At 63.3% G+C, this 57,671-nt stretch carries 41 protein-coding genes and 1 pseudogene (2 of these 42 cut by a window edge); 34 read left to right on the top strand and 8 right to left on the bottom strand.

From position 1 onward, the window contains the following. Together ABEG21_RS08925 and rlmD are read left to right on the top strand one after the other, a co-directional pair. A protein-coding gene (locus ABEG21_RS08925) for a 3'-5' exonuclease (protein WP_347556692.1) crosses the window boundary here: on the top strand, positions 1 to 31 show its final stretch. Its footprint begins 731 nt before the window's first position; 31 of the gene's 762 nt are visible here — the last part of the coding sequence; its start codon lies beyond the left edge, outside the window; it ends in the stop codon at positions 29 to 31. A 364-nt stretch (positions 32 to 395) separates the two neighbouring features. After that, complete coding sequence (gene rlmD, locus ABEG21_RS08920; RefSeq protein WP_347556691.1) at positions 396 to 1,787, top strand: 23S rRNA (uracil(1939)-C(5))-methyltransferase RlmD; 1,392 nt, start codon at positions 396 to 398, stop codon at positions 1,785 to 1,787. 170 nt (positions 1,788 to 1,957) lie between these two features. On the opposite strand, the gene ABEG21_RS08915 is transcribed toward rlmD, so the two are convergent. Continuing rightward, positions 1,958 to 2,665 (bottom strand): Bax inhibitor-1/YccA family protein, encoded by a 708-nt coding sequence (locus tag ABEG21_RS08915; protein ID WP_347554309.1) that lies wholly within the window; start codon positions 2,663 to 2,665, stop codon positions 1,958 to 1,960. A gap of 261 nt (positions 2,666 to 2,926) precedes the next feature. On the opposite strand from ABEG21_RS08915, the gene ndk reads away from it, so the two are divergent. From ndk to ABEG21_RS08835, 16 genes and pseudogenes are all read left to right on the top strand, one after another. Then, positions 2,927 to 3,352, top strand: coding sequence for a nucleoside-diphosphate kinase (gene ndk, locus ABEG21_RS08910; protein WP_347554308.1), 426 nt, complete (start codon positions 2,927 to 2,929; stop codon positions 3,350 to 3,352). A gap of 360 nt (positions 3,353 to 3,712) precedes the next feature. Then, a complete protein-coding gene (gene rlmN / locus ABEG21_RS08905; RefSeq protein ID WP_347554307.1) occupies positions 3,713 to 4,924 on the top strand; it encodes a 23S rRNA (adenine(2503)-C(2))-methyltransferase RlmN in 1,212 nt (403 codons plus the stop codon). Positions 4,925 to 5,098: 174 nt separating this feature from the next. Continuing rightward, positions 5,099 to 6,232 carry a RodZ domain-containing protein gene (locus ABEG21_RS08900; RefSeq protein WP_347554306.1) on the top strand — a complete coding sequence of 378 codons (1,134 nt, stop codon included), beginning with the start codon at positions 5,099 to 5,101 and terminating at the stop codon, positions 6,230 to 6,232. Between the two features lie 179 nt (positions 6,233 to 6,411). Beyond that, the gene (gene ispG / locus ABEG21_RS08895; RefSeq protein WP_347554305.1) at positions 6,412 to 7,722 is read left to right on the top strand and encodes a flavodoxin-dependent (E)-4-hydroxy-3-methylbut-2-enyl-diphosphate synthase; all 1,311 of its coding nucleotides are present in this window, start codon (positions 6,412 to 6,414) and stop codon (positions 7,720 to 7,722) included. 12 nt (positions 7,723 to 7,734) lie between these two features. Continuing rightward, on the top strand, positions 7,735 to 9,057 hold the full coding sequence (hisS, locus tag ABEG21_RS08890; RefSeq protein WP_347554304.1) for a histidine--tRNA ligase: 1,323 nt from the start codon (positions 7,735 to 7,737) through the stop codon (positions 9,055 to 9,057). A 120-nt stretch (positions 9,058 to 9,177) separates the two neighbouring features. Continuing rightward, entirely contained in the window at positions 9,178 to 9,819 is a 642-nt protein-coding gene (locus tag ABEG21_RS08885) for a tetratricopeptide repeat protein (protein WP_347554303.1), read from the top strand. A 284-nt stretch (positions 9,820 to 10,103) separates the two neighbouring features. After that, positions 10,104 to 11,219, top strand: coding sequence for an outer membrane protein assembly factor BamB (gene bamB / locus ABEG21_RS08880; protein ID WP_347556690.1), 1,116 nt, complete (start codon positions 10,104 to 10,106; stop codon positions 11,217 to 11,219). A 191-nt stretch (positions 11,220 to 11,410) separates the two neighbouring features. After that, positions 11,411 to 12,757 carry a ribosome biogenesis GTPase Der gene (der, locus tag ABEG21_RS08875; RefSeq protein ID WP_347554302.1) on the top strand — a complete coding sequence of 449 codons (1,347 nt, stop codon included), beginning with the start codon at positions 11,411 to 11,413 and terminating at the stop codon, positions 12,755 to 12,757. 351 nt (positions 12,758 to 13,108) lie between these two features. Next, positions 13,109 to 13,363 carry an RNA chaperone Hfq gene (gene hfq / locus ABEG21_RS08870; RefSeq protein ID WP_347554301.1) on the top strand — a complete coding sequence of 85 codons (255 nt, stop codon included), beginning with the start codon at positions 13,109 to 13,111 and terminating at the stop codon, positions 13,361 to 13,363. A gap of 99 nt (positions 13,364 to 13,462) precedes the next feature. Beyond that, entirely contained in the window at positions 13,463 to 14,827 is a 1,365-nt protein-coding gene (gene hflX / locus ABEG21_RS08865) for a GTPase HflX (RefSeq protein WP_347554300.1), read from the top strand. 229 nt (positions 14,828 to 15,056) lie between these two features. Next, positions 15,057 to 16,727: an FtsH protease activity modulator HflK gene (gene hflK, locus ABEG21_RS08860; RefSeq protein WP_347554299.1), complete on the top strand. Its 1,671-nt coding sequence runs from the start codon at positions 15,057 to 15,059 to the stop codon at positions 16,725 to 16,727. Positions 16,728 to 16,739: 12 nt separating this feature from the next. Beyond that, positions 16,740 to 17,660 carry a protease modulator HflC gene (gene hflC, locus ABEG21_RS08855; protein WP_347554298.1) on the top strand — a complete coding sequence of 307 codons (921 nt, stop codon included), beginning with the start codon at positions 16,740 to 16,742 and terminating at the stop codon, positions 17,658 to 17,660. Between the two features lie 200 nt (positions 17,661 to 17,860). After that, a complete protein-coding gene (locus ABEG21_RS08850; protein ID WP_347554297.1) occupies positions 17,861 to 19,096 on the top strand; it encodes an ATP phosphoribosyltransferase regulatory subunit in 1,236 nt (411 codons plus the stop codon). Positions 19,097 to 19,156: 60 nt separating this feature from the next. Continuing rightward, complete coding sequence (locus ABEG21_RS08845; protein ID WP_347554296.1) at positions 19,157 to 20,497, top strand: adenylosuccinate synthase; 1,341 nt, start codon at positions 19,157 to 19,159, stop codon at positions 20,495 to 20,497. Positions 20,498 to 20,630: 133 nt separating this feature from the next. Beyond that, positions 20,631 to 21,185, top strand: a pseudogene (locus ABEG21_RS08840) (phosphoribosyltransferase); the annotation flags it as partial. 212 nt (positions 21,186 to 21,397) lie between these two features. Then, positions 21,398 to 23,290 carry a potassium transporter Kup gene (locus tag ABEG21_RS08835; protein ID WP_347554295.1) on the top strand — a complete coding sequence of 631 codons (1,893 nt, stop codon included), beginning with the start codon at positions 21,398 to 21,400 and terminating at the stop codon, positions 23,288 to 23,290. A 62-nt stretch (positions 23,291 to 23,352) separates the two neighbouring features. Here ABEG21_RS08835 and ABEG21_RS08830 read toward each other — a convergent pair whose 3' ends face one another. Then, positions 23,353 to 25,737, bottom strand: coding sequence for a Tex family protein (locus ABEG21_RS08830; protein WP_347554294.1), 2,385 nt, complete (start codon positions 25,735 to 25,737; stop codon positions 23,353 to 23,355). A 153-nt stretch (positions 25,738 to 25,890) separates the two neighbouring features. On the opposite strand from ABEG21_RS08830, the gene ABEG21_RS08825 reads away from it, so the two are divergent. The 3 genes from ABEG21_RS08825 (at position 25,891) to ABEG21_RS08815 (ending at position 30,365) form a co-directional block, all read left to right on the top strand. Beyond that, positions 25,891 to 26,883 (top strand): hypothetical protein, encoded by a 993-nt coding sequence (locus ABEG21_RS08825; RefSeq protein ID WP_347554293.1) that lies wholly within the window; start codon positions 25,891 to 25,893, stop codon positions 26,881 to 26,883. Between the two features lie 8 nt (positions 26,884 to 26,891). After that, positions 26,892 to 29,432 (top strand): ATP-dependent DNA helicase, encoded by a 2,541-nt coding sequence (locus tag ABEG21_RS08820; protein WP_347554292.1) that lies wholly within the window; start codon positions 26,892 to 26,894, stop codon positions 29,430 to 29,432. A 147-nt stretch (positions 29,433 to 29,579) separates the two neighbouring features. Beyond that, a complete protein-coding gene (locus tag ABEG21_RS08815; protein ID WP_347554291.1) occupies positions 29,580 to 30,365 on the top strand; it encodes a hypothetical protein in 786 nt (261 codons plus the stop codon). A 42-nt stretch (positions 30,366 to 30,407) separates the two neighbouring features. On the opposite strand, the gene ABEG21_RS08810 is transcribed toward ABEG21_RS08815, so the two are convergent. Continuing rightward, a complete protein-coding gene (locus ABEG21_RS08810) occupies positions 30,408 to 31,208 on the bottom strand; it encodes an outer membrane protein assembly factor BamD (RefSeq protein ID WP_347554290.1) in 801 nt (266 codons plus the stop codon). 249 nt (positions 31,209 to 31,457) lie between these two features. On the opposite strand from ABEG21_RS08810, the gene ABEG21_RS08805 reads away from it, so the two are divergent. From ABEG21_RS08805 to rimO, 7 genes are all read left to right on the top strand, one after another. After that, complete coding sequence (locus tag ABEG21_RS08805; protein ID WP_347556689.1) at positions 31,458 to 32,657, top strand: RluA family pseudouridine synthase; 1,200 nt, start codon at positions 31,458 to 31,460, stop codon at positions 32,655 to 32,657. Beyond that, complete coding sequence (gene pgeF / locus ABEG21_RS08800) at positions 32,654 to 33,580, top strand: peptidoglycan editing factor PgeF (RefSeq protein ID WP_347554289.1); 927 nt, start codon at positions 32,654 to 32,656, stop codon at positions 33,578 to 33,580. The genes ABEG21_RS08805 and pgeF overlap by 4 nt, the downstream gene beginning before the upstream one ends. Positions 33,581 to 33,795: 215 nt before the next feature. After that, the gene (locus ABEG21_RS08795) at positions 33,796 to 35,976 is read left to right on the top strand and encodes a class I poly(R)-hydroxyalkanoic acid synthase (protein WP_347554288.1); all 2,181 of its coding nucleotides are present in this window, start codon (positions 33,796 to 33,798) and stop codon (positions 35,974 to 35,976) included. Between the two features lie 30 nt (positions 35,977 to 36,006). After that, a complete protein-coding gene (locus tag ABEG21_RS08790; protein WP_347554287.1) occupies positions 36,007 to 37,188 on the top strand; it encodes an acetyl-CoA C-acetyltransferase in 1,182 nt (393 codons plus the stop codon). Positions 37,189 to 37,339: 151 nt separating this feature from the next. Further along, complete coding sequence (locus ABEG21_RS08785) at positions 37,340 to 38,080, top strand: 3-ketoacyl-ACP reductase (protein ID WP_347556688.1); 741 nt, start codon at positions 37,340 to 37,342, stop codon at positions 38,078 to 38,080. Positions 38,081 to 38,167: 87 nt separating this feature from the next. Next, positions 38,168 to 38,752 (top strand): polyhydroxyalkanoate synthesis repressor PhaR, encoded by a 585-nt coding sequence (gene phaR / locus ABEG21_RS08780; protein WP_347554286.1) that lies wholly within the window; start codon positions 38,168 to 38,170, stop codon positions 38,750 to 38,752. A gap of 280 nt (positions 38,753 to 39,032) precedes the next feature. Then, entirely contained in the window at positions 39,033 to 40,415 is a 1,383-nt protein-coding gene (gene rimO / locus ABEG21_RS08775; protein WP_347554285.1) for a 30S ribosomal protein S12 methylthiotransferase RimO, read from the top strand. Positions 40,416 to 40,459: 44 nt separating this feature from the next. Here rimO and ABEG21_RS08770 read toward each other — a convergent pair whose 3' ends face one another. Then, the gene (locus tag ABEG21_RS08770) at positions 40,460 to 41,038 is read right to left on the bottom strand and encodes a hypothetical protein (protein ID WP_347554284.1); all 579 of its coding nucleotides are present in this window, start codon (positions 41,036 to 41,038) and stop codon (positions 40,460 to 40,462) included. Positions 41,039 to 41,355: 317 nt separating this feature from the next. Here ABEG21_RS08770 and ABEG21_RS08765 point away from each other — a divergent pair, with 317 nt between their 5' ends. Beyond that, positions 41,356 to 42,558: a cystathionine beta-lyase gene (locus ABEG21_RS08765; protein WP_347554283.1), complete on the top strand. Its 1,203-nt coding sequence runs from the start codon at positions 41,356 to 41,358 to the stop codon at positions 42,556 to 42,558. 44 nt (positions 42,559 to 42,602) lie between these two features. On the opposite strand, the gene serB is transcribed toward ABEG21_RS08765, so the two are convergent. After that, entirely contained in the window at positions 42,603 to 43,502 is a 900-nt protein-coding gene (gene serB / locus ABEG21_RS08760) for a phosphoserine phosphatase SerB (RefSeq protein ID WP_347554282.1), read from the bottom strand. A gap of 67 nt (positions 43,503 to 43,569) precedes the next feature. Then, positions 43,570 to 45,723: an ATP-dependent helicase gene (locus tag ABEG21_RS08755; protein ID WP_347556687.1), complete on the bottom strand. Its 2,154-nt coding sequence runs from the start codon at positions 45,721 to 45,723 to the stop codon at positions 43,570 to 43,572. A gap of 368 nt (positions 45,724 to 46,091) precedes the next feature. On the opposite strand from ABEG21_RS08755, the gene ABEG21_RS08750 reads away from it, so the two are divergent. The 4 genes from ABEG21_RS08750 (at position 46,092) to ABEG21_RS08735 (ending at position 54,061) form a co-directional block, all read left to right on the top strand. Next, positions 46,092 to 46,688, top strand: coding sequence for a biliverdin-producing heme oxygenase (locus ABEG21_RS08750; RefSeq protein ID WP_347554281.1), 597 nt, complete (start codon positions 46,092 to 46,094; stop codon positions 46,686 to 46,688). Then, complete coding sequence (locus ABEG21_RS08745; RefSeq protein ID WP_347554280.1) at positions 46,685 to 49,183, top strand: ATP-binding protein; 2,499 nt, start codon at positions 46,685 to 46,687, stop codon at positions 49,181 to 49,183. The genes ABEG21_RS08750 and ABEG21_RS08745 overlap by 4 nt, the downstream gene beginning before the upstream one ends. Further along, on the top strand, positions 49,176 to 51,101 hold the full coding sequence (locus tag ABEG21_RS08740; RefSeq protein WP_347554279.1) for a response regulator: 1,926 nt from the start codon (positions 49,176 to 49,178) through the stop codon (positions 51,099 to 51,101). Before ABEG21_RS08745 ends, ABEG21_RS08740 begins: the two co-directional genes overlap by 8 nt. A gap of 314 nt (positions 51,102 to 51,415) precedes the next feature. Then, entirely contained in the window at positions 51,416 to 54,061 is a 2,646-nt protein-coding gene (locus tag ABEG21_RS08735) for an AsmA family protein (RefSeq protein ID WP_347554278.1), read from the top strand. A gap of 114 nt (positions 54,062 to 54,175) precedes the next feature. Here ABEG21_RS08735 and ABEG21_RS08730 read toward each other — a convergent pair whose 3' ends face one another. Together ABEG21_RS08730 and ABEG21_RS08725 are read right to left on the bottom strand one after the other, a co-directional pair. Continuing rightward, a complete protein-coding gene (locus ABEG21_RS08730; RefSeq protein ID WP_347554277.1) occupies positions 54,176 to 54,385 on the bottom strand; it encodes a dodecin in 210 nt (69 codons plus the stop codon). A 217-nt stretch (positions 54,386 to 54,602) separates the two neighbouring features. After that, a complete protein-coding gene (locus tag ABEG21_RS08725) occupies positions 54,603 to 54,980 on the bottom strand; it encodes a hypothetical protein (RefSeq protein WP_347556686.1) in 378 nt (125 codons plus the stop codon). Between the two features lie 696 nt (positions 54,981 to 55,676). Here ABEG21_RS08725 and glgX point away from each other — a divergent pair. Continuing rightward, positions 55,677 to 57,671, top strand: the 5' portion of a protein-coding gene (gene glgX / locus ABEG21_RS08720; protein ID WP_347554276.1) for a glycogen debranching protein GlgX. Its footprint extends 306 nt past the window's final position; only the first 1,995 of its 2,301 coding nucleotides appear in the window; it begins with the start codon at positions 55,677 to 55,679; the stop codon falls past the right edge of the window.

The following is a 57,671-nucleotide window of genomic DNA, read 5'->3' as shown; positions in this document are numbered from 1 at the left end:
TTGGGCAGAATATCTGGCGGGCTTTGCCTGAGACGGTTTGCGTCCCGACGCAGGCGGACGCGGTGGTGTTTGTGGCACAGAGGCTGCCCCTGCGTCCCGCATTCGCTTACAATCTCGCCTTTTCCCCACACTGCCGTGCATCGCCGCGTTTGGCGCGCTTCCGTCGTTGGAACCGTCGCGCCGTGGTGCTGCGCGTGCAAGCGAGAATTGCCGTGTCCGAATCCCACTCCGACTTGCCGAAAACGCCCGCCGCCGTCCCCGCGTCCGCGGCGCACCATGCCGGGGCACGTAGCGAACCGCCGTCGGCCGTCGCCGCCCAGGTCTCGCCGGTCAGTGCCGCGCATGCGCCTTCGGTCAAGCCGGTGAAGTCGCGTCGTAACCGTCGCGAACGGAATATGCAAACGGATGCATCGCGTATTCCCGGCGCGCTGGACACGATCATCGACATCGACTCGCTCGATATGGAGGCGCGCGGCGTCGGCCGTCTGGTCGAGGAAGACGGGACGCCCGGCAAGGTCGTGTTCGTCGAGGGCGCCTTGCCTGGCGAGCGCGTGATTTATTCGAGTTATCGGAAAAAGCCGTCTTTCGAGCAAGCCACGCTGACGAAGGTGCTGCGTCCGAGCGTGCTGCGTACGACGCCGCAATGCACTTATTTCGGCATTTGCGGCGGGTGTTCGATGCAACATCTGGATCTGCGCGCGCAAGTGGCGGTCAAGCAGCGTGTGTTGGAGGACAATCTCCAGCATCTGTCGAAGCTGAAGCCGGAAACGGTCATGCGGCCGATTCACGGCCCGGGCTGGGGCTATCGCTATCGCGCGCGCTTGACGGTGCGCAATGTCGAGAAGAAGGGCGGCGTGCTGGTCGGATTTCATGAGCGCAAGAGCAGCTATGTCGCCGACATGACCCACTGCGAGGTCTTGCCGCCGGTGATCTCGGCGATGTTGGTGCCGCTGCGTCATCTGGTCGGCTCGCTGTCGATTCGCGACAGAATGCCGCAGATCGAATTGGCGATGGGCGCAACGGTCATCGCGCTCGTGCTGCGGGTGCTTGAGCCGATGACGGCCGACGACGAAGCCGCCGTGCGGGCATTTGCCGACGAGCATGGCGTTCAGTTCTGGCTGCAGCCGAAGGGTCCCGACACCGTCGTGCCGTTCTATCCGGCCAGCGATATCGATGCGACCGGTCTCGACTACGTGTTGCCGGAGTTCAATATTCGGATGCCGTTCCGACCGACCGATTTCACGCAGGTCAATCATGCGATCAATCGCGTGTTGGTGTCCCGGGCGCTCCGTCTGCTGGCGCCCGCGCCGACGGACCGGGTGATCGATCTGTTCTGTGGCCTCGGCAACTTCACACTGCCCTTGGCCCGGCTGGCGCGCGAGGTCCATGGCATTGAAGGTAGCGACGTGCTGACGGCGCGGGCGCTCGATAACGCACGGCTGAACGGCGTCGATGCACACACGACGTTTGCCTGCCGCAATCTGTTCGAAATCACGCCCGACGATTGGCGCGCTTTAGGCGCCTTCGACAAGGCCTTGATCGATCCGCCGCGCGAAGGCGCCCTGGCCGTGGCGCGCACGCTGGCCGACCTGGCGGCTGCCGGCGAAACCCATCTGCTGCCGTCACGCATCGTCTACGTGTCCTGCAATCCGGCCACGCTGGCGCGCGATGCGGGCTTGCTGGTGCATGAGGCGGGCTATCGACTGCGTGGGGCGGGGGTCGTCAATATGTTCCCGCACACGTCGCACGTCGAATCGATCGCGGTATTCGAGCGCGACCCGTCGTAAGTCGCAACCCGACAGCGTGCCTGGGGCAATAAAAAAGGCCGACTCGTAGGACGAGTCGGCCTTTTTATCGTGTAGCGGGTACCGGGCTTTGATCTGTTCGCGCGTTTATGCTTGCGCGACTACGCTGTCGGGTCCGCAATTGCGGCAACCGGGCGAACCCGGTTGCACGATCAGTTCCGATTGCTACCGCCGCCGAAAATGCTGAGGATGCTCAGCAAGCTCGTGAAGATATTGTAGAGATCCAGATAGATCGCCAGCGTTGCCGTGACATAGTTCGTCTCGCCGCCGTTCACCACGCGTTGCACATCCACCAGCAGGAAGGCCGAGAAGATCACAAGCGCTAACACCGACACCGTCAATACCAGCGCCGGCAACTGCAGCCAGATATTGGCCAGCGACGCGATGATGATGACGAATACGCCCATCATCAGCCAACTTGCCATCTTGCTGAAGTCGCGCTTCGACACCGTCGCGATCGTCGCCATGGCGGCGAACACGACGCCGGTGCCGCCAAAGGCCAACATGATCAAGGACGCGCCGTTGGCGAGCCCGAGCACCATGCCGATGATCCGTGACAGCATCACGCCCATGAACAGCGTGAAGACCAGCAGCAGCGCGACACCGACGCCGCTGTCCTTATTGCGCTCGATCAGATACATCAGGCCGAAGGCGACAGCAAAGAACAGGATCAGCGTCACGCCCGGGCTGGCGGCCGAGAACGCCGTGAAGCCGGTGACCAGGCCCAGCCAGGCGCCGAACACGGTCGGGATCATCGACAGCGCCAGCAGCCAGTAAACATTGCGCAGCACACGGTTACGGACGGCGACGGTGCTAACCGAGCCGCCGCGACCGAAATCGTAATTTCGGAAATCGCTCATTCCCTTCTCCTTGCGCCGGATGCAGTGCACACCCCGGCATAACGTGCAAACCCGAGCCGGCGTGGAATACGCGCGTACAGGGGGCTATTCACCGCCATCCTAACATCACGAATCCTTGTGCGTGCATAGTCGGGAGGTCAACATTTCTACCAAATATTACAGCATTGAAAGGATTCGCGCAAAAGTCGCTTTTTCATACTTGCTCATGCTATACTACGCGATTCATTTTTGTACCTAACCTATTCATTTCGTGGAGTTTTCATGGCTATCGAGCGTACTCTGTCCATTATCAAGCCGGACGCGGTGGCGAAGAATGTGATCGGACAGATCTACAGCCGCTTCGAAAATGCCGGTCTGAAGATCGTTGCATCGCGCCTGGCGCAATTGTCGCAAGCGGATGCGGAAAAGTTCTACGCCGTGCACAGCGCACGTCCGTTCTTCGGCGACCTGGTCAAGTTCATGATCTCGGGTCCGGTTGTGATCCAAGTGCTGGAAGGCGAAAACGCCATCCTGAAGCATCGTGACCTGATGGGCGCGACGGATCCGAAGAAGGCGGAAGCAGGCACGATCCGCGCCGACTTCGCCGACAGCATCGATGCGAACGCCGTGCACGGTTCGGACGCTGCTGAAACGGCGGCTAACGAAATCGCATTCTTCTTCCCGGCAATCAACATCTACTCGCGTTGATGGATCGGGCGTCGCCGGGCGGAGCGGAGTGCATCTTGCTCCCGAGGCCCGTGCGGCGCGCCGTGTGACCGGGGCGCGAGCTTGTGGGCATGCGGCAAGTGGCATGGGCGCAGGGGTGACTCTGCGCCGTACGTTTTTTTGACATCCCGCTTTCGATTGATCTAGGGGAATGGGGTGGTTTGCCGCGGCTGCGGTTTGTGTGTTTTTTCCGGCTTGAACGGATCGTCGATGCGCCGTATCGGCAGCGCGACTTCCGGCAGCACCTTTTTCGCGACGGCACGATGCCTGTCGCCAGCAACACGTAAGCGTTCCGCGCGCGTATCGATGCGGGATGCATCGTTCCCCGTGCAGGTGTCCTCAATGACTGAACAACGCGGCGCGCAAGCGCCAGTGAATCTCCTCGATTTCGACGCGGCAGGCTTGGTTGCCTACTGCGATTCGCTCGGTGAAAAAGCGTTTCGCGCGAAGCAGCTGCAGCGCTGGATCCACCAGGGCGGTGAATCGGATTTCGAAAGAATGACCGATCTCGCGAAGTCGCTGCGCGCCAAATTGGCTTCGCGCGCGACGATCGCGGTACCTTCCGTGATGAAGGACCACATTTCGGTCGACGGCACGCGCAAATGGCTGCTCGACGTCGGCGCGGGCAATGCGGTCGAAACCGTGTACATTCCCGAGACGTCGCGCGGCACGCTGTGCATTTCCTCGCAGGCGGGCTGTGCGGTCAACTGCCGTTTCTGCTCGACCGGGAAGCAGGGTTTCAATCGCAATCTGAGTGCCGGCGAGATTATCGGGCAGCTCTGGATGGCCGAATTCGCCGTCCGGCATGCACGGGCGCAGGCACGTGCCGAGGCCGCCGCGCAGGGTCTGGCGCTGCCGGACGAGCCGGCCGATGCGCGCGCGGTGACGAATGTCGTCATGATGGGCATGGGTGAGCCGCTGCTGAATTTCGAGCCGGTGGTCACCGCCATGCGTCTGATGCTCGACGACAATGCCTATGGCTTGTCGCGCCGACGGGTGACGTTATCCACGTCGGGCGTGGTGCCGATGATCGACCGGCTGGCCGCCGAATTGCCGGTGGCATTGGCCGTGTCCTTGCATGCGCCGAACGATGCGCTGCGGGACGACCTGATTCCGCTGAATCGCAAGCATCCGCTGCGTGAGCTGATGGCTGCATGCCAGCGCTACCTGAAGGTCGCGCCGCGGGAATTCATCACCTTCGAATATTGCATGCTCGATAACGTCAACGACTCGCCGATGCATGCGCGGGAACTGATTGCCTTGACGCGCGACGTGCCGTGCAAATTCAATCTTATCCCGTTCAATCCGTTCCCGGATTCGGGTTTGAAGCGCTCGCGTAACGAGCGTATCAAGCGGTTTGCCGACATTCTGATCGAGGCGGGTGTGATCACCACGGTGCGCAAGACGCGTGGCGACGATATCGATGCCGCCTGCGGGCAGTTGGCGGGCGAGGTGCAGGACCGTACGCGCCTGGCGCAGCGCATGGGCCGCATCGTGCCGATTCAGGCCGTCGGCGCAGCGTCGTTACCGACGATGCCTGCGCATCCGGTATGATGCGGTTCGCAGGGTTGCCGCTGCGTAGCGAGGTCCGGGCGAGGGCGTGGCGGTGATCCAGCAGTGAGGCGGCTGTAGGGCGGCAGGAAGCGCGCGACGGGTGAAGCGATGGCTTGGCCGCGTTTCAAGTGGACGGCAGCAGGGATTCGGAACTCTTGGATGCAGGATTTGCGGATGGATATGAACAGAGACGATGGCATCGTGCCAAGCACCGGCGCCGTTGGCGCCCGCGATGCGGCACCCGCGAGCACAGCAAACGGTAGCGCGGCGGCGAATGCCGCTGCAGCCGTTGGCGAGCGACTCGCCGCTGCCCGCGTCGCCAAGGGTCGATCCATCGACGAAATGGCATCCCGATTGAAGGTGGCGGCGTCCAAGGTCGAAGCGCTGGAGCGCGGCAATCTGGGCGCGCTCCATGATGCGGCGTTTTCCGTGGGTTTGACCCGAAGCTATGCCAAGGTGCTGGGTATCGACCCGGGCCCGCTGGCGGACGCGTTGCGCGGCGTGCAGACGCCGACCAGCGATTTATCGTCGCTGCCGCAATCGTCGGCGCGGCCACCCAGCATGCGCCGGGCCAATGTGCCGCTGAGCTGGAGCACGCGCCGCTCCGATCGCCGCTCCTGGATCTGGGGCGGCCTCGCGGCATTCGTCGTGTTGGTGTTGCTGGTTGTCTGGCGCGCCGGCAACGAGCCGAATGGCTGGTTGCAGAAGGTCCGTGGCGATGCCAAGTCGGATCTGGCGATGGCCAATCCGAATGCCGCGAGCCAGCCGGATGTCGGCGGTGTGGCGCAGGCATCCGGTGCGGTCGTGTCGTCGCTGCCGCCGGTGAGTGGCGCGACGTCGGGCGATGCGTCTTCCGGATCGGATAACGGGGCCACCGGAGCCGGCGCGACGGCGAACGTCACCTCCGCTTTGGCTGCGCCGTCGAATGCATTGGCTGCGGCAGCGTCCGAGACCGGCTCTGCCGCGGCGGCGACGCTGGCCGCCGTGTCGGCACCGAGCGCTACCGCACCGGCGGCGGTCGGCAAGACGGCATCGGCCACGACCGCGCCGCTGCCCGCAGGGGCGGTGCCGTTGACCTTGAGCGCGTCGCATGACAGCTGGGTCAGTGTGTCGCAGGCGGACGGTCACACGGTGTTTTCGGGCATTGTGCGTGCCGGGCAGACGCAACAGACGGCCGGTGTCCGTCCTTTCCGTCTGGTGATCGGCAATATTGGCGGGATCAGCGCGATAACGCAGGACGGTCAGACGGTGGACCTGTCCCCTTACGCGAAAGCAGGGCATAACGTTGCGCGGCTGACGCTGCGATAATGCACTCCGCGGCGCAGATGCGCCGCCGCGCGGGTGTCGCGCAGTTGCTGCCCTCGCTTGCCGTCGCCGGCGGTGAATGGCGGCGTACAAGATAAGCTGCATCCGATGTATGGGGCCGGTGACGCGAGGCTCCCGCGGTCGGGTGCGCGATGACATTTTCGGACGAAGGTCCTATAGACATGCAGATCGATCAACAAAGAGAGTTCGCTGGCCCGGCGCCGCGCCGTCAATCGGTAGCGGTTGACGTTCGTTGGGCCGGTCGCCTGGTCACGATCGGTGGTGCGGCGCCGGTGCGCGTGCAATCGATGACGAATACGGACACCGTCGATGCCATCGGCACGGCGATCCAGGTCAAGGAACTGGCCCAAGCCGGGTCCGAACTGGTCCGCATCACCGTCAATACGCCGGAAGCCGCGCAGGCTGTACCGTATGTCCGCGAGCAGCTCGACAAAATGGGCATCGACGTGCCGTTGGTCGGCGATTTCCATTACAACGGCCATCTGCTGTTGACGAAATATCCGGATTGCGCGGAAGCGCTGTCCAAATACCGCATCAATCCCGGTAACGTCGGACATGGCGCCAAGCGCGACACCCAGTTCGCGCAGATGATCGAAGTGGCTTGCAAGTACGACAAGCCGGTTCGGATCGGTGTCAACTGGGGGAGTCTCGACCAGGATCTGCTGGCGCGGATGATGGACGAAAACGGTCGGCGAGCCGAACCGTGGGATGCGAAGAAGGTGATGTACGAGGCGATGATCGCTTCGGCCCTGAGTTCGGCGCAAGGCGCCGAGGATGTCGGTCTAGGTCGTGACCGCATCATCCTGTCCTGCAAGGTCAGCGATGTGCAGGATCTGATCGCCGTCTACAGCGAGCTGGCGCGGCGTTGCGACTACGCGCTGCACCTCGGTCTGACCGAGGCCGGCATGGGTTCGAAGGGGATCGTCGCCTCGTCGGCGGCGCTCGCGGTGCTGTTGCAGCAAGGTATCGGCGACACGATTCGCGTGTCCTTGACGCCGGAGCCGGGCGGCGCGCGGACCGGCGAAGTCGTCGTTGCCCAGGAAATCCTGCAGACGATGGGTCTGCGGTCGTTCACGCCGATGGTGATCGCTTGCCCGGGTTGCGGACGCACGACCAGTACCGTGTTCCAGGAGCTGGCGTCGAAGATCCAGACCTATCTGCGGGTGCAAATGCCGAATTGGCGCGAGGCCTATCCGGGCGTCGAGAAGATGCAGGTCGCGGTGATGGGCTGTATCGTCAATGGTCCGGGCGAATCGAAGCACGCGAACATCGGCATCAGCTTGCCGGGTTCGGGGGAATCGCCCGCCGCACCGGTCTTCATCGATGGCGAAAAGGTCAAGACGCTGCGTGGGGATCGGATTGCCGAAGAGTTCCAGATCATCGTCGATGAATACGTAGCGCGGAAATATGGCGCTAACGCTGACGGTGCGAATGCCGCCGCCAAGGCCGCCGCGACCGACGCAACCGTCTGAACAGAATAAGATATGGCAGAGCAGAAGAATAAGTTGGACAAGTTGACCGGCGTCAAGGGGATGAATGACCTCTTGCCGGCGGATGCGCCGTTATGGGCATTTTTCGAATCGACGGTGCAGTCGATGCTGAAATCGTATGGATATCAGAATATTCGTACGCCGATCGTCGAGCACACGCAGCTGTTCACGCGCGGTATCGGCGAAGTGACCGATATCGTCGAGAAGGAGATGTATAGCTTCACCGACGCGTTGAACGGTGAAAAGCTGACGTTGCGTCCGGAAAATACCGCGGCGGTGGTGCGTGCCTCGATCGAACATAATCTCTTGTACGACGGCCCGAAGCGGCTGTGGTACATCGGTCCGATGTTCCGTCATGAACGTCCGCAGCGTGGCCGTTATCGGCAGTTCCATCAGGTGGGCGTGGAAGCACTCGGCTTTGCCGGTCCGGATGCCGATGCCGAGATCATCATGATGTGTCAGCGCCTGTGGGATGACCTCGGGCTGACCGGTATTCGACTCGAATTGAATTCGTTGGGACAGGCGGACGAGCGTGCGCGTCATCGCGCGGATCTGATCGCCTATCTCGAAAAGCATCAAGACCAGCTCGATGAAGACGGCAAGCGCCGTCTGTATTCGAACCCGCTTCGCGTGCTCGATACGAAGAATCCGGCGATGCAGGCGATCGTCGATGCGGCGCCCAAGCTGATCGACTATCTCGGCGAAGCGTCGCTGAAGCATTTCGAGGGCGTGCAGCGGCTGCTGCTGGAAAACAATATCCCATTCAAGATCAATCCGCGTCTGGTGCGGGGTCTCGACTATTACAATCTGACGGTGTTCGAATGGATCACCGACCAGTTGGGCTCGCAAGGCACGGTGGCGGGCGGCGGGCGCTATGACCCGCTGGTCGAGCAACTGGGCGGCAAGCCGGCGCCGAGCTGCGGCTGGGCGATGGGCGTCGAGCGGATTCTGGAATTGTTGAAGGCGTCGGACCTCGGTCCGGAGCCGACGGCGTGCGACGCGTATGTGCTGCACCAAGGCGACGCGGCGCGTATCAAGGCCTTTATCGCCGCCGAACGGCTGCGTGATGCGGGTTTCGATGTCGTGCTGCATTGCAGTCCCGACGGCGCCAGCAGCAGTTTCAAGTCGCAGATGAAGCGCGCCGATGCGAGCGGCGCGGCGTATGCCGTCATTTTCGGTGAAGACGAAGTGGCGAACGAAACCGTCAGTGTGAAGGCGTTGCGCGCTGCGGCGGGCGACGAGCAGGCACAGCAGACGGTGGCGTTCGATGCGTTGGCCGAACATCTGATTGAACGAATCACGCGCAGCGCGGACTAACCTCGCGGGTGCGCTTGCCGATCATCCGACGCGATGACCGGCAAGCGTGCTGCGGGGGTTCCGAACGCGAGGTCGAATGGACGTTCGACATTATTTTAATAAGCACGTAATTGGCAGGCGATGAGCTATCACGACGAACAAGAGACGCTCGATAATTTGAAGGCGTGGTGGACGAACTGGGGCAACCTGATCACCTGGGTACTGCTGGCAGTCCTGGTGGCCTTGGCGGCCTGGAGTGGCTGGCATTACTGGCAGCGGCGCCAGACGGGCGAAGCAGCTGCGCTGTACGAGCAGTTCCAGCAGGCCGCGTCGGCAAATCAGGGTGCCGGTGATGCGGTCCGTGTGCGCCGCATCGCATCCGATATGACGTCGTCGTTCGGCCGTACGCCGTACGCGCAGATGACGGCATTGGGCGCGGCGGCGGTACTGTACCGTGCGAAGGACATGGACGGTGCGAAGGCCGAGTTGCAATGGGTCATCGATCACGGCAGCGACAGTAGCTATCAACAGATCGCGCGGGTGCGTTTGGCCGGCGTCCTGCTCGACCAGAAGGCCTATGACGCAGGTCTGGCTTTGCTGTCGGGCAAGGATAGCGATGGCTTTGCTGCCTTGCGCGCGGACCGGCGTGGCGATCTGCTTGCTGCGGCAGGCAAACGCGACGACGCGCGTGCGGCGTATCGCGATGCGTTGAAGCAATTGGCGTCCGACGATGCGTCGTCGCGCCAGATCGTGCAGTTGAAGCTGGATGCGCTGGGCGGTTGAACGCGGCGGGCGCTTGCGCGGTGTCGCGTCGAACCGATCGTCTGCGGGTGAGGCGATGGTCCGACATTGCCGTTGCAAGCAGGGATGGCATCGGTTTGTGCCGTCCTTGTAATAAGCGGTGACCGTTTGCAGGCGCTGCCTGAACGATTCATTGCCGTCAGAGGGCTGCTCGGCCCCCACTTCACGGCACAATAAGATTTTTTCGCGGAGCCCAATCGATAATGCTGCACCTGAAGACTGTTACGACCCGGCGCGCCGGTTCCGCGATCGTTCGCACGACGCTGATGGCAATGACTGTCGCCATCCTGGCCGCGTGTTCGTCGACCAAGGACCCGCGTCGCGTGCCGACGCCGCTGACGCAATTCAAACCGGCGTTGGAGGTCAAGCAGGCCTGGAAGGCGAGCGTCGGCAAGTCGAAGGGCTTTTTGTTCCAGCCGGCGATCAGTAGCGGCTTTATTTACGCCGCGGGCGCCAATGGCTCGATCGCCAAATTCGATGCGACCAGCGGCCGCAGTGTGTGGCATACGAAGGTCAAGGAAGACCTGACGGCAGGTGTCGGCGTTGCAGAGGACGGCTCGTTGTTGGCCGTCGGTGCGCAGGACGGCTATGTGATCGTGCTGGATGGCGAGGGTAAGCGGCTGTGGAGCGGCAACGTCGGCGGCGAAATCCTGACGGCGCCGTTGATCGGGCACAATCTGGTGCTGGTCCGGACCGCCGACGGCCGTATCACCGCGTTCGACGCGCTGACCGGCGAACAGAAGTGGGTCTACCGCAATCGCGCCGTGCCGCTAAACCTGCGCACGACGCTGGGCATGCGTTTCGCCGGCGCGAACGGCATCTTGGCCGGTTTCCCGGGCGGTTCGATGGCGGCGGTGAATATCGATAACGGTGATCCGTTCTGGCAATCGGCCGTGTCCTACCCGCAAGGCGTGACCGAAGTCGAGCGTATCAACGACGTTTCCGGTGCGCCGGAACTGGTGGGGCGCCTGGCCTGTGCCGGCAGCTTCCAGGGCCGTCTCGGCTGCTTCGATGTTGAAAATGGCCAGCCGGTTTGGCAGCACCCGTTCTCGACGTATAACGGCGTTGCCGAAGATGCGCAAATGGTGGTGGCCGGCGACGATTATTCGGTCGTCAGCGCATTCGACGCCAACACCGGCCGGTTGTTGTGGGAAAACAAGGAACTGCGCGCCCGTGATTTGAGCCGTCCGGTGCTGTTGGGGCATGCCGTGGTGGTTGGCGACTACAAGGGCTTCGTGCACTTTTTGTCGACCGACAATGGGCAGTTTGTGGCGCGTATGAAGACCGATGGCGATCCGATCACGGCACCGGCCGTGGTATCCGGTGATTCGTTGATCGTGCAAACGTCCAGCGGCGATCTGTACGCCTTCCAGCCCCAATAAGGCGGTCGGTTCGATCGTCGATCGACAGCATAGCGAGCAAGCGCAGCACACGCAGTACAGACAAGCAGCAGCGCATCCGCGATGCTCGCACGGCGCATAGGGCGTCATGCGGTGCCTCCGGATGCGTCGTGTCAACGGCCGCTGGCCGCCCTCCGGCGGCGCGACGGCCGTTGGCGTTTTGAGAGTAGATAATGAAACCCGTAATCACGCTCGTTGGCCGCCCTAATGTGGGCAAGTCGACGCTGTTCAATCGATTGACCCGTTCGCGCGACGCGTTGGTGGCCGATTTACCGGGCCTGACCCGTGACCGTCACTATGGTGAAGGGCGCGCCGGCACGCGTGAAGGAACGCGGCCTTACCTGGTCGTCGACACGGGCGGCTTCGAGCCGGTCGCGAAAGAGGGCATCCTTTATCAGATGGCCCGTCAGACCAAGCAGGCGGTCGAAGAATCCGACGTCATCGTCTTCATCGTCGATGGCCGTCTGGGTCTGGCGCCGCAGGATGCGGCCATCGCGACCTATTTGCGCAAGACCGGTCGTCCGGTGCTGCTGGTCGTCAACAAGGCCGAGGGCATGCGCTACTCGGCGGTGGCGACCGAGTTCTACGAACTCGGTCTCGGCGATCCGCGTGCGATATCGTCGGCGCATGGTGACGGTGTCAACGAGCTGATCGAGGAAGCGCTGGATGTTGCTTACGCCGGCCGCGCGACCGAGGAAGACGAGCAGGCGGAGCGGGGGACGAAGATTGCGATCGTCGGTCGTCCGAACGTCGGCAAGTCCACCTTGGTGAACACGCTGCTGGGCGAAGAGCGCGTCATTGCCTTCGATATGCCGGGAACCACGCGCGATTCGATCTATATCGATTTCGAGCGCAAGGGCAAACCCTATACGCTGATCGATACGGCCGGGATTCGCAAGCGCGGCAAGGTGTTCGAGGCCATCGAGAAATTTTCGGTCATCAAAACGCTGCAGGCCGTTTCCGATGCGAATGTCGTGATCCTGCTGCTCGATGCGCGTCAGGAAATCAGCGAACAAGATGCGCATATCGCCGGTTTCATCGTCGAGCAGGGCCGTGCCCTGGTCGTCGGCGTCAACAAGTGGGATGGGCTCGACGAGTACATTCGTGAGAAAGCGAAAGGCGATCTGGAGCGCAAACTGCGCTTCCTCGGCTTCGCGCGCCATTTCTATATCTCCGCCACGGAAAAGACCGGCATCGGTGCGATGATGCATGCGGTGGATGAAGCGTATGCCGCGGCAATGGCCAAGCTGCCGACACCGAAGCTGACACGCGCATTGATCGAGGCGGTCGAGCACCAGCAGCCCCGTCGCAAGGGGGCGACCCGTCCGAAACTGCGTTATGCACACCAGGGCGGCCAGAACCCGCCGATCATCGTGGTGCACGGCAATGCACTCGATGCCATCACGGACTCGTATCGGCGCTATCTGGAGGGTCGTTTCCGCGATACCTTCAAGCTGGTGGGCACGCCGCTGCGCATCGAGTTCCGCTCGACCGACAACCCGTTCTTGAATAAAGACTAAACGCCGCCACATGGTGTCGTGCAGGGGCCGGGTTTGCCGGCTCCTCGACGCCGGATGCGTGCCGCTCGGTGGTGGCGCTCCGATCGTATCGACAGGCGGATGCCACCCTTTCCGGGGCCTTCGCGGCACATCGCGTCTTGTGAACGGAATACTCGATTTTTGCCGGGATTGGCATCGAAAACGGCACGTTTTGGTGAGGATGAAACCCGTCTTTCGTCCCGCCCTTGCTGCCGGAAGGCCCGGTAAAATCGGATATAGTGATGGAGACGGGTCGTCCTGCTTCCTCTGGTCGAACTTCTAACGCCCGCTCCACCATTGAATTTAAACCCCGAAAACAACAGGGAGTCTGCTATGAGTCAAAACAACAAAGGGCAACTGCTTCAGGACCCGTTTTTGAACGTCCTGCGCAAGGAGCACGTTCCCGTGTCGATTTACCTGGTCAACGGCATCAAGTTGCAGGGCCAGGTCGAATCGTTCGACCAGTATGTCCTTCTGCTGCGCAATACTGTCACGCAGATGGTCTACAAACACGCGATTTCCACGGTCGTGCCTGCCCGTCCGGTTAACCTGCCGACGCCGCAAGCCACCCCCGGCTCAGCCGAGTAATCCCTGATAGCGGTATGTCGCACGACGTCAGTCTCGAGACATGTTGAACGTTCGAACGACCGATACGTCGTGTGACTACCGCGCGAGAGAACGGATAAGTTGACACGCGCTGCACTCGTCAATCTGGACTTCGGCAAAGCCGATTTCCAGGCCAGCCTGGAAGAGCTGGCAATGCTGGCCACCAGTGCCGGCGCCGACCCTGTCGTCACAGTGACAGGAAAACGGGCAAGCCCCGATCCCAAATTCTTCGTTGGTAGCGGCAAGGCTGAGGAATTGCGCCTGCTGGTTGCCCACCATGAAGTCGATCTGGTTATCTTCAACCATCCGCTGTCACCGGCACAGCAACGGAATCTGGAGCAGGCAATCCAGACGCGGGTGGTCGATCGAATCAGCCTGATTCTGGATATCTTTGCGCAACGGGCGAAAAGCGCCGAAGGCAAGGTCCAGGTCGAACTTGCTCAGCTACAGTATCTGTCCACCCGCCTGGTGCGGGCGTGGACGCACTTGGAGCGGCAAAAAGGCGGTATCGGTTTGCGCGGCCCCGGTGAAACGCAGCTCGAAACCGACCGTCGTCTGTTGGGAGAGCGGATCAAGTATCTGCGAGGTCGCCAGGCGAAGCTCGCCAAGCAGCACGGAACGCAGCGACGCGCCCGGGAACGAAGTCAGACCTTCTCGGTTTCCTTGGTCGGCTATACGAATGCGGGTAAGTCTACGCTGTTCAATGCGATCACGAAAGCGCAGACCTATGCCGCCGACCAACTGTTCGCGACACTGGACACGACGTCGCGGCGTGTGTTTCTCGGTGATGCCGGGACGATCGTGCTTAGCGATACCGTCGGCTTCATCCGCGATCTGCCGCATACGTTGATCGCGGCGTTTCGTGCCACGCTGCAGGAAACGGCGCAGTCGGATTTGTTGATCCACGTCGTCGACGCGGCCAATGCGGCGCGGCTCGATCAGATCGATGAGGTCAACAAGGTTTTGCGGGAAATCGGCGCGGCCGATGTGCCGCAATTGTTGGTCTGGAACAAGATTGATGCGGTTCCTGAACTGGACGATGTTAAGCTGTTTGAAAGAAACGAATATGGTAATATTTCCCGCGTTTTCGTGAGTGCGAAATCAGGGCGTGGTTTGGACGCCCTGCGCATGGCGATCACGGAAGCCGTGGTGGCCCGCGACCTCGACGCGCCTGTTGCGCCAACCGAGGAAGACGTGCGTTTCCGGCACACGGGACGTCCGCCGGATTGGTCGCAGCCGATCTCGGGTGGCGCAAGGGCGGATGTTTCGGACCCGGCTGCCGATGCTGCGCGGCGATCTGAGGCAGACTCGGAAACGGGTTCGGACGACCTCGGCACGGATCCGGCACACGCGTCGGATCGCGCGACGGATGCCGATTCGGATTCCGATTTCGATGCGGATTTGGATTTGGATTCGAATGCCGGATCTGGGGATCACGCGGTGTGACGGTCGATGGGGTGGGCGGCGTGGATGTCGCCCGGCGCGCTGCCTGACGGTGCGTTGTCCGGTCTGGCCCTGGCGTGTCGTTTCTTGATGTGGCCTCACGGCGTCGACGTATGGCGTTGGTTTCACCGCGTGCTTCAAAGCGAGCTTCATAGCGAGCCTCACAGCGTACTCTCGGGTGCTTCACGGCGTGCCTTACAGCGTGCTACACAGCGTACTAACCGGCTGCTTCATGGTGAATGATCAAAACTACAGCAGTGCTCGGCAGCGGATGACCGCTGTCTTTTCATTAAACGATCAGCGCTGGGGACGGGGCGAATCCCGTGAGACGACGGGCGACGGCGACGCCACGGCGTCCGATACGCCAGGGACGCCGGAGGCCGGCAACCAAGGCACGCGCGGCAGCGACGACCATCGAACGATGAGCGAGGGCGGCAAGGACGAAGGCGGCAATGGTCGACCGGACGACGGGCGCCGTGAAGGGCCGCCGACAACGCCTCCGGGCGTGCCGCAGCGCGGCGACCGCAAACGCCCCAACGGGGGCGGCGACAAGCAAGCGGGGCCGCCCGATCTCGACGAGTTGTGGCGCGAGTTCAATGCACGGATTCAACGCTTGTTCGGATCCGGCGGCGGCAATAATAACGGCGGCAACGACAATCGGCCGCCGCGCGGCGGCCCGCGCTTTCCCAGCGCCGGCCGTACCGGTTCGATCGGCGTCATCGCCATCCTATGCGCGGTCATCCTGATCTGGTTGGGAAGCGGCGTCTATGTCGTGCAGGAAGGCCAGGCGGGCGTCGTGCTGCGTTTCGGCAAATATGTCCGCACGGTCCCCGCGGGCGTACAGTGGCGGATGCCATGGCCGTTCGAATCGAATGAGACCGTCAATATGTGGCAGGTCCGTTCGATCGATATCGGTCGCAGCGGAACGATCGCGCAGACCAATTCGAAGGATTCGTCGATGCTGACGGCCGACGAGAACATCATCGACGTGCGTTTCGCGGTCCAGTATCGGATCAAGGACGCGGCTGATTTCCTGTTCAATAATGCCGACGCGGAAGCGAATGTCGCGCAGGCTGCCGAGACGGCGGTGCGCGAGATCGTCGGCAAGAGCAAGATGGATTTCGTCTTGTATGAAGGGCGCGAACAGGTCGCGCTGGAACTGACGCAGGCGATCCAGAAGATTCTCGACTCATATCGCGACGGCATCCTGGTGACCAGTGTGACGATGCAGAACGTGCAGCCGCCGCAACAGGTTCAAGCGGCCTTCGACGATGCCGTCAAAGCCGGTCAAGATCGCGAGCGGCAGAAGAACGAAGCGCAGGCCTACGCGAATAACGTGATTCCCCGTGCCCGCGGCACGGCCGCGCGGATGATCGAGGAAGCCGAAGGCTATAAGGCCAAGGTCGTTGCGCAAGCGACGGGGGATGCACAGCGTTTCGATGCGATCCAGGCGCAGTACGCGAAGGCCCCGGCGGTGACCCGCGAACGGATGTATCTGGATACGATGCAGCAGATTTATGGTCGCTCGTCGAAAGTGCTGATCGACAGCCGCAGCAATAACAATTTGCTCTATCTGCCGCTCGACAAGTTGCTGAATAGCGGGGGTAACGCCAATGATGCCGGGGCGAACCGGTCGCAGGGCCGCAATGGCGCGTCCGGCAACGGTGATGGCAGTGCGCAGGATGGTGTGTCCGGCGATGCCTCATCGCTCGACGGCGCGCCGGTGAGCTTGGGGAGTGGGATGCCGAACGGCATGTCCGGTGGGGTGTCAGGCGCATCGGCGATGTCCTCGATGGCGTCGCGTCAGGGGGATGGCAGCGACCCGTTGCGTTCCCGTACGATTTTCCGCAGCCGGGACCGCAGTGAATCGCTGCAGGATGTCCCAGGCGTGCCTGGTCAATAAGGAACGCCAACCATGAATCGAATCATTACCGCGATTGTCGCGTTGGCCGTGGTGTTGTCGCTGGCTTCGTCGATGATGTTTGTCGTCGATCAGCGCCGCTATGCGATCGTCTTTGCCTTGGGTGCCGTCAAGCGCGAGATTTCCGAGCCGGGTCTGTATTTCAAGTTGCCGCCGCCGTTCCAGCATGTGGTGACGATCGACAAGCGCATCCAGACGATCGATAACGCCGAGCCGGACCGTTACATCACGTCGGAGAAGAAGAACCTGTTGGTCGACTTGTTCGTCAAGTATCGCGTCTCGGACCCGCTGAAGTACTACATCTCGTTCAAGAGCGACAGCGGCGCGGCGGAAGACCGCCTGAAGGCGATCATCCGCGCGGCGTTGAACGAAGAGTTTGCAAAGCGCACGGTGACCGAGGTCGTATCGAACGAGCGTGAAGTCGTCATGCAGGCGGTTCGGACCAAAGTCGAGCGCGAGGCCAGCAGCATTGGTATTCAGGTTCTCGACGTGCGTCTGAAGCGCGTGGATCTGTTGGCGGCTATTAGCGATTCGGTCTATCGCCGGATGGAAGCCGAACGCAAGCAGGTCGCGAATACGTTGCGCTCGACCGGCGCTGCCGAAGCGGAACAGATCCGTGCCGATGCGGATCGGCAACGCGAAGTCGCGCTGTCCGATGCCTACGAGAAAACGCAGGCGATCATGGGCGATGCCGATGCACAGGCGTCGGCGATTTATGCGCAGTCTTTTGGGAAGGATCCGGCTTTCTATGCCTTCTATAAGAGCCTGGAAGCCTACCGCACGACCTTCCGCAGCAAGCAGGACGTGATCGTCGCCGATCCGAACAGCCCGTTCTTCCAATACCTGCGCTCGCCCGACGGCGGCGGCCAGGTGGCGCCCAGTGCGGCGCCGGCAGCGCGCGCCCGCGCGCGCTGAGCGGCTGTTTTCTGACTGATTCGAGGCGCCCCGACGTGATTTGGGGGCGCCTTTTTACGTGGGCGGTTACTCTTCCGCCCACTTTTGCGTAGAATTGCGACCTGTTTGTCGACGCAACGGCATGGACGTGCCATTGCGTCGACTTTTGCCGTCTTTTTGTTTATCGCCACATCTGGCATTGGATTGAGAGGATATCGACCGTGTCGATTTGGCTCCTGCCCGAAAGCATTGCCGACGTCCTGCCGTCGGAAGCGCGTAAAAGCGAAAACCTCCGCCGGCTGCTGCTCGATCGGTTCCGCGCCTACGGCTATGAAATGGTGATGCCGCCGCTCCTGGAGTATCTGGAGTCGCTGCTGGCCGGCGCCGGCGACGATCTGGCGCTGCGCACGTTCAAGTTGGTCGACCAGTTGTCGGGTCGCACGATGGGCGTGCGCGCCGACATCACGCCGCAGGTCTCGCGCATCGACGCCCATTTGCTGAATCGCGCTGGTGTGACGCGCCTGTGCTATGCCGGTCCCACGCTGGAGACCCGTCCGCGTGGCTTGCACGCGACACGCGAGCCTTATCAGATCGGCGCGGAATTATATGGTCATGCGGGAATCGAAGCCGATATCGAGATCCAGCAGCTTCTGATCGATTGCGCCGGGCGCGTCGGTCTTGGCGGCGTGCGTCTCGATCTCGGACATGCGGCCATCGCCACGTCGTTGCTGGCTTCGTCGTCGCAGGCCGCAGCGCAGGCGTACGCGATCTCCGGCGCGCTCGCATCGAAGGATGTGCCGGCACTGCAGGCATTGACGCAGACGCTGGACGCCCCGATTCGGGACGCCTTGCGGGCCTTGCCGGCCTTGTACGGTGGTCGCGAAGTACTCGATCGCGCGCGCGCCTTGCTGCCGGCACTGCCGGAAATCGTGCGAGCGCTGGACGATCTGACGCAATTGGCCGATGCGGCTGCTGCGGCACTGCAGTCCGGAACGGTTGCGGCGGGGTCTGCTCCAACAAGCGCGCACGCGGCGGATCGTCCCACGGGCGTCAGCAGCGTGCAGTTCGATCTTGCCGATCTCGGCGGTACTTATCAGTACCACACCGGCGTGATCTTCTCGGCGTATGTCGACGGCGTGCCGAACGCGATCGCGCGCGGTGGGCGGTATGATCGAATCGGGCGCCTGTTCGGTCGCGATCGTCCGGCGATTGGATTTTCGATGGATCTGCGCGAATTGGCGCGCATCTCCGCCGTTGACGCGCGTTCGTCGGCGATTTATGCGCCGTGGACGCAGGATGCAGGGTTGCGCGCCGCGATCGCCGCATTGCGCGACGCGGGCGAGGTGGTGATCCAGTCACTGCCAGGCCATGCGCACGATCTGGACGAATTTGCCTGCGAGCGCGAGCTCGTCGCGCAAGACGGCCAATGGGTGTTGGTGTCACGCCAAACACGCTAATTTCACGAACTCGCTATGCAACGCGGGTAGAATACGTTTTTAACCAGGCTCGAACTCAACATGTCCGGTATTGCATCGAACCAGGGACGAAATGTCGTCGTCGTCGGCACGCAGTGGGGTGACGAAGGCAAGGGCAAGATCGTCGATTGGCTGACCGATCACGCGCAAGGCGTCGTCCGCTTCCAAGGCGGTCATAACGCAGGTCATACGCTGATCATCGGCGGCAAGAAGACCATTTTGCGATTGATCCCGTCGGGCATCATGCGCGATGGGACGGCTTGCTATATCGGTAACGGCGTGGTGTTGTCCCCTGAGGCGCTGTTCAAGGAAATCGGTGAGTTGGAAGCGGCCGGTCTGCACGTGCGCGATCGCCTGTTCATTTCCCACGCCTGTACCTTGCTGCTGCCGTCGCATGTCGCGATCGACCAGGCGCGCGAGAAGAAGCGCGGTAACGACAAGATCGGTACGACCGGTCGCGGTATCGGCCCTGCGTATGAAGACAAGGTCGCGCGTCGCGGTCTGCGCGTGCAAGATCTGTTCGATCCGGCCCGTTTCGCTGAACGTCTGAAGGAAATCCTCGATTATCACAACTTCCAGCTGACCCAGTACCTGGGCGTGGAAGCGGTCGATTTCGATGAGACGCTGGCCAAGATGCTGGGCTTCGCGAAAGACCTGGCGCCGATGTGCGCCGACGTCTCGGCAAAGCTGGCGGCGGTCAACGCCGGCGGCGGCAGCCTGCTGTTCGAGGGCGCGCAAGGCACCTTGCTCGACGTCGATCACGGCACCTATCCCTTTGTGACCAGTAGCAACTGCGTCGCCGGCGCTGCCGCGGCAGGTGCCGGCGTCGGTCCGCACCGCCTGCACTACGTGCTCGGCATCACGAAGGCGTACTGCACGCGCGTGGGTAGCGGACCGTTCCCGAGCGAGCTGTACGACGCCGACAATCCGGACGCGCAGGACCCGGTCGGTATCGACCTGGCGAAGATCGGCAAGGAATTCGGCTCGGTGACCGGCCGTCCGCGTCGGACCGGCTGGATGGACGTGGCCGCGCTGAAGCGCTCGATCCAGATCAACGGCATCTCGGGTCTGTGCATCACGAAGCTGGACGTGCTGGACGGTTTGGAAGAGGTCAAGCTGTGCACCGGTTATACGGTGGACGGTCAAGCCGTCGATCTGCTGCCCACGGGCGCGGCGGCGGTGAAAGCCTGCGCACCGGTCTATGAGACCTTCCCGGGCTGGAAGTCGAGCACGATCGGCATCACGCAGTGGGACAAGCTCCCGAAGCAGGCGCAGGACTACTTGACGCGCGTGCAGGAACTGGCCGGGACGCCGATCCATATGGTGTCGACGGGTCCGGATCGCGATGAGACGATCCTGCTGGAACACCCGTTCAAGGTGTAAGTTGGATTGACGGGCATCGGTCCCGTGCGCGCGTATTCGCGTATGACGTGCTCTGTGCGTCATGCGCGAATACGCGTTGCGGCACGGTGTACGGCTGTCTGTCCCCGAAACGTGTCTTTTTGAGCGTAATGCAGTGAGCCTCCCCAAAAGCGACGATCAACATCTCTGGATAAGCTGGGACGATTATCATCGTCTCGTAGAACGTCTGGCGCTCCAGATTCATGAGTCGGCCTGGCGTTTCGACTTCATCCTGTGCCTGGCACGCGGCGGCTTGCGTGTTGGCGACCAATTGTCGCGCATCTACGATTTGCCGCTGGCGATCCTGTCGACCAGTTCCTACCGCGAGGCGGCGGGTACGGTCCAGGGCCAACTCGATATTTCGCAATACATCACGATGACGCGGGGTCCGTTGCGCGGCAATGTGCTGCTGGTCGACGACCTCGTCGATTCCGGCGTCACGCTGGCACGCGTGCAAGGCCATCTGGCCGAGCGGTTTCCCGATATCACCGAAGTCCGTTCCGCCGTACTTTGGTACAAAGCCTGTTCCGTCACGCGCCCGGATTACCATGTCAGCTATCTGGCGACGAATCCGTGGATTCACCAGCCTTTCGAGGAATGGGACACGCTTCGACCGCACAACCTGGCCGCCTGGATTCAGCGCGGGCGCCAGCGCCAGGGCGAGGGCGCGGAGTGTGCCGAATCGCACAGTGCCCTTGCGGCGAACGACACGAATCGCGCGAGCGATGCCATACTGGCCATCGACGCGGTCGACAATTCGATCGGCGTGACGGCGGTTAGGCCTCGCACGGCCAACCCGAGTATCGCGAACAGCGCGAACGGCGACGGGCAACGGGTAGTCGGCGCCGATCGAGCGGATCTCCCGCATAACGACGACTGAACTTGGCTAACTCTCATACAGCGCACGCGCAAAAACAGGGCATACCGGGACTCGTGACGGCGGCCATCGGTATCGTCTTCGGCGATATTGGTACCAGCCCGCTGTACGCGATGAAGGAAGCGTTTAGCGAAGAGCACGGTATCCAATTCACCGACGGCGCCATTCTCGGCGTCGTGTCGTTGCTCTTCTGGGCGATCGTCCTGGTGGTGGCGGTAAAGTACGTGCTGTTCGTGATGCGCGCGGACAATAACGGCGAAGGCGGTGCATTGGCGCTGATGGTGATGTCGCTGCGCAATGTGCGCCGAGGCAGCCGTTTTGCGACGATGCTGATCCTGCTCGGGATCTTCGGTGCCTGCATGTTCTATGGGGATGCCGTCATCACACCGGCCATGTCGGTGCTATCGGCGGTGGAAGGGCTCGAAGTGGCCTCGCCCCATCTCGGACACTACGTCGTGCCGATCGTGCTCGTCATCGTCACCGTTCTGTTCTTCCTGCAGAAGCGCGGGACCGAGGCAGTCGGCAAGCTGTTCGGCCCGGTGATGCTGTTGTGGTTCCTCTCGCTCGCGGCACTCGGCGTCTATCACATCGTCGATAAACCGGTGATCCTGCAAGCGATCAATCCGGTCCATGCAATTCGGTTTATCGCGGCGCACGCGCTGCAGGCCTATGTCGTGCTGGGATCGGTGTTTCTGGTGCTGACCGGCGCCGAGGCGCTGTATGCGGACATGGGGCATTTCGGTGCACGGCCAATCCGGATCGGCTGGTATGGCATCGTCATGCCGTCTCTGATTCTGAATTACTTCGGGCAGGGTGCGCTGTTGATGGCGTCGCCGCATGCGCGCAGCAATCCATTCTTCTTGATGGCGCCCGATTGGGCCACGATGCCGCTGGTGATTCTGGCCACGGTGGCGGCGGTGATCGCCTCCCAGGCCGTGATTTCGGGCGCATTCTCGCTGACCTCGCAAGCGATCCAGCTCGGCTATGTGCCACGGATGAAGGTCCAGCACACGTCGGACAAGGCGATCGGTCAGATCTATATTCCGCTGGTGAATTGGTCGCTGTATTTCATCGTCGTCTGTATCGTGCTGGGTTTCCGCAGCTCGGATAATCTCGCCGCCGCCTACGGTATCGCCGTCGTGACGACGATGGTCATCACGACGATGTTGGTCGGGGTCGTGATGCTGCGCGTCTGGAAATGGCGCAAGCGCCTGGTCATCCCGATCGTCACGCTGTTCATGATCGTCGATCTGGCCTTCTTCGGCGCGAACGTGATCAAGATCGAGGAGGGCGGCTGGTTGCCGCTCGGTGTGGGCGTGCTGCTGTTCTTCTTGCTGACCACCTGGTCCAAAGGGCGCCAGATCGTCAAGGATCGGACGGCCGCCGACGGGATTCCCTTGCAGCCCTTTGTGAAGGGACTGCTTGCGCACCCGCCGCATCGCGTGTCCGGTACCGCGATTTATCTGACAGGCAGTGAAACGCTGGTCCCCGTCAGTCTGCTGCACAACCTGAAGCACAACAAGATCCTGCACGAACGCACGATCTTCATGACCTTCCTGACGCGCGACGTGCCGTATATCGATGACGATAAACGGTACTTCTACAAGCCGTTGGATGGTGGCCTGTTCCTGGTGAAGGCGGTGTACGGTTTCAACGAAACGCCGGATGTCGATCGCGTGCTGAAGTACCTCGAGCGCGAACACGATATGAATTTCGAGCTGATGGACACCTCGTTCTTCCTGGCGCGCGAGACGGTCGTCCCGACGCAACTGCCGGGGATGTCCTTGTGGCGTGAGCGTGTGTTTGCCTGGATGCACCAGAACGCCGCGAAACCGACCGACTTCTTCAGCATCCCGGCCAATCGGGTCGTCGAGCTCGGGACCAAGATCGAGATCTGACGCGCACTGCGTCTTCTCCCGGTTAGCCGCATGCCAGGCATGCGGCTAACAACGCTTTTCCCTTACTTCCGTTGTTTCAGGCTGGCAAAGGCCGCGGCCATGGCGTTTTCGACGACCGGGGCGTTGCTGCGTTGCCGATCGCGCCCACCCTTGCCGGCGCTGGCATTGGCGCCTGCGCCACCGGGGTTGCCGCCACGTCGTTGATTGCCCGCGCCCGCGCCGGTATCACGGCCGCCCTGGCCGCCCGCCATCGCGTCGATATCGTTGTCGAGTCGCATCGTCAGGGCGATACGTTGCCGTTTGACGTCGACCTCGATCACCTTGACCTGCACGACCTGGCCTGCCTTGACGATCTCGTGCGGATCGCGGATGAAACGCGTGGAAAGCGCCGAGACGTGCACCAGGCCGTCTTGATGCACGCCGATATCGACGAAGGCACCAAAGGCGGCGACATTGGTTACGACGCCTTCGAGAATCATGCCCGGTTCGAGGTCGGACACTTTCTCGATCCCTTCCTTGAACGAGGCCGTCTTGAATTCGGGGCGCGGATCGCGGCCCGGTTTTTCCAATTCGTTCAGGATGTCCCGAATCGTCGGCAGGCCGAAGCGGTCGTCGACGTACTCGGTCGGCGTGATGCGCTGCAGGATGTCGCGATTGCCGAGCAACTCCGCGGCGGTGCGGCCGATCTTGGCCAGCATCCGCTCGACCACGGGATAGGCTTCCGGGTGCACCGCGGAGCGGTCCAGCGGATTCGCGCCGGCATTGACGCGCAGGAATCCGGCCGCCTGTTCGAATGTCTTGTCGCCGAGCCGTGGCACCTTGCGCAACGCCTCGCGTGAAGCAAAGGCGCCGTTGGCGTCGCGATAATCGACGATATTGCGCGCCAGCAGCGCGTTCAAGCCGGATACGCGGGCGAGTAGCGCGACCGAAGCGGTATTGACGTCCACGCCCACCGCATTCACGCAATCCTCGACCACCGCGTCGAGCGAGCGCGCCAGTTCGCGCTGATTGACGTCGTGCTGGTATTGGCCGACGCCGATTGCTTTCGGGTCGATCTTGACCAGTTCGGCCAGCGGATCCTGCAGGCGGCGGGCGATCGACACTGCGCCGCGCAGCGACACGTCGAGGTCCGGAAATTCCTTCGCCGCCAGCTCCGATGCCGAATAGATCGACGCGCCGGATTCGGATACGACGATTTTCGTCAGCTTCAACTCCGGGTGGCGCGCCATCAGGTCGGCGGCCAATTTATCCGTTTCGCGTGAAGCGGTGCCATTGCCGATACTGATCAATTCCGCACCGGTGGCCTGTGCCATGCGCGCCAGACGGGCGATCGAGCCCTCCCAGTCACGACGCGGCTCGTGCGGATAGATCGTGTCCGTCGCCAGCAGTTTGCCGGTGCGATCCACGGTGGCCACCTTGACGCCGGTCCGGATGCCCGGGTCCAGGCCGATAACCGCTTTCGGGCCGGCCGGGGCGGCCAGCAGCAGATCCTTCAAGTTGCGGGCGAAGACCGTGATTGCCTCGGTCTCGGCGGTGTCGCGCAGACGGCCGAGCAATTCGTTTTCGAGATAGGGCTGGACCTTGACGCGCCAGCTCCAGCGGCAAACGTCGGACAGCCATTTGTCGGCCGGACGGCCGTTATTGCGAATGCCGACATGCGAGGCGATCGTCAGCTCGCACGGATGCGGCACCTGCGTGTCGAGGGCCTTGCCCAAGCCCAGCTTGACGCCGAGAATGCCGAGGTTTCGCGCCCGGAACAGCGCCAGCGCGCGGTGCGACGGGACCGTGCCGATCGCTTCCGAGTAGTCGTAGTAATCGCGGAATTTCTCGCCTTCCTCCAGCTCTTTTCCCGGGACCACGGTCGAGGCGACAATGCCGCGCTGCCAGAGCTCGGCGCGCAGCTTCGCCAGCAGGTCTGCGGTTTCGCCGAAACGCTCGGAGAGAATGTCGCGCGCGCCATCGAGGGCCGCCTTGGTGTCGGCGACGCCTTTCTCGGCATCGACGTAAGCTTGCGCCTCGGTTTGCGGATCGCGGCTCGGGTCGGCCAGCAGCAGATCGGCCAGCGGTTCCAGGCCCGCTTCCCGGGCAATCTGGGCCCGCGTGCGGCGTTTCGGCTTATACGGCAGGTACAGGTCTTCCAGCGTCTGCTTGCTGTCGGCGGCCTCGATCGCGGCGCGCAGCGTGGCGTCGAGCTTGCCCTGTTCGTCGATGCTTTGCAGGATCGTCGCACGACGATCTTCCATGTCGCGCAGATAGGTCAGGCGCTCTTCGAGCGTACGCAACTGCGTGTCGTCGAGGTTACCGGTGATCTCCTTGCGGTAGCGCGCGATGAAAGGGACGGTGGCGCCCTCGTCGAGCAGGCCGACCGCCGCGGCCACCTGGCGGGGCTGCACGGCCAGTTCCGTGGCGATGCGTTGTACGATTTTGAGAGCTACGGTATCCGTCATGAGCGCGCGGTAAGTCGAGTTGCTGAAGCGGGGCATTGTGCCACAAACCGCCGGCCATCCGGCCGACCCCATCCATGCCGCAGTCCGCGGCGGCAAATGGTAGAATCCGGTGCGTATCAGAGCCGTTCCGATCCTCCCTTTTGCCCTGCCGCTTTGACTTCCGTTCTCAAGTTCCTGTCTATCCGGGCCATCGTCCCGACCCAGGCGCGCTTGCCCGCGCAGCCCGTGGTGTCGACCTCCGCCAAGGCCTATCCGACGGCCGTGATGCCGATGGCGCGCGATTCGCGTGTTGCAGGCGCTGCTGCCGGGTTCGCGCGCGCCGGGTCACGTCGCGCGCCGCGCCGCGGGCTGGCGGGCGCGCTGCCTGTCGCCACATGGATCGCGGCTGTCGCGATCGGCATGGCATCGCAGGGCGCGATGGCGCAGAGCGCCGCTACGCGCGGCACGCCAGGCACGCATGCCGCGACGGGGAAGGCGGGGGGCGACACGACAGGCGCCGGCGGCCCGGCCAGTCCGGCACTGAGCGATGCCGCCTACGCGCAGCGCACGGCCGAATTCGATGCGCAGCAGCAGGGTTTGAACGCCCGCACGGCAAAGAACGACTACGCCTACGGCGTCGCCAAGCACGATTGCTACGCGCGGTTCTTCGTCAATCATTGCCTTGACGTTGCGCGCGATTCGATGCGCGACGAGCGCGAGAAGATTCGTCAGTCGCAGCTGACGCTGTCGGCCGATCGTCGCGCTGCGCGCGAGGAGAAGCGCGAGGCGGACGATGCACAGCGTCTGGCGCAACAACGGGCGAATGCACCGCAACGTGCCGCGAACGAGCGTGAGCATCGGGCGAGCTATCAGGCGAAGCAACAGCAGCACGCGGTCGATCAGGCGCGTCGCGGCAACGATGCGCCGCAACGCCAGGCCAATGCGGCCGCCTATGCGAACAAGCAGTCCGCCTATCAGCAGAAGCTGGATACGGCGCAGCGCAATGCGGCGACCGACGCGCAAAAACGCGCGGAAAACGTCCAGCGCTATCAATCGAAGCAGGATGACGCGACGGCGCGGCAACAGTCGCTCGACCAGCGCCGTGAGGATGCCGCGCGCCGGGCGGCAGCGGCAAGCGGTGCGTCGGCGGCAGGCCCGGCACGGTGACCAAGCCGATGTCTGAAGACACGCCGCAGCCGGCGCGGCGCGCGGCATCCGCTGCTGCCACCGCGACCGCATCAGCGGCATCGGCGGCCTCCGAGCCCGACGCACAGCAAACGCGCCGGGCACCCGCCGGGCGCAAAGCGGCGCGAGAGCCGGGCGATGCGCCGCCGATGTTGCCGAATCGTCGCCGGATCGCTCAGCTCGAGAATTTGTTCGACGACGACGGTCCGCTGGCCCGTCACATCCCCGGATACCGTCCGCGCGCGTCCCAGTTGCGGATGGCGCTGGCGGTGGCGGCGGCCATCGAGGGCAGCGCGCCGCGCGCGGCCGCGCGCCCGTCGCGCGCGCAATTGCGCCTCGACGCCGCCGAGCGAGATGCCCGCGCCGACACCGCTGCGGCGAGTCGCGACGCCGCGGCCGACGGCGACACCGATGCCCAGGACGAGGCGATGGGCGGCGACGCGCCGGCAGGCGCCGCCGCGTCCGGCGCGGACGGCCTGTTTCCGATGCCCGCCGCCGGCGCCGACGGTGGCAACACGTTGATCGTCGAAGCCGGCACCGGGACCGGCAAGACCTACGCTTATCTGGTCCCCGCGATGCTCTGGGGCGGCAAGGTCATTGTCTCGACCGGTACCAAGCACCTGCAGGATCAGCTTTTCCTGCGCGACGTGCCAACGGTGCGCGACGCGTTGGCGGTGCCAGTCACCGTTGCCATGCTGAAGGGCCGATCGAACTACCTCTGCCACTACTATTTGGAACGGGCGAGCGATGGGGCCCGGACGATGTCCCGGCAAGATCTAAGCCACTTGTCCGAGGTCAGCCGTTTCGCCAAGATCACGCGGACCGGCGACAAATCGGAGCTGTCGGCGATTCCGGAAAACGCGCCGATCTGGCCGCTGGTGACGTCGACACGTGAAAACTGTCTGGGTCAGGAGTGTTCGCATTACAAGGACTGCTTCGTCATGCAGGCGCGTCGGGAAGCGCAGCAAGCCGATGTGGTGGTGGTCAATCACCATTTGTTCTTTGCAGACATCCTGTTGCGCGACAGCGGCATGGCCGAACTATTGCCCACTGCAAACACCGTTATCTTCGATGAAGCGCACCAGTTGCCGGAGACCGCTACGCTGTTCTTCGGCGAGACGGTATCGACAGGCCAATTGATGGAACTGGCGCGAGACAGCGTTGCCGAGGGGTTGTCGCACGCACGGGACGGCGCCGATTGGCGCGAGTTGGCGAATCAGCTCGAACGGGCCACGCGCGACGTTCGTCTGGCGTTCGGGCCGCAGATTCAGCGTCTGTCCTTGATGCAGATGGAAGAGGATCATCCTTTCCATCCGGCGCTCGACGATGTCGAAAACACGTTGAATACCTTGATCGCGGCGTTGTCGAAGCAGTCGGAGCGGGCGGAATCGCTGGCGGCGTGTTTGCGGCGTGCGCGCGAGCTGCAGGATGGCATCGCGCGATGGCGGGAAGGGGCGTATGCGGCACCGGCGGATCCCGAAGAGGCCTTGGCGCTGGCGGATGCGGCCGTCGCCGGTATCGGCGAGGCCGACGATTCGCCTCGCGCCGCCGCGCAGAAGCGGCGTGAGGGCGCCTCCGCGGCGTCAGGCGCGGCGGGCGAAAAAGCGCATGATGCCACCGTGCTCGACGGCGCCGAGGGGCGCCGCAACGGACGGGTGACGGGTAAGGAAATCGAGACGGTGCGATGGATCGAGGTCTTCACGCACGCGGTGCAATTGCACCAGACGCCGTTGTCGGTCGCGCCGATTTTCGCGAAGCAGCGTGCCGGGGTGCCCCGGGCCTGGGTGTTTACGTCCGCGACCTTGTCGGTCAAGAACGACTTCACGCATTACGCGGCGCAGATGGGCTTGTCGTCGGAACGATCGATGACGTTGCCGAGCCCGTTCGACTATCCGAATCAGGGTTTGTTGTACGTGCCGAAGGATATGCCGCCTCCGTCCGCGCCGCATTTCACCGATGCGGTCCTGGACGCCGCGTTGCCGGCGATCGAGGCCTCCGGTGGCCGTTGTTTCCTGCTCTGCACGACATTGCGGGCGGTGGAGCGCATGGCCAACCGCTTGCGTGCGACGATCGAGGCACGCGGCTGGACCTATCCCTTGCTGGTCCAAGGCGAGGCCAGTCGCACCGAGTTGCTGGATCGTTTCCGCCATTATGGCAATGCCATTTTGGTAGGGAGTCAGAGTTTCTGGGAAGGCGTCGATGTCCGAGGCGACGCCCTGTCCCTCGTCGTCATCGATAAATTGCCGTTCGCACCGCCGGACGATCCGGTGTTGGCCGCGCGGCTCGATGCGCTGACGAAAAAGGGCTTGAGCCCGTTTGCCGTACATCAGTTGCCGCAGGCGGTGATCACATTGAAGCAGGGTGCCGGGCGCTTGATTCGGGCGGAGACGGATCGCGGCGTGCTGATGATCGCCGACACGCGTCTCGTCGAGAAACCGTACGGTCGGCGGATCTGGCAGAGCTTGCCCCCGTTCACGCGCACGCGAGAGCTTGCCGATGTGCTGGCGTTCCTCCGGCCACCGAGCGAATGAGGTAATGCCACGCATGCGGCGTTTTCCCCCGGAATAGCCTGCGTCGTCGACTGTTTCCGCAGTGCACAGGGACTAATCCGTCTAGTCGTATAGTCTTGAATGCGCGTTAAAGCGATCTTCTTCTCTTACTCATCAGAGGAGAACGTCGTGCGTGCATTTGCTGTTTCAATGATGGCTGCCGCGGTGCTTGCTGGGTGCGGCAAGGGCAATACGGACGGCATGGTCCGTACCAACCCGGTTCTGCCCGATGCTTTATCGATGAAAACGGTCCACACCGGTATCGCAGGCGGTCGCCAATTTGTCACGCTGGCCGTTGCGGGGGGCAGCAGTTATCTGCATTTTCGCGCCCAGGACGGCGCCGGGGCGACCGGTCTCGGCGACGGCTTCTATCGATTCGATTACCTGTCGCCGAACAAGCGTCCGCTCGCGTTGTTCACCACCTATCGTTTCTCCGGCACGCAGGTGACGGCGCCGATGCAAAGCGGGACGACGCGGTTCGACGGCCAGGGCGACCAGCGGATCACGTTCGATGCGCCCAGTCCCGAAGGTAACGGTCGCCTCGCGGTCGGCCAGACGCGCGACGCCCAGTACGAGACGCCGTTGACAACCTTGTCGGGGAATTATTCGGGATTTCTCGAGACATCGACCGGTAAGTCGGCACCGCTCTCGCTCGATATAAGCGGCAATGGCACACTGACGATCGCGCAATGCCAGATCGTCGGCCGGGCGGATGCGTACACGAATGCCAGGGCCGCGCGTCTGCGCTTTACGGTGCCGGCAAACAACGGATGTGGCCTGAAGGCGCTGCAGAATGTCGATGGCATTCTGTTCTTCGAAAACCGCGACAGCGCCTTCTTGATGGCGGATCAGCGCGAAGGCGATAACGCCAACGGCGTCTATGGCGCGTTCACGAGGACGGTCGGCGCGCGGTAATGCCGCGCCTCGCGTCGCCGCCTTGACGGGCGGCTTGCGCGATTACCAGATTTGATACCAGGCTTTTTGCGGCTTCTGAGCAGGCAAGCTGCCGGCCGGGAAGGTGGCGGCGATGACGCTTTGCGTATCGTTCGCCAACTGGGTTTCGCCCAGCGCCTTGTAGGAATCGACCATCACCTGCAGTGCGTCCTTCGTTGCCGGCGCGCCCTGATAGTTCTTCAGCGCGATCTGCGCCCGGTTCACTGCGGCCACGTAGGCGCCGCGTTTGTAGTAATACTCGGCGGCGTGCACTTCGTGCGTCGCCAGCGCGTTCACGATATAGCGCATACGCTGGGCCGAGTCCGGGGCGTACTTGCTCTTCGGATAGCTGTCGACAATCTTCTTGAACGCGTCGTACGAGTCGTGGAGGGACTTCGGATCGCGATCCGACAGATCCTGACCACTGAAACGCCCGAAAAGACCCAGATCGTCGTTGAAGTTGATCAGCCCTTTCAGGTAGTAGGCGTAATCGACATTCGGGTGATCCGGATGGAGGCGCAGGAAGCGGTCGATCGCGGCGTTGGCCTGATCCTGGTCGTTGTCGCGATAATAGCAATAGGCCACATTCATCTGTGCCTGTTGCGCGAAACGGCCGAAGGGATCACGCGCTTCGAGCTTTTCGTAGTATTGCGCACACTTCGACCAGTCACCGCCGTCCAGGGAATCCTTCGCCGACGCGTATAATTTGTCCGTGCGCCAGGTTGCGGTCTCGTCGGTCTTCTCCGGCAAGCCGCCGCAGGCGGCCAAGATGACCGACGCCGTCGTGGTCAGTGCCACAATCCGTACAAATTTCAGGGCTTGCATGTCCTTGCCTACGTAGTAATGACCCGATCAGCCGAAGATTATAGCTGAAGCCCCTGGCCAGCCCAATGCGATTGATGCCGAATGGCCATCGCAGAAACCGTTCGCGGCCTTATGGGCCCTGGCCTGATGGGTTTTTTTGATGTTTTTTTACCGAGTGTTGATGTGCCACGGGTAACACGAACCGCCCCCCCACGTAATACGCCGCACGCCGAAAAGGCGTCCGTGCTGCCCTCCAATGCCGATACCGGAATCGAGGCGATCGGCGCGCTTGCGCCGCTCGACCCGCTGGAAGCGCATATTCCCGAGGCGCTGGCCGGCGATCGCATCGACAAGGTGCTGGCCCGTCTGTTCCCCGACTATTCGCGTAGCCGCCTGCAAGCCTGGCTCGAAGCCGGTCTGGTGAAGGTGGATGGCCGCCAGGCCAAGCCGCGGGAGTCCGCGCTGGCGTTCGCGAAGGTTGTCGTCACGCCGCAGCACACGCCGGAGACGCTGGCGTTTTCGCCCGAGGCGGTGCCGCTCGAGGTTGTCTACGAAGATGCGCATATCCTCGTGATCAACAAGCCGGCCGGGCTGGTGGTCCATCCGGGCGCCGGTAACTGGCAGGGTACGGTGCTGAACGGCCTGTTGCATCGCTATGGCGCGCAGGCGGCGGCGCTGCCGCGTGCCGGGATCGTGCATCGGCTGGACAAGGAGACATCCGGCCTGATGGTGGTCGCACGGACGCTGGTCGCGCAGACCGACCTGATTCGTCAGTTGCAGGCGCGTACCGTGAAGCGGCGCTACGTCTGCCTTGTCTGGGGCGTGCCTAAAGTGGTCAGCGGGACCGTCGATGCGCCCATCGGCCGCGACCCGCGCGATCGGCTGCGGATGGCGGTCGTGCATGGCAACGCCGGCAAGGCCGCGCGGACCCATTATCGGGTGGTCGGCGAAGGCGAACTCGACAGTCGCCGGGTGGCGGCCTTGTGGTGCGATCTGGAAACGGGACGCACGCACCAGATTCGGGTCCACTGCAAGCATCTCGGGCATCCGCTGGTCGGGGATACGCAGTACGGCAAGACGCCACGCGTGGCGGTCCGGGCCAAGCCGTCGGTCGGCTCCGGCGTATCGGCGGCATCGGACGCCTCCGATGTGTCGGTCGTCGCCGCGGCGATGCGGCCCGGTCGCCAGGCCTTGCACGCCTGGTCGCTGGGCCTGCGGCATCCGGACAGCGGCGAGGCTATGCGCTGGGAAGCGTTGCCGCCCGAGGACATGGCCGGCCTCGCCGTTCATGCGCAGATCGATCTGCTGCCGGAAGAGGCCATGCTCGATAGCGATGCCGACGACACGGCCTGGGACGATGCCGACTGGGACGACGAAGGCGTGGACGACGATGCCGACTGGGACGACGAGGATGGCGAAGGCGCGACCGAGGTGATCTACGCGACCGCGCCGGGCAAGGCGCGTCGATGAACGGTATCGTTGACGAGGGCGACTCGGTGGCCGAGGGGGCCGATCTGTCCGATGTGGCCGATCTGTCGGCCGCCGCGATCCCGTCGGCGGGTGCCACCGGGCGGGGGGCGACTGTGCCGCCGGAGGCGCCGGTGATACGGGCGCCTTGGTCCGATCGGGGTGACGGTGGCGCAATCGTGACGACGCGCGGCGGCGGTGTCAGCGTCGCCCCGTATGCCAGTTTGAATCTCGGCGACCATGTCGGTGACGAACCGCAGGCGGTGGCGGCAAATCGGGCGACGGTACAAGCGTGGTTAGGTGGGCGGCGGATTGCGTGGCTGGCCCAATGTCACGGCGATCGCGTCGTCGATGCGCTGGAAGCGGCAGCGGCTGCTGAAGCCGGCGACGCATTGCAGGCCGATGCCGTGATCACCGATGCGCCCGGCGTGGTCTGCGCCGTGATGGTGGCCGATTGCCTGCCCGTTTTGTTGCGGAGCGGGTCGGGTGCGGTGGTCGGGGCGGCGCACGCGGGCTGGCGCGGCCTCTGTAACGGCGTGCTCGAGCGCACCGTCGAAGCGATGCGCGATCGTGCCGGCGGTGCAGGGAAGGCCGATGGCGACGGTGAGGCGAGTGGGGACGATTGGCAGGCCTGGCTCGGTCCGGCCATCGGTCCGGCCGCGTTCGAAGTCGGACCCGAAGTGCGTGCGGCGTTTCTCGATAACGCGACGCCGGCGGAAAGGGCGGAGACCGATGGCGCTTTCGTCGCCGGCGCCAATGGCAAGTACTTCGGTAATCTGCCGACGTTGGCGCGGCTGCGGCTCGCCCGTGTCGGCGTGCATCGCGTCGATGGTGGCACGCTGTGCACGGTGCGCGATGCCGCGCGGTTTTTCTCCTATCGTCGCGACGGGCAGACCGGTCGGATTGCCGCATTGATTTGGCGATAGGACCTCGATTGCGGAAATATAGGGCCGCTTGTCTGGAAATGATCTGGGGAAAACGATAGGCTGAGTTTGTTGCTTTGCGGCAAACGGTTCTGGGAAGATATGGCTGAGCCGCGCTGCTACAAACGTCGTGTCGAAAATCGGATGCCAAGCCGAAACAGACGCGATATGTGGGACCGAGGATCGAGTGGACTTGTCAATCAAGGGAACCGAACACGATGTCCGAGCCGGATCGTCACACGCCGCACCGCCCAGCGCCCGTTCGTAAAACACGCGCGTCGACAGCGACATCCGCGTCGTCGCAACGGACGTCGCGCAACGCTTCCGATACGGCGGCCGCACAGGCCGACACGCCACGCGCCGCGAACGACGCCGATGGCGCCGACAAAGCAAACGCCTCGCCGCGCGAGGCTGCGCCCCAACGCCCCGACAATACGCGACGTGCATCCGCTGCCTCATGGCAGGCGATGCAGGCACAGGTGCTTTTATGGCGCGACATGCTGATGGCGATGGCGCGCGCGCATGCACCGGTGGTCCCCCCGGCATCGCTGGCCAATCTGCGGCAGGATTACTTCACCGGGTGGGCTAACGGCTTTCGTAGCGCATCGACGACCCCGTCGATGTCCGGCGCCGAACCGAACGCGCAGCCAAGCCCCGCTAGCGGCGAGACCAAGGCCGACACGCCTGGACTGTCCCTGGCCGAGCGCTTCGCCGATCACGTGCATCGGATCAACGCCGATACGATGCGGGCGATGGCACAGGCGGTGCAGGGCGATGCCGACACCACGGCACGCCTGGCTTTTCTGGTCGAGCAATGGATTGCCGCCACGGCGCCCGCCAACGTCTTCGGACTCAATGCCGTTGCGCGTGCGGCGATGCGCGATAGCAGTGGCGCGAGCTTGCATGCCGGCATCGGTCATTTGCTGGATGATCTGCGACGCGGCAAGGTCACGCAATCGGATCCGAGTGCTTTCGAGATCGGCGTGAGTCTGGCGGCCACGCCGGGTGCCGTCGTCATGGAAACACCGCTGTTTCAATTGCTGCAGTACGCGCCCAGCGGTGAGCACTACGAACGTCCGTTATTGATCGTGCCGCCCTGTATCAATAAGTTTTATATCCTCGATCTGCAGCAACGCAATTCGCTTGTCCGTTATCTTTGCGATGCCGGGCATCCGGTTTTTCTGATCTCGTGGTGCAATCCCGATCAATCGTTGGCCGGCGCCACGTGGGACGATTACGTGCGGGCAGTGTTGTATGCGATGGATGCGGCCGCCGCCATCATGGGAAGCGCCGCGCTGGATGTCATGGGTTTCTGTATCGGCGGTGCCTTGCTGGGCTGTGCTGCGGCGCTCGATGCCGGTCAGTGCGACGAGGCGGGGCGACTGGCGTTGCGCTGGTCGCCGCCGACGGATCATCCGTTGGCGCAGGCGCTGCTGCCTTCGTCGGCAGATGGCTCGCGGCCTGCGCCCGCGCGCATCGCGTCCCTCAGTTTGCTGACGACCTTGCTCGACTATACCGATACCGGCGTGTTGCGCCTGTTCGTCAACGACAAGCAGGTTGCCGAACGCGAACGCACGATCGGGGATCCGTCGGCGCCAGGACTGATGACGGCGAACGAATTCGGCAATACGTTTTCGCTGCTGCGGCCGAAGGAGCTGCATTGGCATTACGTACAACGCAATTACATGCTCGGTGCCACCCCTCCGGCATTCGATATGCTGTTTTGGAACGGCGACGGCACGCATCTGCCGGGCCCCATGTTCTGCTGGTATCTGCGGCAACTCTATCTCGATAATGGGTTGCGCGAGCCGGGCGGACTGCAGGTCTGCGGTGCGCCGGTGGACCTGCGCGCCATCACGGCGCCAGCCTTCGTCTATGGATCGCGCGACGACCATATCGTGCCGTGGAAAAGCGCCTACGCATCGTTACCCTTGCTGGGCGGCCCCGTGTCTTTCGTGTTGGGGGCATCGGGACATATCGCCGGCGTCGTCAACCCGCCCGCCGCGAACAAACGGGGGTTCTGGCATATCCCCGGCGAAGCCGAGCGCGGCGACACCGCGCCGCGGTCCAGCATCGACGCCGAGCAATGGTTGGATCGATCACGGTATGAAACCGGCAGTTGGTGGCCGACCTGGTCGGCCTGGCTTGCCGCGCGTCAAACCGGCAGTCGGCGCCCCGGGAAGGCGCAGTCGGCATTGCCACGACGCCGCGCCGGTGTAACGGACAAGGCCGAGCGTGCCGGCAAGGACGCGCATCGCGCCGCCAACGATGCGTCGCTCACCCGGCCGCCGGTACGGGAAGACACGGATCCCGCCTGGCGATACGGCAGCGTCGCCTATCCGGTTATCGAAGCCGCGCCGGGGCGATACGTCGCGACGCCCAGCGCACGAAGCGCATAGAAACGCAGCATCAATCGAATGGAGAAGACCATGGAAGATGTCGTGATCGTATCGGCCGCTCGCACGGCCGTCGGAAAATTCGGCGGCGCGCTGGCGCACATCCCGGCAGCCGATCTGGGCGCAGTCGTGATCGACGCCGTGCTCAAGCGTGCCGGTGTCGCACCGGACCAGGTCGACGAAGTGATCATGGGGCAGGTATTGACCGCCGGCGTCGGACAAAATCCGGCGCGGCAGGCATCGATCAAAGCGGGCTTGCCGGAAACGGTGCCGGCCTGGACCTTGAACAAGGTCTGCGGGTCCGGTCTGCAAGCCGTCATGCTGGCGGCCAACGCGATCCGCGCCGGCGATGCGGACATCATCATCGCGGGCGGTCAGGAAAACATGAGCGCGGCGCCGCATGTGTTGCCCGGTTCGCGCGATGGATTCCGGATGGGCGATGCGAAGCTGGTCGATACGATGATCGTCGACGGCTTGTGGGATGCGTTCAACAATTACCACATGGGCGTCACCGCGGAGAACGTCGCGAAGACCTTCGATGTTTCGCGTGCCGATCAGGATCGGTTTGCCGCGGCCTCGCAAAACAAGGCCGAAGCGGCGCAGCGCGACGGGCGTTTCAAAGACGAGATCGTGCCGGTTCCGGTGCCGCAACGCAAAGGCGACCCGGTGCTGTTCGATACCGATGAGTTCATTCGTCATGGCGCGACGGCGGAAGCCTTGTCCGGCTTGCGACCGGCGTTCGACAAGAGCGGCACCGTGACGGCAGGCAATGCCTCGGGCTTGAACGATGGCGCGGCGGCGGTATTGGTGATGTCGGCCAGCCGTGCCAAGGCGCTCGGCCTGACGCCATTGGCGACGATCCATGCCTACGCCAGCGCGGGGGTCGATCCGAAGACGATGGGCATGGGGCCGGTGCCGGCCTCGCAGCGCTGCCTGAGCCGTGCCGGCTGGGGTGTCGATGACCTCGACCTGATGGAGATCAACGAGGCGTTCGCCGCGCAGGCGCTCGCCGTCAACCGCGAAATGGGGTGGGATACGGACAAGGTCAACGTCAACGGCGGCGCGATCGCCATCGGTCATCCGATCGGTGCATCGGGCTGTCGTGTGCTGGTGACCTTGTTGCATGAAATGCAGCGCCGCGATGCGCGGCGTGGCTTGGCGTCGCTGTGTATCGGTGGCGGCATGGGCGTGGCCCTGGCAGTGGAGCGTCGCTGATATTTCGTCGGTCGGCGTCGAACGCCGGCTGGGCGGGGCATAAACCAATGAAGCGTTTTCCCGCGCCGAATGGTCCGACGATGTATCGGATGCATGGCCGGACGGCCCGTCGGGCGAAGCCCGGGAAAGCGCGATACAACGAGGAGGCATGATGTCGAAACGAGTGGCGTATGTAACCGGCGGCATGGGCGGCATCGGTACCGCGATCTGTCAACGTCTGCACAAGGCCGACTTCATCGTGGTGGCCGGTTGCGGGCCGAATTCGCCGCGTCGGGAAACCTGGTTGCAGGAGCAGAAGGCGCTGGGTTTCGACTTCATTGCCTCGGAGGGGAACGTCGCGGATTGGGATTCGACGGCGGCCGCCTTCGAGCGCGTACGGGCGGAAGTGGGCGATGTACACGTGCTGGTGAACAATGCCGGCGTGACGCGCGACGCGGTGTTCCGCAAGATGACGCGGGACGACTGGAACACGGTCATCGACACCAATCTGACGAGTTTATTCAACGTCACCAAGCAGGTCGTCGAGCCGATGGTGCAGGCCGGCTTCGGGCGTATTATCAATATCTCGTCGGTGAACGGTCAGAAGGGGCAGTTCGGGCAAACCAATTATTCGACCGCGAAGGCCGGCATTCATGGCTTTACGATGTCCCTGGCGCAGGAGTTGGCGACGCGCGGGATCACGGTCAATACGGTGTCCCCCGGCTATATCGGCACCGATATGGTTCGATCGATTCGTCCCGATGTGCTCGAGAAGATCGTCGCCACGATTCCGGTCAAGCGACTGGGCACGCAGGATGAAATCGCGAGCATCGTCAATTGGCTCGCTTCCGATGAATCGGGCTTTGCCACCGGCGCGGATTTTTCGTTGAACGGCGGCCTGCATATGGGGTAAGGGCGGCACGGCACGGGGGGCCGAGCACGCGGCTCCCCGTGCATGCCATGCCATTCGGGAAGGGACGGAAGGAGACACGGAGACATCATGAATCGCAAATCCGCTGAAGAGCGGCTGATCAAGAAATACCCGAATCGTCGGCTCTACGACACGCAGACCAGCACCTACATCACTTTGCTCGACGTCAAGCAACTGGTGTTGGAGCAGCAGGTCTTCACGGTCGTGGACGCACGCACGAACGAGGATCTGACCCGCAGCATCCTGTTGCAGATTATTCTGGAAGAGGAGAACGGCGGCATGCCAATGTTCTCGTCGCCGATGCTGGCCCAGATGATCCGCTTCTACGGCAATGCCATGCAAGGCGTGATGGGCTCCTATCTGGAGCAGAATCTGAAAGCCTTCACCGATATGCAGCAAGCGTTCTCGAAGCAGATCGAGAACGCCGGCGCGGAAGCGTCCTCGCAAGGTTTCCCGGTAAGTCCGGAGAAGTGGATGCAGATGATGAATCCGGGTGCACCGGCGATGCAGGACGCGATGCAGCATTACCTCGACCAATCGCGCGATGTGTTCGGGCAGATGCAGGAACAATGGCGTCGTCAATCGCAGGGCTTGTTCTCCGGGTTCCCGTTCGGCGCGCAGCCGCCCGTGAAACCGAAAGACTCGTCGGAGTAAGCGGGCTGGCGGGGGATGGGTGGGCGGTGGCAGCCGCCCATTACCGGTTTTCATTGCCTGGGCATCTTGATGCGCAGTGCTGTGTGGGACGGGCGCAATGCCTGCAAGCCGGCTGGCCGATGGCGCTTTCTGTTGCCAACAAGCCCACTTTGCGGGTCGATTCCCGCATCGAATACCGGGAAAGGGCGCGAGACAGGTAAAATGCGCGATTCGCTTTGTATAGCGGGTCGCCCGGTCTGCGTCCGGTCGCGTCCGCAATGCCCCACACACGGAAGTCGCTATGAACAGTCCCGCCGAAATCGCCGTCACCAAAGACCACAATCCGCGCGTGGGCTTTGTGTCGCTCGGCTGTCCAAAAGCGCTCGTCGATTCCGAGCAGATCATCACGCAATTGCGTGCCGAGGGTTATCAGATCGCCGGTGACTATGCCGGCGCCGATCTGGTCGTCGTCAATACCTGCGGCTTTATCGACGATGCCGTTCAGGAAAGCCTGGATGCGATCGGCGAAGCGCTGGCCGAAAACGGCAAGGTCATCGTCACCGGCTGTCTCGGCGCGAAGAAGAACGCCGATGGCGGCGGCCTCGTCGAGGACATCCACCCGCGCGTGCTGGCGGTCACTGGCCCGCATGCGATGAACGAGGTGATGCACCACGTCCATGCGCACCTGCCGAAGCCGCACGATCCGTTCACGGATCTGGTGCCGCCGGCCGGTATCAAGCTGACGCCGCGCCACTACGCCTATCTGAAAATTTCGGAAGGCTGTAATCACCGCTGCACCTTCTGCATCATCCCGTCGATGCGCGGCGATCTGGTGTCGCGCCCGATCGGCGATGTCATGCTGGAAGCCGAGAAGCTGTTCCAGTCCGGCGTCAAGGAATTGCTGGTCATCTCGCAAGATACAAGCGCCTACGGCGTCGATATCAAGTATCGGACCGGCTTCTGGCAGGGTCGTCCGATCAAGACCCGGATGACCGAGCTGGTGGCCGCCCTGGGCGAGCTGGCGCAGCAATACGGCGGCTGGGTCCGTCTGCACTATGTCTATCCGTATCCGCACGTCGACGAGATCATCCCCTTGATGGCCGAGGGCAAGGTCCTGCCTTATCTCGACGTGCCGCTGCAGCACGCGCACCCGGACGTGTTGCGCCGGATGAAGCGTCCCGGCAACGCGGAAAAGACGATGGAGCGGATCAAGGCCTGGCGCGAGATCTGTCCGGAATTGACGATCCGCAGCACCTTCATCGCCGGTTTCCCGGGCGAGACCGAGGAAGAGTTTCAAACGCTGCTCGATTTCATCGAGGAAGCGCAGATCGATCGCGTCGGCTGTTTTGCCTATTCGCCGGTGGACGGCGCGACGGCCAACGACCTGCCAGGCGCCTTGCCGGAAGACGTGCGTGAAGCGCGCCGTGCGCGTTTCATGGAAGTAGCGGAGCGTGTGTCCGCGGAACGCCTTAAGCGCAAGGTCGGCAAGCCGATCCGCGTGCTGGTCGACGAAGTCAATGCCGATGGCGGTATCGGTCGCTCAGCCGCCGACGCGCCGGAAATCGATGGCGTCGTCTATATCTCGCCGGCGCAAAAGGCATCGAAGCGCTACAAGGCCGGCGATTTCATCACGGTACGCGTGACGGGCGCCGATGGCCACGACCTGTGGGGCGACGTTTCCTGATCGCGTCCACCTCGCTGCCGGCATCCAACGGCGGTGTCGAACGCTTACTTAGGCAGCACCGGCGTCTGCCCGGTGTGGATGTCGACCGGCGCCGCACCATTGCCAGATGCGGGCGCCGCATCGTCCGATGCGCCGTCGAGCCCGGCCGGAACGAAGTGCGTATTCATCGGCCGATCGATCGGCCCCGGCACCGGGGTGACCTTGATTGACGGACCGTCTTTTCCGGGCACCGTCGTCACGTCATAGACGATATCGCCGTGGCAGGTGCGCGCGACCCAACGCTGCGGGGCCGGGTCCCGAGGATCCTGCTTCGGCGGCGGCCGCTCGATATTGTCGACCACATCGCAGCCGGAACGCATCGCGGCATCGAGGCGGACCATGTTTTCCGCCGATGCCCGCCCATTGGTCAGATCCGGCCCCCGTTTCTTGATGAAGGGGATCGGCATCTGCTCGATCGAAGTGCATCCGGACAGACCGCCCACGATACCGACGACCGTCAACGCGACGACGGCACGCAGACGCCGCACGCGTTGCTGCGGCGCGATCGAGTGGGGCGCCATGGCGCCAGGGCGGGTGTAAGGCGAGTCAACCGCGGCGGACCGCGGGGGGAACGCAAACGTCATCGAACTTTCCTGATCAAGCAAAAATGAAGGTGCTGCGCGCGCTGGCGAAGGGTCGGAAATAAGGGCATTCCCGGTGCCTTCGCACGCGGACCGCTATACTACGTGGTATCGAATTCATTGAGACATGCCGTCAGGCGGGTGAGGCACCCTCCGCGGCCGCAGCACCAGCGCATGTCACACGGAGCAGGGCCGCCGACGGCACCGAGGGAGACCCCGGTGCCGTTTGCGCAGGCCCGCTCCGCGCAAAGGACTTGCGCTGCGTGCATTGTAGCGGTTGGCGGGCCCGTTGCCGGTTACAGCACGCTACAAGGATCACCATGAGTGTTACGCCATCCGATTCCCCGTCTTTTCAGACGCGTCTGTTGCACGAATCCCCGGACCTCGCGCCCGGTTTCGAGGCCTTTCCAGTAGCGGTCCATCGGGCGTCGACGGTGTTGTTCCCAGACCTGAAGGCGATGCGCGATTACGATCCGCACAGCGATAGCCAATGGCGCTACGGCCTGCATCAGACACCCACCTCGGCGACCCTCGCGAAGCGGCTCGCCTTGATCGAGGGCGGGTACTACTGCCTGCTGCAGCCGTCCGGCCTTGCGGCAATCTCGAATGTGTATTTCGCCCTGGTGCGCCAGGGCGACGACGTGCTGGTGCCCGACAATGCCTACACGCCGAACCGCGATCATGCGGAATGGCTGGCGGCGGACTTCGGCGTCACGGTTCGCTACTACGATCCGACCGATGCCGACGCGGTGCGCGCGATGATCCGGCCGAATACCCGCCTGATCTGGATCGAGGCGCCCGGTTCGGTATCGATGGAAGTGCCCGATGTGGCCGCGATCACCGCGGCGGCCAAGGCGGCCGGCATCCCGACGGCAATCGATAACACCTACTCGGCGGGCATCGGCTTCAAGCCCTTCGATTACGGCTGCGATATCTCGATGCAGGCGCTGACGAAATATCAGTCTGGCGCCAGCGATGTGCTGATGGGGGCGGTGATCACGCGCGAAAAGGACCTGCATTTCAAACTGAAGCGCGCACGCGCGCGCTTGGGTCTGGGTGTCTCGCAGGACGATTGCTCTTTGGTGTTGCGCAGCCTGCCGACGCTCGCGCTGCGGTTTGCCGCACACGATCGCACCGCCCTGGCGTTGGCGACGTGGTTGAAGTTGCGTCAGGAAGTGGCGACGGTGTTGCATCCCGGCTTGCCGGATTGCCCTGGCCATGCAAGCTGGCGCCGGTATTTCACCAGCACCGGCGGCCTGTTCTCGATCGTCTTCGATGCGGCCTATTCAGCGAAACAAATCGATGCCTTCGTGGAAGGGCTGAAATTGTTCAAGATCGGTTTCAGCTGGGGCGGCGCGCATAGCCTGGCCTTGCCCTACGATCTGCCGTCGCTGCGGACGGCCGCGGAATGGCCGCACAAGGGCACGCTCGTGCGCTTCTATGTCGGCCTGGAAAACGAGGAAGACCTGCGCGCCGATCTGGAGCAGAGCCTGACGGCCCATCTGACCGCCGTGGCGGGCTAAGCGAGCGGCGGCCGACGCGCCTCTGTCAGGGGGCGACGCGCCTGTCAGACGAACAGGCGCAAGACGCCGTCGAGGCCGGCATGATCCAGTGCGACGCTGGCACCGGCACGGACTTTCGGCTTGGCGCGATAGGCGACCGAGAGGCCGGCTTTCGCCATCATCGGCAAATCGTTTGAACCGTCGCCCATGGCGATGGCGGTCTCGGGCGCGACGCCCATGGCTGCGCAGGTGTCGACGACGTGCCGCGCTTTTACCGCGCCGTCGACGATTTCACCCAATACGCGTCCGGTCAACTTCCCGTCGACGATTTCCAGCGTGTTCGCATAGGCCGCATCCAGGCCAAGTCGCGCGCGTAGTTTTTCGGTAAAGAACGTGAAACCGCCCGAGACGAGCAAGGTTTTCAGGCCGGCTGCCCGTGCGCCCGCCAATAGCGTCTCGGCGCCCGGTGAGAGCCGCACACGCTCCTCGTAGACGCGTTCCAGCACGGCGGCCTCCAGGCCTTGGAGCAGGGCCACGCGGCGTCGCAGGCTTTCGCTGAAGTCCGGAATTTCGCCGCGCATCGCCGCTTCCGTGATGGCCGACACTTCGGCCTTCAGTCCGCAGAAATCGGCGATTTCATCGATACACTCGATCGTGATCAGCGTCGAATCCATATCCATTGCCAGCAGGCGGAAGGCGGAAAGCGGCCGCGCCGGTACCCAGGACGCGTCAAGCCCCTTGGTCGCGCAATAGTGTTCGACGGCAGTGCGCGTCTGCGCATCGCCCGCGGCCTGGTCCACATCGAGGAAACGCACTGCGTAGGCGTCGATCGTCTCGACGCGGGACGTCGTCGGACAGAGCGCGCGTACGGCGGCGATATGGTCCGCATCCAGCGGCCGTGCGAGCTGCTGGGCAGTGGACTCGCGCAGTGCGACGTCGGAGGGGACTTGTAGAACGAGATTCATCGGCGGATGGAAATAGTGGGCGCGAACAGGCGGGTATTGTACTGGCAACGCGCCGCAGGGAAATGCCTCAGTTTTTCCACATGCCACGCATCCGGGCGGCGATGTCGATCTTGACTGCCGCTAGAGCCTGCGAACCGTGCGCAGTGGGGGCCGCCGCGCGCGGCCAGGACTGCACATCGAATAGCGGCACCAGGCGTTGCGGCAAAAAGCGCGTTCGCGAGGCGTAGATATGCCGATCGCCCTGTGCCGACTGCTGGTGAACGTAAAAACGCTGCGGCACGACGATGTCCAATGACGTCTTCGCGCGCGTCATCGCGACATACAACAGGCGCCGTTCCTCCTCTATTTCGTCAATCTGCCCGGTGGCCAGATCCGACGGCAGGCAGCCGTCCACCGCATTCATCAGGAACACCGAGGCCCATTCCTGGCCTTTCGCCGAATGGATCGTCGACAGGATCAGATAGTCCTCGTCCTTCAATGGCACGCCGGACTCGTCGCTGATCGCATCGGGCGGATCCAGCGTCAATTCGGTCAGAAAGCGCTGACGCGACGGGAAGGTGGCCGCGATCTGCTGCAGCTGATCGAGATCCGCTTCGCGGATGTCGGCATCCTCATGCGCGCGGGCCAGATGCGGCGCATACCAGTCCCGAATACGGTCTAGCTCCGCCGGCCAGTCTGATCGGCGGCCGGCGCAATCGGTGATCAGCGCGGCAAATGCGTCCCAGCCCTCGACGCCGGCCGGCGCCGGCAGCGTGGCCTCCGCTGTCGGGCCGCCGGGCAGTCGCATTAAATCGTCGCCGACGGCGTCGAGCACCTGGCCTGCCTTGACCGGGCCCACGCCCGGCAACATCTGTAATACCCGAAAGCCGGCCACGCGATCGCGGGGATTCTCGAGCCAGCGCAGCACGGCGAGCAGGTCCTTCACATGGCTCGCGTCGAGGAATTTCAGGCCGCCGAACTTGACGAAAGGAACGTTGCGCCGCGTCAGCTCGATCTCCAGCGGGGCGCTGTGATGCGAGGCACGGAACAGGACGGCTTGCGACTTCAGCGTGGCGCCGGCCTCGCGATTCTCCAGAATCCGCGACACCAGGTATTGCGCCTGCGACGCTTCGTCGGCGACGGTCACCAGGGTCGGGCGCGCGCCGGGCGTCGCGTCGGTGTCGTTCCAGAGACGCTTCGCATAGCCCTCGGTCGCCAGGCCGATCACCGCATTGGCGGCGTCGAGGATGGCCTGCGTCGAGCGGTAGTTCCGGTCCAGCGTCACGACGCGCGCCGGTGTGGCGAAGGTATTTGGAAAATCGATGATATTGCGCACGGTCGCGCCACGAAACGCATAGATCGACTGGGCGTCGTCGCCGACCACGGTAACGCCGCGTCCGTCCGGCTTCATCCGTCGAACGATATCGGCCTGCAAGGCATTCGTATCCTGATATTCGTCGACGAGGATGTGCGAGAAGCGCTCGCCTAGCGCTTGCGCCAAGGCCGGCTCGGCGGCCATCTGCGCCCAGTAGAGCAGCAGGTCGTCGTAGTCGAGCACGTCTTGGGATTGCTTCGCTTCGACATAGGCGGCGAACAAGTCGCGCAGCGACGCCTCCCATTCGGCGCACCACGGGAAATGCCGGGCCAGCACCGCATCCAGTGCCAGGCCGGTATTGACGACGCGCGAATAGATCGAGATGCAGGTCTGTTTGGTCGGGAAGCGCTTCTGCTTGATCGAGAGCCCGCGTTCATGACGTACCAGATTAATCAGGTCGGCCGCGTCGGGACGGTCCAGGATCGTAAAGGCCGGCGATACGCCGATATAGGGGGCGTACTCACGCAGCAGGCGGGCGCCGACGCTGTGAAAGGTGCCGGCCCAGGGGAGGGTGTCGCGTTGCGACACCTGCGCCGCGCGGCGCACCGAGGCGCCAGTGAGCTTGGCGCGTTCGACGGCGGCGCGCGCCAACAGACGGTCCACGCGGCGGGTCATTTCGACTGCGGCGCGGCGCGAAAAGGTCAGCAGCAGCACCTGGTCGGGCGGCACACCGTGATCGAGCAGATTCGCAACCCGGTGCGCGAGCGTCGCGGTCTTGCCGGTGCCCGCGCCGGCGATGACAAGCAACGGTTCGGGCGGCGAGGCGGGCGCCGCGTTTCCATCCCCACTACCGTCTATCCTGCCGCCGATGCCGTGACAGGCCGCTTCCCGCTGTGCGGGGTTCAGCTTGTCCAGCAAGGCGGCCATGACGGCACGCGCGGCGGCATCGTGCTCGATGCGTGGATGCGCCGTCGTATCGGCGGCGGCGTGGAGGGAATCCTGGGGCGCGGTGTTCATCTCGAAACTGTATAGGCATACAGGTCCGCGTGCAATTGCATCCTCGCAACACCGTCGGCGAGCGTAGCGGCATGCGCCTATTCGGCGCCGCGCGCGCTGGGCTTGGCGCTCCGGTGCGGTGCGCCGCATCTTGTGCATTTTTGCGGAATGCCGAAGGCGGCAGCGGCCCCGAATAATCGTTGCTATGATGTAGTCGGATATTTCCGCTTCGTAATCGTGTGTCGCCCTGCGCACGGACCGCTGCCCGCCTTGACGAATTGAACCCGCCGCACGCTTTCATGACTGACCTTCTTAGCCGTTTGAAAACAGAAACCGCCGATTGCCATCATGCGCTGGAGCGCGATATGGACATCATGCGGCCGACGATGTCCCGGTCCGACTATGTGGATTTGTTGACGCGATTCCGGGCTTTTGTCGCCCCGTGGGAAGCTGCGTTGCGCGCGGCGCTGCCGGCGGATCTGCAGGCCTTCGCGCGCGCGCGCGAGAAGACGGCCTTGCTCGACGCCGATCTGGCGCATCTCGGCGCGCCGCAGCCGTCCGACGGGCTCGCGCGGGACGGCGCCGCGCACGCCGACGGCATGCCGCTGTCGGGGTTGGGCGCCTGTTTCGGCACGATGTACGTGATGGAAGGTTCGACGCTCGGCGGCCGCTTTATCGGTCCGGCGATGGCGCAGCGTTTTGACCTGCGCGATCGTCAGGGCTATGCCTACTTCGATCCGTATGGCGAGCGCACCGGCAGCATGTGGAATGCGTTCAAGGCGGAAGCGGCTGCGCGCGTGCCGGCAGACGAGTATGACGCGGCCGTCGCTGCGGCGCGCGCGACCTTCGATGCGCTGCAGCACTGGCTGCCGGCTCCGCGCCCGACCGTCGCATGACGACGCTCCCACCCAATGCGGACGATAAGGCGGGTCTGCCGGAATTGCCGGGGATGGAGATCGCCGGTGCGCGTGCCGTTCAGCCCGTGATGCCGACGGACGCCAGCACGTCCGCGGCGTCTTCGCGCGGAGTGCCGTCGGACGGCGGCGCTCCGGTGTTCGACGACGCGGCCTTTCAGGCGGCGGTGGCGGCCTGCGACGCGGAACCGATCCATATCCCGGGCGCGATCCAGCCGCACGGCTATCTGGTGACGCTCGACGAGGCGCAGTGCGTGCTGCAATGTTCGGCGAATATCACGGCGCTGCTGCCGGAGACGCACGCAGGGGCGCAGGCGCTGCAGGGCAGGCCCATCGCCGAGGTGATCGGCGAGGACGGCGCGCGGGCGGTTGCCGAGGCCTTGGCGTCGTCGCAGATCGCGGGGCAGCCGCTCTATGTGTGCCGTGTCGCCGGCGTACTGGGGGCGACCGCGCATCGGGTATCGGATGCATCGGATGGGGCAGACTCCGCGGCAAGGCGCGCGCGCGGTGAACGCACCTTGGACTTGATCCTGCATGAGCACGATGGCGTGGTCGTGTTGGAGATCGAGCCGACCGATCACGTCGGCAATGTATTCAGTCCGATCTACGCGCTGGTTCGCACCGTCATCGGGCGCCTGCAACACGCCGACACCGTCGAGGCGGTGAGCGACGTGGCGGCGCGGGAAGTGCGCCGCATCACCGCGTTCGGCCGCGTGCTCGTCTATCGCTTCGACGACGACGGCAACGGCCAGGTGATCGCCGAGGACCGCGCGCCAGAGTACACCTCCTATCTGGGGCAGCATTTCCCGGCCTCCGATATCCCGATGCAGGCCCGGGCGCTGTATCTGAAGCATCCGATCCGGCTGATCGTCGATGCCGGCTATGCGCCGTCGCCGCTGGTGCCGCCCTTGCATCCGCGCACGGGCAGACCGGCGGATCTCTCTTATGCGACCTTGCGCAGCGTGTCGCCGGTGCATTTGCAATACATGCGCAATATGGGCACGGCGAGTTCGATGTCGATCTCGATCATCGTGCGAGGAAATTTGTGGGGGCTGATTTCCTGCCATCACGAGACGCCGCGACATCTGAATTTTGAGACGCGGGCCGCCTGCGAGCATCTGGGCGCGGTGTTGTCCTTGCAGATGGAAGCGAAGGAGGACCGGGCCGAATCGGAATACCGTCTCGAATTGCGGCGCATGCTGGTCGATCTGATCGCGACGATGTCGGATCGCGACGATTTTGTCGACAGCCTGGTATCGGATCCGCGCGCCTTGCTGCGTTTCATGGCAGCCGACGGCGCGGCCGTCGTCTATGAAGGCCGCACGGTAACGGTGGGCGTGACGCCGGACAGCGATACGATTAACGAGATCGTCTCTTACATCGGCAGTCAATCGACGCGCGAGGTGTTTGCAAGCGATGCGATCAGCGAGGTGTTGCCGGCCGCGCGCGCGTTCGCGGAGACGGCAAGCGGTTTGCTGGCGGTGCAAATCTCGCGTTTGCATCGACACTTCGTCATCTGGTTTCGCCCCGAGGTCGTGCGCACGATCGAGTGGGCCGGCGATCCGAGAAAAGGCGGTGCCGACGCTAACGGTCGCCTTTCGCCGCGCACGAGTTTCGAGACGTGGAAGGAAGTGGTTCGGCATCGTTCGCTGCGGTGGCGAGACGGCGAGCGCGCGGCCGCGTACGAGTTCCGTGCGTCGGTGCTGAGCATCGTGCTGCGTCGCGCGGAAGAAATGGCCGCCATCGCCGCCGAGCTGGGACGTGTCAATAAGGAACTCGAATCGTTCTCTTATTCGGTCTCGCACGATCTGCGCGCGCCGTTGCGCCATATCGTCGGATATGCGGATCTGCTGCGCGAGTATGAGGGCGATCGCCTCGCGGAGCGGGGCACGCGCTTTCTGAAAAACATCGTCGATTCCGCGCGCTTTGCCGGAACGTTGGTCGACGATCTGTTGACGTTCTCGCAGATGGGGCGCGCCGCCTTGCGTCCGGTGCCGGTGCGATTGAACACACTGGTGGAGACGGTGATCCGCGAAATGCGGCATGAAAATCCGCAACGCGATATCGCCTGGGATATCGGCGCCTTGCCGACGGTGACCGGCGATCCGACCTTCCTCTTGCTCGCCGTGCGCAATCTCTTGTCGAATGCCGTCAAGTACACGCGTACTCGGGTGCGCGCCGAAATCAGCGTGCAGGCAACGGAAACGGCCACCGAATATGTGATCGCGGTCGTCGATAACGGCGTGGGTTTCAATATGCGCTACGTGGGCAAGTTGTTCGGTGTATTCCAGCGTCTGCATCGCGCCGAGGATTTCGAAGGCACCGGCATCGGCCTGGCCAATGTGCGACGGATCATCGAGCGACACGACGGCAGGACCTGGGCCGAAGGCGAGCTGGACCGCGGCGCGCAGTTTTACGTCGCGTTGCGCAAACCCGCATCAACCGCATCGCAATCGACAGGACCCGACGGTGAGTGAGCCGCTGCATCTGCTGCTGGTCGAGGACAGTTCGCTCGACGTTGAATTGACGCTGGCGCGGCTGGATTCCGCCGGCTTCACTTATGACGCCCATATCGTCGATAACGCGGTGGATTTCGACGCGGCGATGCGTACCGGCCGCTATGACGTCGTGCTGGCCGATTTCGTGCTGCCGACTTTTTCCGGCGGCGAAGCGCTGGAGATGGCGCGGGCTCACTCGCCATCGATACCGTTTGTTTTCGTCTCGGGCGTCTTGGGCGAAGAACACGCGGTGGATATGCTGAAGCGCGGCGCGACGGATTATGTCCTGAAGCAACGTCTGCAACGCTTGCCGGCGGTGATCGAACGCGCGCTCGCCGAACGCGATGAGAAACGCCAGCGTTTGCAGGCCGAGGAGCGGCTGCAGGAGACGGAGACGCATTTCCGTCAAGTGGTGGACGCATTGAAGGACTATGCGGTGATCACGCTGGATCCGAGGGGGGATATCCAGACGTGGAATCATGCAGCCCGGCAAATCCTCGGCTATACCGAAGCGCAGATGGTGGGCGGCGGGGCGGCCGTGTTATTCGGTCAGGACGATGTACTGACCGAGGCGCTACGTACCGCGAAAGTCCTGGGCAGTCATAGCGACGACCGGTGGATGTCGCGCGAGGACGGCCAACGGGTGTTCGTCTCCCTTGTTACCACCGCGATGCACGATGCGCGTGGTGCGCTGCTGGGCTTTTCGCTGATCGTTCGCGATACGACGCAGGCGCGTTTGACGGCCGATGCGCTGCAGCAGGCAAAAGAAGAGGCGGAACGGGCGAACCGGGCAAAAGACCATTTCCTGGCGGTGCTCTCTCATGAACTGCGCACGCCGTTGACGCCGATTCTCGCGGCCGCTCGCCTGATGCGGATGAAGGGCGAACTCGACGAGGAGCGCACGCATCTGCTGAATGTAGTGCAGCACAATGTGGAGCTGGAGGCGCGGTTGATCGACGATCTGCTGGACCTGACCAGTATCGCGCGTGGCAAGTTGAGCTTGAACTTTACCTCGGTGACGCTGGGCGATCTTCTTGCCAATGCGGTGAATATGTCGGCCGCCGATATCTCGGCGAAAGGGCAGACGCTGCAGATCACCCGGCAGGAAACGCAAAGCGGCGTGCGCGGCGATGCGGCGCGACTGCAGCAGATCGTCTGGAATATCGTCAAGAATGCGGTCAAGTTCACGCCCGCGGGCGGGTCGATCAACGTGACGATGTTCAATCCCGATTGCGAACATGTCAGCGTGCGGGTGGACGATTCAGGCATCGGCATCAGTGCGGAAGCGTTGCCGAAAATCTTCTCCGCCTTCGAGCAGGCGGACGAAACGATCGGTCCGGCATTTGGCGGCCTGGGTCTGGGGCTCGCCATCGCCAAGACCTTGGCGATGAAGCATGGCGGATCGATCGTCGCGGAAAGCGCGGGTCGCGATCGCGGCGCGCGTTTCACCTTCACGATACCGTTGGTGCGCGATACGCCGGTGGCCGTCGATACGACGGTGGCGCCGGAATCGGTCAATACGGCAGGCCATGTGCTGTCGGTCTTGCTGGTGGAGGACAACGCCCATACGGCGGCGGCGATGGCGCAGCTGATCGAAGTATTCGGGCACCGCGTCGATGTGGCGGAGTCCGTCGGCGCCGCGCGGCAATGCATCGATAGCGCACGCTACGATCTGCTGATCAGCGATATCGGACTGCCGGACGGCACCGGGCTCGACGTCGTGCGCCATTGGAATGTCGTGCAACAGGATGCGCCCTCGATTGCCATCACCGGCTATGGCATGGAAGAAGATATGCGGCGCTGCCGTGAAGCCGGCTTCGGCAACCATGTGACGAAGCCCGTCGATTTTGACCGCCTGGAATCGATGCTCGATCACATCGCACAGGCGCGCGGCTGACCCCGCGAGCGGCGTCGGACTTCTCCCCAGTCGCGTAAGCGCCGACCGTTCATCTGCGTGCGTTTCACCCGCCCCTTCATTCGACGCATCCTCTCCGGATGCGCGCGTGCACCATGCATGGGCACGTTTTTTGCGGCGATGTGCGTCGGGTGCGCCCGTCATCGATGGGGCGCGCTTGCCATCGGGCGCGGATGCGGGACGGTCTTCGCGCGATCGGCAACCCGGACCAGGGCGGTGCGCTTCGCTTCGCGCTGAATAGCGGCGGGCGCGGGACGCCCTGGTAACGATAGAACCCAGTACGGAGAGACAGGCAAATGGCGGAACGGCCCGGACAGGACGCGCATACGGGGGCGTTGGACTCACAACGCACCAACCCATCGACGTCTACGGCGGATGTTCCCCGTGACGCAACAGCGAGTGGCGGCAATGGAAACAGTGGCGGTGGTGGGAAGCCGCGCCGTCGTCGGACGCCGAAAAACCGCATCCTGCGCGGCGTGATGTGGCTGCTGATCGTCTTGCTCGTACTGATCGTCGGTATCGTGATCTTCGTTGCGACCTTCGATTGGAACCGCGCGAAGCCCTATATCAATAACAAGGTCTCCGAAGAGTTGGGCCGGCCGTTCGCGATCAATGGCGATCTCTCAGTCAAGTGGCGGCGTCCGCCCGACGCACCGGGCTGGCGCGGCTGGCTGCCATGGCCGCACGTCAGCGCGCACGATATCTCTCTGGCCAATACGGACTGGGCGCGGACAAAGCAGATGGCGACGGTCGCGGCCGTCGACTTCGATGTCGCGGTGCCCCCGTTGTTGGTTCGGGAAGTATCGATACCGGCTGTCGCGCTGCAGCAGCCGCAAGTCGATATCGAACGACTACACGATGGTCGCAACAATTACACGTTTAAGACCGCCTCCAGTGGCGGCTCGACGCCGAGCGCGTGGAAGGTGGCCTTGCGTGATATCACCTTCAGCACCGGCAAGATCACGGTCCTCGACGAGGACCACAAGGCCGACCTGACGGTCACGCTCGACACGCTGAACAATCCGATCCCGTTCGGCGAATTGATGAAGCAGCAATCGGAAACCTCACGTCGTGAGTCGAGCCAGGCACTGGGAAGCAGTGGCGCGGCGCAATTCTCGAAGGCCGCTGCCTTGGCCGAAGCATCGGCTGCTTCTGCTGCATCTGCGGCCTCCGCTGCATCGGCTGCGTCGGCGACCGCGCCGACATCGAGCGCCTCGGCTGCCGATGCGGGCAAGGCATCCGCCACCGCGGTTCCTGAAGCGGGCGGCGCCAGCGGCGCGGCCGATGCCAAGGCGACCAGCGACGGCGCGGCGACGGCTGCGAAGCAAGTGGCGGCTACCGCGTCGCGGGCCGGCGCGGAGGCGGCGTCTGGCGCCTCGTCGGCCAGCACGGCGGGGACGGCTTCAACAGCTTCCGGCGCGTCCGGCACCGCCGGCAATGCGCCGGCGGTCGTCCCGGTCAGTCCTTACCGCGTTGGCTGGACCGTCGATGGCAAGTACAACAACAGCAAGCTTACCGGTAACGGGAAGCTCGGCGAAGTGTTGTCCTTGCAAGACGCATCGCGGCCCTTCCCATTGGCTGCGGATGTGAAGATCGGCGATACGCGCATCGCCTTGGTCGGCACACTGACCGATCCGATGCATCTGGCAGCGCTCGATCTACGCCTCTGGTTCCAGGGACAGAGCCTCTCGCACCTGTATGCGCTGACCGGCATCACCTTGCCGGACTCGCCGCCGTTTGCAACCGAAGGTCGCCTGATCGGCGAGTTCAAGCCGACGGGGAACGTCTTCCGTTATCAAGACTTCACGGGACGCGTCGGAGGCAGTGATCTGAACGGTACGATGGTGTACGAGGGCGTGACGCCACGGCCCAAGTTGACGGGTCATCTGGTATCGCATCTACTGCGTTTCTCGGACCTGGCGCCTCTGATCGGCGCGGATTCGAACGCGTCGAAGGAAAAGCGCGGAGACGTGTCGAAGCAGCCTGCGAACAAGGCCTTGCCGGTCGAGGAGTTCCGTACCGACCGGTGGAAGGCCATCGACGCCGATGTCACGTTCACCGGTAATCGCATCATTCGCGATCCCTCTTTGCCGATCACCGATCTCTACACGCACGTGACGATGATCGATGGACGCTTAAAGTTGACGCCACTGCGCTTCGGCGTGGCCGGCGGCAGCATCACGTCCGATATCGACCTGGACGGCAGCACGGTGCCTTTGAAAGCGCGCTTCGCGCTGGGGGCACGCCACGTGAAGTTGAAGCAGCTGTTCCCGACCGCCAAGACGATGCAAAGTGCCCTCGGGGAAATCAATGGCGAGGGCGCCTTGTCCGCCACCGGCAATTCGCCGGCGACGCTGGCCGCAACGTCGAATGGCGAAATCAAGCTGCTGGTGCAGCAGGGTGAAGTCAGTGCGTTCCTGATGGAGGCGGCAGGCTTGAACGTCGCGAACGCGGTGGTCGAGCGCCTGTTCGGCAATCGCGACGTGCAGATCAATTGCGCCGCATCGGACTTCGTCGTGAACAACGGCGTGCTGGACTCGAAGGTCTTCGTCGTCGATACGCAGGATGCCGTGATTAACGTCGATGGGACGATCGATATGAAGACCGAGGCGATGAATCTGGGCATTCACCCGCACACGAAGGGTTTCCGGATCTTCTCGCTGCGCTCGCCACTGTACGTGAAGGGCACGTTCAAGGACCCGCATGTCGGCGTCGATGCGGTGCCGTTGATCGCGCGCGGTGCCGCGGCGGTGGGCCTGGGCTTGTTGAATCCGTTCGCCGCGTTGATTCCCTTGCTGGCGCCGAGCAATCACGAGGCGGCACCGTGCGCCGAACTGTTCAAAGCGATCCAGCAGAAGCCGGTCGCGCCGCCACCGGGTCAGAAAGCCTCGCCGAACACGGGCGCGGCGGCAGCGCGGGCGATGCAGTTGCAAAAAAAGTAAAGGGCTCGTAGGCCCCCTGACAAATCACCGCGCCTCGATGGTCGAGTGCGCGGTGATTTTCTTTCTACGACATAAACATGACGGCATCGATCGCGTCGATGTCGGCGTCCCGCCTTAGTCGTCGATACGCAGTCCGACCTTTACAGTCACTTGCCAATGCGCGATCGCGCCGTCTTTCAAGTGCCCGCGCGTTTCGACGACCTCGAACCAATCGAGGTTGTGCAAGGTTTTCGACGCCTTTGCAATGGCCGTCTTGACCGCGTCCTCGATGGACTTCTCCGACGAACCCGTCAATTCGATTTTCTTGTACACGTGGTCATTCATCGCATGCTCCCAGTTGTTGATTTACTGGCGCGATCATGCGATCGACCGGCTCCAGATTGCCGACCGCCTTATCGCGCCCCTTGTTTCATGGTAGCCGGGATGGGGCGGCGATGCTGACGAATGGGGTAAACGATGGCGGCTGCGGCGAAGGGCCGAGCGGGCGACCTGGTCGCGCGGAGAGGTCCGAAGAGATCGCGTCGTTTGGCGTTGGCGCCGCTCAGCGATCGCCGCGACCAGGAGTGGCGGGCACGGCGCCGAATTCGTACAACGCGCGCTTTCTCGCGCCGCTGGCGAAGACAAGCACGGCCAGGCCATTGTGCTCGTACCAGCAGCCGCCCGTTTCGAGTCGGAGACACGGCTGTTCGAGCGCATGCAGCACGCTTTCGACGCAGCGTTGGCGCAGTTCGGCCAGCGGCGGGTAAGGCGCACGCGCCCCGGGAACCGCGCAGAGCAACAGGTCCAGACCGGGCAAGAAGTGCGCGTAGAGCACCGGCTCGTCCTGCGCACGGGCGCGGGCGAGCTTGCTTTCCAGCCGTGCCGGCATGGCGGTCCAGGCAGGCGACCAGCCGCGTAGCACGTCCAGGTAAGTCAGCATGCCGGCAGCGTGCTGCCGGTCGGGCGTTTTATTCCGAGAAGCCATATCGTACGACCGCCAAGCGTCGGAGCGCGATGGAAAAAGGGAGAAAAATGCAGGAAATCTTTCGGCACTGCAGCCGCCGGATGCGTGGTCCGAAAAGCCGTTCGATGATGCCACCCGCTTGCGCGGGGCTCAGCGATGGCGTGTGGAATGCGTTGCCCATCGGAAGCCCCGTCGCGTCAGCATACGTCAATTCGCGTCGCGGTGCCCGGATATCCCCGCGTGGGCACGGTCGGAAAATCGCCGAAACGCGGATGTTTCGCGCCGGAATACGGCCGCGCAGCCGTTGTGCGACACTGAAAGGATAGGGCGAAACACCAAAATAGAGAAGAACGAGGGAGAGCATACGATGGTCAGAAAAATTGCGCTGTTGGGTTTTGTCAGCGGTGTTGCGCTGTTTCTGTATGGTCGCAAATGCGTGTTGTCGATCGAGCGCCAACGCGCGCAGCCGCCGCTTTCTTGAGCGCTGCGTCGGCGGGTTGGCCGCTTGCTCCGGGCAGGCGCGATTCCTGCTATTGGAGCCCAGATCGCGTCCATCGAACGCGTCGACGCGAATACTGAATAACGGCCGTCGGCCCTTGCCGGCGGCCGGATTGTATCGATCGACGCGACGGCTTCAATGCGGGCGCGCGAAACCAGGGAGCGCAGAACAGAATGACAAAAACGGCAAGCCGCATTTCCGAAGGAAACCCCTTTCCACGCGGTGCGACATGGGACGGCAAGGGCGTAAACTTCGCGCTGTTTTCGGCACATGCGACGAAGGTCGAACTCTGCCTTTTCGATGAGAAGGGCGAAAAGGAAATCGAGCGCATCACGCTACCGGAATATACCGACGAGGTCTGGCACGTGTACGTGCACGATCTGGCACCGGGCGCCGTCTACGGCTATCGCGTGGACGGCCCGTACGAACCGGAAAACGGGCATCGCTTCAACGCAAACAAATTGCTGCTTGATCCGTATGCGAAAGCGCACGTGGGAGAGCTGAAATGGGCGCCGGAGGTGTTCGGTTACACCTTGGGACATCCGGATCAGGATCTGTCGTTCGACGAGCGCGATAGCGCGCCGTTCGTGCCGAAATGTCGGGTCGTCGACCAAAGCTTCACCTGGCATCACCCCACGCGCGTGCGCGTGCCGTTCGATCGGACCGTGGTCTATGAGACGCATGTCCGCGGTTTCACGAAGCGTCATCCGCAGGTGCCGGAGAACATTCGCGGCACCTTCGCGGGACTGGGCGAGCAGTGCGTCATCGATTATGTGAAGGCGCTCGGCGTGACCAGCGTCGAACTGCTGCCGGTGCATACGTTCGTCAACGACGACTATCTGCTCGAAAAGCAACTGACGAATTACTGGGGCTACAACACGATCGGCTTCTTTGCCGCCGATCCCCGTTATCTCAGCACGGGCAAGCTGGACGAGGTCAAGCAGACCATCGATCGCTACCACGATGCCGGCCTCGAGATCATTCTTGACGTGGTCTATAACCACACGGCCGAAGGCAATGAGCTGGGGCCGACGCTGTCGTACAAAGGCATCGACAACGCTTCCTACTATCGGCTGATGCCCGAGGAGTCTCGCTACTACATCAACGATACCGGCACCGGCAATACGCTGAATCTATCGCATCCGCGCGTATTGCAAATGGTCACCGACAGCCTGCGGTATTGGGTGACGGAGATGAATGTCGACGGCTTCCGTTTCGACCTCGCGACGATTTTGGGACGCGAGCCGCATGGCTTCGATGAAGGCGGGGGGTTCCTCGACAGTTGCCGCCAGGATCCGATCCTCTCCAGCGTCAAACTGATCGCCGAGCCTTGGGATTGCGGCCCAGGCGGCTATCAGGTGGGTGGCTTCCCGCCGGGCTGGGCCGAGTGGAACGACAAGTATCGCGACACGGTGCGCGCCTTCTGGAAGGGCGACGATGGCATCACGCCCGAACTGGCGAAGCGCGTGACGGCCTCGGCCGACAAGTTCAATCATCGCGGACGCCGTCCCTGGGCCAGCGTCAACTTCATCACGGCGCATGACGGTTTCACGCTGAACGATCTCGTCACCTACAACGACAAGCACAACGATGCGAACGGCGAGGAGAACCGTGACGGCTCGTCGGATAACCGCTCGTGGAACTGCGGTTTCGAAGGGCCGCTGCCATCGACGGCTGCGCTGACGGAAAAGATCGCAGCGGCCGGTGAGGCCGCGCAGGAGTCTGAAGGCGATGCGCTGTCGCTGCAGACGCAATGGGACATCAAGACGCTGCGCGAGCGCCAGAAGCGCAATATGCTGGCCACGCTTCTGTTCTCGCAAGGCACCCCGATGATCCTGGCAGGCGACGAATTCGGTCGGACGCAGCAAGGCAATAACAACGCCTATTGCCAGGACAACGAGATCAGCTGGATCGACTGGGAGAATATCGACGACGACGGTCGTGCGCTCGTGGAATTCACGCGCAATCTGCTGCAATTGCGTCAGCGTCTGCCGGTGCTGCGGCGAAACCGTTTTCTGACGGGCGAATGGAACGAGGCGTTGGAAGTCAGCGACGTCAAATGGATGGGCACCGATGGCCAGGCCCTGTCCGACGATCATTGGGCCGATGCAACGATGCGCTGTTTCGGCATGGTGATCGACGGTCGGGCGCAGGCGAGCGGCATTCGC

Origin of the sequence: Robbsia sp. KACC 23696 (assembly GCF_039852015.1) — a bacterium.
Classification (GTDB): domain Bacteria; phylum Pseudomonadota; class Gammaproteobacteria; order Burkholderiales; family Burkholderiaceae; genus Robbsia.
Note: the sequence above shows the minus strand (reverse complement) of the source record. Positions and strands in the feature narration are given on the sequence as shown.

What these genes read in the sequence shown, in the direction of transcription:
- der (WP_347554302.1), top strand. Translation starts at nt 11,411, where the DNA reads ATGAAACCCGTAATCACGCTCGTTGGCCGCCCTAATGTGGGCAAGTCG.
- ABEG21_RS08810 (WP_347554290.1), bottom strand. Translation starts at nt 31,208, where the DNA reads ATGCAAGCCCTGAAATTTGTACGGATTGTGGCACTGACCACGACGGCG.
- ndk (WP_347554308.1), top strand. Translation starts at nt 2,927, where the DNA reads ATGGCTATCGAGCGTACTCTGTCCATTATCAAGCCGGACGCGGTGGCG.
- rlmD (WP_347556691.1), top strand. Translation starts at nt 396, where the DNA reads ATGCAAACGGATGCATCGCGTATTCCCGGCGCGCTGGACACGATCATC.
- ABEG21_RS08900 (WP_347554306.1), top strand. Translation starts at nt 5,099, where the DNA reads ATGGATATGAACAGAGACGATGGCATCGTGCCAAGCACCGGCGCCGTT.
- ABEG21_RS08830 (WP_347554294.1), bottom strand. Translation starts at nt 25,737, where the DNA reads ATGACGGATACCGTAGCTCTCAAAATCGTACAACGCATCGCCACGGAA.
- hflK (WP_347554299.1), top strand. Translation starts at nt 15,057, where the DNA reads ATGGTGAATGATCAAAACTACAGCAGTGCTCGGCAGCGGATGACCGCT.
- ABEG21_RS08785 (WP_347556688.1), top strand. Translation starts at nt 37,340, where the DNA reads ATGTCGAAACGAGTGGCGTATGTAACCGGCGGCATGGGCGGCATCGGT.
- ABEG21_RS08735 (WP_347554278.1), top strand. Translation starts at nt 51,416, where the DNA reads ATGGCGGAACGGCCCGGACAGGACGCGCATACGGGGGCGTTGGACTCA.
- ABEG21_RS08755 (WP_347556687.1), bottom strand. Translation starts at nt 45,723, where the DNA reads ATGGCCGCCTTGCTGGACAAGCTGAACCCCGCACAGCGGGAAGCGGCC.
- ABEG21_RS08820 (WP_347554292.1), top strand. Translation starts at nt 26,892, where the DNA reads ATGTCTGAAGACACGCCGCAGCCGGCGCGGCGCGCGGCATCCGCTGCT.
- ABEG21_RS08845 (WP_347554296.1), top strand. Translation starts at nt 19,157, where the DNA reads ATGTCCGGTATTGCATCGAACCAGGGACGAAATGTCGTCGTCGTCGGC.
- hflC (WP_347554298.1), top strand. Translation starts at nt 16,740, where the DNA reads ATGAATCGAATCATTACCGCGATTGTCGCGTTGGCCGTGGTGTTGTCG.
- ABEG21_RS08725 (WP_347556686.1), bottom strand. Translation starts at nt 54,980, where the DNA reads ATGCTGACTTACCTGGACGTGCTACGCGGCTGGTCGCCTGCCTGGACC.
- pgeF (WP_347554289.1), top strand. Translation starts at nt 32,654, where the DNA reads ATGAACGGTATCGTTGACGAGGGCGACTCGGTGGCCGAGGGGGCCGAT.
- phaR (WP_347554286.1), top strand. Translation starts at nt 38,168, where the DNA reads ATGAATCGCAAATCCGCTGAAGAGCGGCTGATCAAGAAATACCCGAAT.
- ABEG21_RS08770 (WP_347554284.1), bottom strand. Translation starts at nt 41,038, where the DNA reads ATGACGTTTGCGTTCCCCCCGCGGTCCGCCGCGGTTGACTCGCCTTAC.
- hfq (WP_347554301.1), top strand. Translation starts at nt 13,109, where the DNA reads ATGAGTCAAAACAACAAAGGGCAACTGCTTCAGGACCCGTTTTTGAAC.
- ABEG21_RS08885 (WP_347554303.1), top strand. Translation starts at nt 9,178, where the DNA reads ATGAGCTATCACGACGAACAAGAGACGCTCGATAATTTGAAGGCGTGG.
- hisS (WP_347554304.1), top strand. Translation starts at nt 7,735, where the DNA reads ATGGCAGAGCAGAAGAATAAGTTGGACAAGTTGACCGGCGTCAAGGGG.
- ABEG21_RS08730 (WP_347554277.1), bottom strand. Translation starts at nt 54,385, where the DNA reads ATGAATGACCACGTGTACAAGAAAATCGAATTGACGGGTTCGTCGGAG.
- serB (WP_347554282.1), bottom strand. Translation starts at nt 43,502, where the DNA reads ATGAATCTCGTTCTACAAGTCCCCTCCGACGTCGCACTGCGCGAGTCC.
- ABEG21_RS08790 (WP_347554287.1), top strand. Translation starts at nt 36,007, where the DNA reads ATGGAAGATGTCGTGATCGTATCGGCCGCTCGCACGGCCGTCGGAAAA.
- ABEG21_RS08795 (WP_347554288.1), top strand. Translation starts at nt 33,796, where the DNA reads ATGTCCGAGCCGGATCGTCACACGCCGCACCGCCCAGCGCCCGTTCGT.
- ABEG21_RS08915 (WP_347554309.1), bottom strand. Translation starts at nt 2,665, where the DNA reads ATGAGCGATTTCCGAAATTACGATTTCGGTCGCGGCGGCTCGGTTAGC.
- rimO (WP_347554285.1), top strand. Translation starts at nt 39,033, where the DNA reads ATGAACAGTCCCGCCGAAATCGCCGTCACCAAAGACCACAATCCGCGC.
- ABEG21_RS08750 (WP_347554281.1), top strand. Translation starts at nt 46,092, where the DNA reads ATGACTGACCTTCTTAGCCGTTTGAAAACAGAAACCGCCGATTGCCAT.
- ABEG21_RS08745 (WP_347554280.1), top strand. Translation starts at nt 46,685, where the DNA reads ATGACGACGCTCCCACCCAATGCGGACGATAAGGCGGGTCTGCCGGAA.
- rlmN (WP_347554307.1), top strand. Translation starts at nt 3,713, where the DNA reads ATGACTGAACAACGCGGCGCGCAAGCGCCAGTGAATCTCCTCGATTTC.
- bamB (WP_347556690.1), top strand. Translation starts at nt 10,104, where the DNA reads ATGGCAATGACTGTCGCCATCCTGGCCGCGTGTTCGTCGACCAAGGAC.
- ABEG21_RS08765 (WP_347554283.1), top strand. Translation starts at nt 41,356, where the DNA reads ATGAGTGTTACGCCATCCGATTCCCCGTCTTTTCAGACGCGTCTGTTG.
- ispG (WP_347554305.1), top strand. Translation starts at nt 6,412, where the DNA reads ATGCAGATCGATCAACAAAGAGAGTTCGCTGGCCCGGCGCCGCGCCGT.